Below are 57,671 nucleotides of genomic sequence, written 5' to 3'. Positions count from 1 at the left end.
CCGCACACAGCACCAGCGCCGTCGCAATGATCGGCCCGGTCACCTCTCGCATAGCTTTCTTAGTGGCTTCTACGGGCGTTTCTCCCAGCTCGATGTGCCTCTCGACGTTCTCTACTACCACGATGGCGTCGTCCACCACGATACCGATGGCCAATACCAGTCCGAACAGCGACAGCGCGTTCAGCGAGAAGCCGAACAGGTGCATCACGGCAAACGTACCGATCAGCGAAACCGGCACCGCCACCAACGGAATGATCGAGGCGCGCCAGGTTTGCAGGAACAGGATCACTACCAGTACAACGAGGATCAGTGCTTCGAAGAGGGTGTGGACCACCGCCTCGATGGAACCGCGCACGAAGATCGTCGGGTCATAGACAATGCTGAAGTCCATGCCTTCCGGGAAGTTCTTCTTCAGTTCGGCCATCTTGTCGCGAACTTCGTTGGAGATCTGGATCGCGTTCGAACCCGGACGCTGGAAGATCGGGATCGCCACCGCCGGCTGGTTGTTCAGCAACGAGCGCAGAGCGTATTGACTGGAACCCAGTTCAACGCGAGCGATGTCTTTGAGGCGGGTGATCTCACCGTTATCGCCGGAGCGAATGATGATGTTCTCGAACTCTTCTTCAGAAACCAGACGGCCCTGGGTGTTGACCGACAGCTGGAATGCGGTGGCATTCGGCGCAGGCGGCGCGCCCAATGCACCGGCCGCCACTTGACGGTTCTGCTCGCGGATCGCCGTAACGACATCGGTCGCCGTCAGGTTGCGCGAAGCGGTCTTGTTCGGATCGAGCCATACCCGCAGGGAGTAATCGCCCATGCCGAACAGTTGCACGTCACCGACACCGCCCAGACGTGCCAGCTCATCCTTGATGTTGAGCAAGGCGTAGTTGGACAGGTAGAGCATGTCGTAGCGTTTGTCCGGCGAGGTCAAGTGCACCACCATCGTCAGGTCTGGAGAGGCCTTGTCGACAGTGATACCGATGCGCGTCACTTCTTCTGGAAGCTTGGGCTCGGTACGGGTTACGCGGTTCTGCACCTGGACCTGTGCGTTATCCAGGTCAGTGCCCAGCGCGAAGGTGATGGTCAGGGTGATCTTGCCGTCAGCGGTGGATTGCGAGGACATGTACAGCATGTTCTCGACGCCGGTAATGGCTTGCTCAAGAGGAGCTGCCACGGTTTCACCGATGACTTTTGGGTTGGCGCCCGGGAAGTTGGCACGAACCACCACAGTCGGTGGCACCACTTCCGGGTATTCGCTGATCGGCAACTGGAACAGCGAGATGGCGCCGGCGATCAGGATCAGCAGCGAGAGCACCGCTGCAAAGATCGGCCGTGAAATGAAGAATTGGGAAAAATTCATCGGAGTTGTCGTCCCTTAACCGCGTGGAGTCGCAGCAGCCAGTTTCACAACCGAACCCGGCGCGACCTTGGCAGGTGCGACTTGGGGCAGGTTGCTGGCTTCCAGCGCTTGTCGTTGTTGTGCGAGTGCCGCGAGGGTTTGTTCACTGGCCATCGGGATCACTTCGGGGGTGACCGGCGAGCCAGGGCGAACCCGTTGCAGACCCTTGACGATGACGGTGTCATCCTTGTTCAGGCCGCTGCGCACGATGCGCAAGCCTTCGATCTTCGGACCGAGCTCGACCGCGCGATAGGCTGTCTTGTTGTCGGCATCCATCACCAGTACGAATTTTTTACCGAGATCGGTACCGACCGCTTCATCGTTGATCAGCACAGCGGAGTAGGTACCGCTGCCGACCAGTTTCAGACGGGCATAAAGGCCCGGGGTGTAGGTGCCGTCGGTGTTGTCGAACACGGCGCGACCGCGGATGGTGCCGGTTTTCGGATTGACCTGGTTGTCGACGAAGTTCATCACGCCCTGGTGCGGGTTGCCGTCTTCGTTGGACAGGCCGAGGTAAACCGGAGTGGTTGCACCGCGTTTGCCCTGGCGAGCGAGCTGGGTGTATTTGAGGAACACACGTTCGTCAGCGTCGAAGTAGGCGTAGACCTTGTCGGTGGAAACGACACTGGTCAGCGCGGTGGTGTCGGCGGTGACCAGGTTACCGGCGGTGATTTCCGCACGGCTGACGCGACCGCTGATAGGCGCGGTGACGCGGGTGAAACTCAGGTTCAGTTTGGCCAGATCGAGTTGCGCCTGAAGGGCGCCGACGGCGGCGCGGGCTTCTTGTGCGGCACTGGTGCGCGAGTCGGCGAGTTCGGCGGAGATCGCGTTGCTGGTACGCAAGCGTTCGCCACGCTGGGCTTCGTTGTCGCTGCGGTTGGCATTGGCGCGGGCCTGGGCAACCAGGGCTTCGAGGCGGCGGACTTCAGCCTGGAACGGACGCGGGTCGATCTGGAACAGCAGGTCGCCTTTCTTGACCAGTGCGCCTTCAGTGAAGGCCACTTCGTCAATCTGGCCCGAGACCCGCGGACGAATTTCTACGGTTTCAGGCGCTTCGAGGCGCCCGGTGAATTCGTCCCACTCATTGATCGGTTGTTCCAGCACCTTGGCGACACTGACTTTCGCCGCAGGCATGGTAGCGGCAGACTCCGGGGCCTTGCCGCAGGCGCTCATCACCAGTACGGCCAGCAAGGCCAACGGGAAGCGCAAATGTTTGAGTGAATGTTCCATGGATGCATCCGCCAATGTATTGAGAATGGACGGATGATGCTCGGGGGAGGGTGTATCTCACGAATCGAATGAAGCAAAGGTAACTATCATTCGGAATGATATAAGACTAAAGCGAGCCCTCTAGCATGCGCCTTCGGTTAGAAAGCGATCAATCGGTCTGATGACAATTCTGTGTTGCCGAGCGTGCAAAGGTCAGGGGAGGCATGTTGACTGACACGGCCCACCTGCGCGTGGGCCGTTTTCGGGAGGCCTAGATAGTCACGGCAACACTGTTCGCTTGTCGTTCCCGCGCCTGGGCGGCACGCTGCAATTGACTGGCAATAAGGGTGTTCTTCAGCAGATACGCAATGGTCATCGGCCCGACCCCGCCGGGTACCGGCGTGATCGCGCTGGCCACTGTACGCGCACTGGCGTAATCGACATCGCCTACAAGCCGGTTGCCGGACTCACTGGCGATGCGATTGATGCCGACATCGATCACCACCGCGCCGGGTTTGAGCCAGCTGGCGTCGATCATCTCAGGACGACCTACCGCCGCGACCACGATGTCCGCCAGCCTGCACAACGCCGGTGCATCGACACTGCGCGAGTGCACCACGCTGACCGAGCAATGGGCCTGCAACAATAAGGTCGCCATGGGTTTGCCGACTATGTTCGAGCGGCCGATGACCACCGCGTGCAAGCCGCTCAAGTCGCCGCAGGTTTCGTGCAGCAGGCGCATGCAGCCGCTGGGTGTGCAGGGTGTCAGGACTTCAATGCCTTGCACCAGGCCGCCGACATTTTCCCGATGAAAGCCGTCCACGTCCTTGATCGGATCAATGGCATGGATCACCGCGCCTTCGTCGATATGGGCCGGCAATGGCAGCTGCACGAGGATGCCGTTCACCGTGGCATCGGCATTCAGTTGCGCAATCAGGTCCAACACTTGCGCCTGGCTGGCGGTTTCTGGCAGACGGTATTCAAGGGAGCGGATCCCGACGTCCTTGGCCCGCAGCAGTTTGTTGCGCACGTAGACCTCGCTGGCCGGGTCTTCACCGACGAGCAGCACGGCCAGGGCGGGGTAAATCTGCTGTCCGGCCAGGACCAGAACCTCTTCTCGAACTTCGTCGAGAACCTGGGCAGAGATGGCTTTGCCGTCGATAACGCGGGCAAGAGCGGGGGTGGTGCTGATCAAAAGAGTCACCGTCGTCTTGATTGATAGAGGGGCGAAGTGATCATCGAGGCATTGCTGCGCCTCGATGATCCATCAGACCTGCAGGCAAGGGCGCTTAGGCTACCAGTTGATGGCAACCGTACACCACCAGTACACCCGCGACCAGCGTGGCATAAGGCAGCCACCCGGCGCGTTTTTGTCCGGTATCGGTCTGCATGTACAGGTCGCTGATCATCGCTTCCGGGAAGCGGCCCTTGTCCTGCACGTAGTGCCGGAAGCAGAACACCGGGAGGATCAAGAGCGCCAGCAACAGGCCGGTCACCAGCGTGCCGGCGCCCCAGATATCGGCTCCCAGCCCCATGCACGCCAGGTTGACGAAGCTCAGTACACCACCGGCGGCCAATAGCACGGTCGGAGCCTTGTACGGACGTATCCAGTCGGGACGGTCCAGGCGATGGATCCAGCCAGCATTAAGGTTAAGAAAGTTGAAGATGATGTAGCTGACGTTGGATGCGGCCAGCACGAACACATAATCGGACATCAGCAACAGCAGCAGGTTGAACGACAAGTCGGTCCACATCGCTGCGGTAGGTGCGCCGTGTTCGTTGGTGCGCCCCAGATATTTCGGCAGCCAGCCATCCACCGACGCCTGATACAGGGTGCGCGAGGAGCCGGACATCGAAGTCATGATTGCCAGCAGCGTGGCCAGGACCAACATGATCAGCACGATGTTGGCCACCAGTTTTCCGCCGCCGATGCTGTCTGCCATGACCTGGCCGACGCCCATGCCGCTGTAGATCGCGGGTGACAGCAGACCGCTGTAGACCGCCGGTGTGACCACCGTGCCGCTGGCATCGAGAACAGCCGGTGTCACCAGTTGGCCGAGTCCGAGGCTGCCCTGAAACGCCAGGGGCACCAGGGTGAACACCAGAATGCACAGCAGGCCGGCGTAAAAAATGGCCTTGAACGTGTCACGCTTGGGGTCCTTGAATTCCCGGGTGTAGCAGACGGCAGTTTCGAAGCCGTACGTGGACCAGGCGGCCATGAACAGGCCGCCGGCCATCAATGACCACCCGGAAATGTCCCAAGGCCCGTCTATCACTTGCCCTGCCGCGTCATGGGCCAGTGGGTACAAGGGAAGGAAATTGGCCTGGGCCGCGTCACCGGTGAATAGCGGCACCACGCCCACCAGCAGCAAGGGAATCAGCGAGGTCACCCCAAGCACCAGGGTCAGGCGTGCCGAGCGCAAGATGCCGCCATGCTGCACGGCGAACACCGTCAGTAAAATCAACAGGCCGATGGCGAACGTTGCGTTGATCCGCAGCGACAGGCCGCTCTTGACCCAGCCGAGGTCCAGCAAGGTCAGTTGCCAGGTATTGATCAACGCATCAGCGGGGAACAAGGCGGTGAGGATGTAACCGGCTGCCAGCCCCGAGCCAATGGACAACACCGGGGACCAGGCCAGCCAGTTGCACCAGACCGAGACCGGTGCGATCAGCTTACTGTAGCGCACCCAGGCAACGGCGCCGTAGACCGACGCACCACCGGATTTGTGTGGAAACAGCCCGGCGATTTCGGCATAGGTGAAGGCCTGGATGAAGCCGAACAGGATCGACACGATCCAGACGATCCAGGCCGGTTTGCCTACCGTGGCGGCAATCGCGCCGATAGAAAACAGGACCAGGGCGGGCACGCCACTGGCGACCCAGAAAGCCCCGCGCCAATCAATCTTGCGGTGCAGGCTGCCAACCGAGCTGGCGGCCTGCGGTACGGCCTCGAACGTAGTCGCTTCCATCTTCGTATTCCCATGTCTGAGTAGAGGAGTAGTGGGGCAGTCAAAGTCGGGTGGCGCTCAAGCTCGTGTGATCGATCAACTGCGTACCCGGCTCTTGTCCGGGTCGTAGAAAATCGCTGCGGTGACCGTGGCGCTGATGCGCTTCTGCAGGCCATCGACTTTGCCGATCTCCAACGCTGTGCCGACGTCGGCGCAGGCCACGTCGACCCGGCACAGCGCGATATTGCTGGCCAGCAGTGGTGAGCGGCAGGCACTGGTGATGACCCCGACCTGGGCTCGGCCGTGGTACACCGGGTCACCGTGGTGGGCGCCTTCGTTGCCACTCAGTTGCAGGCCCACCAGTTTGTGAGCGGGATGGGCGCTGCGCCGTAGCAGGGCATCGCGGCCGATGAAGTCATCGGTTTTGCCTTTCAACGGAACACAAAAACCGATACCGGCCTCGAACGGATCGGTCTGGTCGCTGAACTCGTAACCGGCAAAAATCAGCCCGGCTTCGATGCGCAGCATGTCCAGCGCTTCCAGGCCCAGCGGCACCAGGCCCAAAGGTTGGCCCAGTTGCCAGATCCGGTCCCAGACCCGCTCCGCATCCTCGGGTTGGCACCAGACTTCGTAGCCCAGTTCGCCGGTGTAGCCGGTGCGCGAGATCATCAATGGGCAGCCGTCGTAACCGTCCAGACGACCCACCAGGAACCGGAACCAGCCCAGGGTTTCCAGGCTCGGTTGGGTCGGCGGGGTCCAGACCATTTGTTTGAGCAGCTCGCGGCTCATCGGGCCTTGTACCGCCAGGTTGTGGATCTGCTCGCTGGCGGATTTGACCCAGACTTTCATGCCGAGCTTTTGCGCCTGTTCGCGCAGCCAGACCCCGGCGTAATCCTCGCCGCAGATCCAGCGGAAATTGTCCGGGCCCAGGCGCAGCAGGGTGCCGTCGTCGAGCATGCCGCCGTGCTCGTGACACATCGCCGAGTACACCACTTGACCCACCGCCAGGCGCCGCACATCGCGGGTCAGGCAGTGCTGCAACAAGGCTTCGGCGTCAGGGCCGATGATTTCGAATTTGCGCAGGGCGGTCAGGTCCATCACGGCCACGCGCTCGCGGCAACCGAGGTATTCCTCGATCGCGCCATAGCCGTCATAGCGCAGTGGCAGCCACCAGTTGCGGTAGTCGACGAAGCTGCCGGTCAAGGCGCTGGTGCGTGAATGGAACGCGGACTCACGGGTGAGGATCGGGTCGGCATCGGCCGTGGTTCGAGTGCTCATGGCGATGGAAAAACGCTCCTTTTCGCTGTAGATGCGGATATGGATATCGGTCGGGTTCCAGCCATTGGCCGGGTCGATGTCATCCGGGCACGAAGTACTGCCGCACACCAGTTCGGTCATGGCCCGCAGCAGCACGTAGTCGCCGGGGCGCGACCAGGGTTCATCCAGGGTCATCTGCTGGTGCGCGTCGATTCCGGTATTGAAAAACAAATTGATCGCCGGCCAGCCATTGCGGGCCTTGACCCCATGGGAGGCGAGCACTCGGCTGAGGTTGTCGCTGCAGTTGTCGTGCCCGAAATAACCATGGCTCTCGTAGTAGCGCGCGGCGCAGGCGAGGGCGAAGGAGTCGTGCCGGCCGACGGTGTCACGCACCACCTCCAGCATCGGTTGCATCTGCCGGTCGAAAAACTTTGAGAACAGTCCCGGTGCCGGGTAGGCGCTGCCGTTCAGGGTGCGGGTGACGGTCTGGTCCAGGTCCAGTTCCAGACCGCGATCCAGTGCCCGCCGATCCAGAGCGACGAAGTCCGAGCACTGGCGACCGGCGACATCCAGCACCTGCACGTACTGACCTTTACCGACGGTGTAACTGCGAGCGGTGCCAGCGCCGATGGTGAACTCGTCGATTAACTCGCCCAAGGGTTCGGGCAACGCGGGGAGCAGCAGGGGTGAGGGATTGGCCCGTGTCACCAGCAGTCGCAGCTCGCTGGGCCGGTATTGCCGGTCAACGGCGGTTGGCCCGGCGGGTGCGGCGACGATCACCAGCAGCTCACCGTCGGCGACGAAGCGGCGGCTGAAGTTGGCCGGGCTGTCCTCGTCCCAGAGTGAAGCGGCGCTGGGCAGGTGCTGTGGATCAATCGCACGTCGGCTCAGCGCCTGGCCAATGCGCCGCGATTGCAAGGTCGGTTCGGCGAGCCGTGCGCCGATGAACCCGCAGGCCGTCGAACCGCTCAGGGCCCAGGCCGCGAGGGCGCTGCGACCGAGGGTATCGATGGCCAGCAATTCGCAGGGCTGCCGGCCTTCAAGGTCGATCACTTGCAGGCTGTCGCCGGGCTGCAACGCGACAAGGGTCAGGCCGCCGCCGGCCACCCGATAGCGCTCCAGGCCCGGGGCTCGGGCAAAGAGTCCGGGCTCGCGCGGATGGGAAACACGAGGTGCGTTCATGGTGGGACTCCCGGGTCAACCGATCGACTTGACGGATATCGCCGGTTCAGCGAGGTACGCCGCCATGGAGTCGTCAAGAGCATGCAGCCAGGGCGTGTGGTGGGGCGGCGACTGGGTGCCGGTCATCAGCGATCGGTAGGATTTGTCGCGGTAACCCATGATGTTGTGGGCCTTGTCGTGCTTCCAGTGCAGGAAGGTGTCGTTGACCCCGGCGATATCGAAGTTCGGGTAGTCCGTGGCGTCCACCAGTTGCTGGATATAGGCGCCCTGGTATTCGAACATCTGCTGGTTGGTTTCAAGCTGCTGTTCGCGGGCATGCCATTGCTGGATATCGGCGGCCCTTTGTGTCGGGTCGGGTAGAGCGATGCGTTGCAGGATCACGTCGCGGGCGTACCAGGCCTGGGCGTCGAACATGTTGAACGAGTACCACTGGTCCTGCATGCCGAGGTAGATCAGTTGCGGGTTGGGCTGCCAGAAAATGCCTTTGTACAGGTTCATCGGCCACAGTCGGTTGTCAGTCTTGAGGCACAGTTCGTCCGGCAGGAAGGGGAAGTGATGTTTGTAGCCAGTGCAGAGGATCACCGCATCGATGTGCTTGTGGGTGCCGTCAATAAAGTACGCGCGGTTTTTTTCCAAGCGCTGCAACAGCGGTTTTTCTTCCCAGTTGGCGGGCCAGTCATAGCCCATGGGCGCGGTGCGGTAGCAGCTGGTGATGCTGCGGGCGCCGTATTTGTAGCACTGGGAACCGATGTCTTCGGCGGAATAACTACTGCCGACAATCAGCAGATCCTTGCCCTTGAACTCCAGCGCGTCGCGGAAATCATGGGCGTGCAGAATGCGCCCGCCGAACTGCTCGAATCCGGGGAAGTACGGCATCTGGGGCGTTGAAAAGTGCCCGCAGGCGTTGATCACATAGTCGAATTCTTCCGAGGTCCGGGTATCGCTGCCGTAGTCGTGGGCGACCACCGTGAAGCGGCGAGTCTCTTCGTCAAAGGTGACCTGGCGTACCACATTGTTGAAACGGATGTAGTCGCGAACTCCGGCTTTTTCGACGCGGCCCTTGATGTAGTCCCACAGCACTTCCCTTGGCGGATACGAGCCGATGGGGCGACCGAAATGTTCCTCGAAACTGTAGTCGGCGAACTCCAGGCATTCTTTCGGGCCGTTGGACCATAAATAGCGGTACATGCTGCCGTGGACCGGTTCGCCGTTTTCATCCAGGCCGGTGCGCCAGGTGTAATTCCACATGCCGCCCCAGTCCTGCTGTTTTTCGTAGCAGACGAGTTCCGGGATGGGCGTGCCCTGGTCCCTGGCTGATTGAAATGCCCGCAGTTGAGCCATGCCGCAAGGGCCGGCACCGATGATTGCTACGCGTGTGGTCATGGTCGTCTCTCGTGACTGTGTCTTGTGGCTGTGTCTTGTGGCGATGGATCGGAAAAGGGCGCGCTCAGCGAAAAATCACCGTCTTGTCCTGGTTGATGAACACCCGGTGTTCCAGGTGGTATTTCAGGGCTTTGGAAAGTGCGACGGTCTCGGTGTCGCGGCCGATGGCGACCAGCGCATCGGGCTGGTAGGTGTGATCGACGCGCTGGATTTCCTGCTCGATGATCGGACCTTCATCGAGGTCACTGGTGACGTAGTGGGCGGTGGCGCCGATCAGCTTCACGCCACGGTCGTAGGCCTGGTGATAGGGCTTGGCACCCTTGAAGCCGGGGAGGAACGAGTGATGGATATTGATGGCGCGACCGGACAGTTGCTGGCACAGGCCGTCAGACAGAATTTGCATGTAGCGGGCGAGCACCACCAGGTCGGTCTGGGTGTCCTCGACGATGCGCATCAACTCGGCTTCCTGGCTGGCCTTGGTGTCCTTGTTGACCGGCAGGTAGATGAAGCGAATACCTTCGCGTTCAGCCATGGCCCGCAGGTCCAGGTGGTTTGAGACCACGGCGGTAATGTGCATGTCCATCTCGCCCTTGCGGTGGCGGTACAGCAGGTCGGTCAGGCAGTGGTCGAATTTGCTGACCATCAGCAGCACGCGGGTCGGCTGACTGCTGCAGAACAGCTGCCACTGCATGTCGAAGCCGCCGGCCAGGTCACCCAGACCCTCGCGAAGGGCACCGATATCGCCGGTCACGCCGGTGTTGAAGCGGAACACCGCGCGCATGAAAAACTGCCCGGTGAACTCGTCGTCGAATTGCGCCAGCTCGCTGATGTAGCACTGCTGTCCGGCCAGGCAGGTGGTGATCGCGGCAACGATGCCGGACGCTGCCGGGCAATTGATCTTGAGGATGTAATGTTCGTTGGAAGTGTCCATCGAAGGTCCCTTGGATAAGGTGGTTGGAGGCTCAGCCCTTGGCCGTGCGCTTGGTTTTTTCCGGATCATCGAAGGGCAGGGCGTGGGTCACGGCAGCGCTTTCCTGGCTGCCGCGCACCTGCAAGGCAATGCCTGGGACCGAGCAAGCGACGCTCATCCGGGCGATGGCCATCGAGCGTTTGCTCAGGCGTGAATACATGCCGCAGGTGATCACCCCGACTTGCTGGTTGCCTTGCCACAGGGTGTCGCCGGCTTCGGCGGCACGCACGCCTTCGAGCAGCACGCCGGTGATCTTGAAGCGCTCCTGGCCGCGCAGGCGCAAGTGCTCTTCGGCACCACGGAATTCGCGCTTGTCCGGGGACACGGTGAAATCCAGGCCCATTTCCCACAGGGTGTCGCCCGCCTTCTGATCGGCGAAGGGGTACATCTGCGAGTTGTCGTAGGGGAAAAACATCAGCGAGCTTTCCACCCGCAACCAGTCCAGTGCAGTGAAGGCGCAAGGGATGATGCCCAGGCACGCGCCTTGTTCGAGGATCGTGTCCCACAGCGCCGGCGCATCGGCGGCCTTGCAGAAAATCTCGTAGCCGCGCTCGCCGGTGTAACCGGTGCGAGAGATCATCACCGGGCGGTCAAACAGGCGGGTTTGCAGGTGATGGAAGTAAGGCAGCTGACGGATCCCGGGGACATGCTCGGCGAGAAAATCCACCGCCAGCGGTCCTTGCAGCGACAAGTCGTGCAGGTCGTCATCGAACAGCACCGCCACTTGCCGGCCCTGGGATGAGCGCACCAGCATTTCGTGGCCGCTGCCGGCACCGTGCACCACCATGAAGGCGTTGGGGCCGGTGCGGTAGACGATGCAGTCATCGACAAATTTGCCGTCCTCGTCGAGCATCGAGGCATACACCGACTTGCCAGGGTAGAGCTTGGCGATGTCGCGGGTGGTTGCCCATTGCAGCAGGCTCTCGGCGTGCGGGCCGACGTAGTGGACTTTTTTCAGCCCGGACACGTCCATCAGCCCGGCCCGGGTACGGATTGCCTGATGGTGATCGGCCAGATCGCTGTCGTAGGTCCAGGCAGTGCCCATGCCGTTCCAGTCTTCGAGGTTCGAGCCGAGTGCGCGGTGCCGTTCGGCCAGTGCAGAAATACGCCATGAATGCGCCATGTGAAGATCCTTGTCGGTAAAAGTGGGTCAGGGTTCAGGCCTGGTCGAAGCGGCTCAGCCACTCGACCAGGGTCTGTCGGTAGCGGCTCATGCCCTTGTAGTCGGCGATCGGCTCGGGCAGGTCGCGCAGCACACGGTGCAGGCGGCAGCCCCAGCCGGGCTGAGTGACCAGCTCATCCATGCTGATCAGGTAGGTTCGGATGCTGAACATCACCGCGTTGCTACGGGGCAGGCGGACCATCACTTGCAACTCGACCCGCAGGTGAACCTGTTGCCCGACGTTCTGGGCGGTGATGCGGCCGCGGTCGGCGCCCCATTCATGGAAAGTCTCGGGGGAGGAGTCCAGGCGCGGGTTGATGGTCAGCGTCCAGTTCAGACGCCGCACCGGTTGCCCCACTTGCAGGTTGAGCAGGTACTTCAGCGCGCGGTCGAAGATGCCCATCTGGTGGGCCATGGGCACCGGCGAATGCCACTGTTTGAAACTCATGCCGGCGTCGAAGGCCAGGGACCAGTCGGCGGGGCTGGTGACCAGGCCGGCGTCCATGTACAGATCGCCGTCGCGTTGATCGAGCAGGGCGAAATCCCCCTGCACCTGTCGGCCAATGAACTCCAGCGGTTCACAAGGCAAGGTCGCGGCATCACCGAATACGAAGTGCTGGTCGATATCGAGCAAGGTGTTGCGCCAATGCCAATGCGGCGCGTCACGCTCGAGGGTGAACCATTGCGGATAGTCGGCGGCCAGATGCTCCATCAGCATTTGCAGCGCATCCCAGGCCGCCACTTGCATGTGCGGCAGCACCAGGTAGCGGCGCGGATCCTTGTCCAGCACCAGGGCGCGTTCGGCCATTTCCGAGCGATAGTGTTCGTCGATGTCGAACGCGTGCTGGTAAATCGAACCGGGATCCCGGGAAGTCGCCGGTTCGATGTTCACCGAATACAGGTAGCTGTCCTCGGTGAAGGGGAAGGGGAAACGACGGATGGCGGCGGGGCTGTTGCGAAAACTGAAATCGTCTCGATAGCTCTGCACAGGACTTGATTGCATGGTCATGGTCGACTCCTAAAGATCCAGCGAAACGGAAGGGCCGCAGCCGCGGGAGACACAGGGCATGAGAAAGTCGGCCTGCTCGGCGGGGCTCAGGAAACTGTCGCGGTGTTCGATGTCGCCGCCCACGTGGCGGGTCATGCATTGGCCGCAGACCCCGCCACGGCACAGGTTGGGGATCTGCAGCCCGGCGGACTCCAGGGCTTCGAGCAGGCTTTGATCGGGGCCGACCCGCAGGCGCCGGCCGCTGCGCAGCAGTTCCAGGTCGAAGGGTTGGCCCGGTTGTGCGGCATTGAACGCCTCCCAGTGCACGCGACTGGGTGGCCAGCCAAGTGCCTTGGCCTGTTGCCGAACCGCGTCGAGCAACGGTTGCGGGCCGCAGGTGTAAAGGTGGCTGCCCAGCGGTCGATCACGCAGGATCCGGCTCAGGTCCGGGCGACTGGCGTAAGTGTGCAGGCGCGATCCCAGCCGCTGTTGCAACGCCTCGACATAGGCATCGCTCAAGCCAGGACGGCAGAGGTAATGCAATTCGAAGTGAGCCTGGCGTTGTTCCAGGGCCGCGATGTAGGTCATGAACGGCGTGATGCCGATGCCTCCGGCAATCAAGATGTGCAGGCTGGCGGTCGAGTGCAGGGCGAACAGATTGGCCGGTGGCGAAATCTGCAGCGTGTCGCCGACCTGGACCTGCCGGTGCAGGTAGTGCGAGCCACCGCGAGACGCTTCCTGCAAGCGTACGGCGATGCGGTAATGCTGGCTGTCCGCGGGGTCGCCAGTCAGTGAATAGGCATTGCGCACCTTGCCCCCGGCCAGCGGCAGGTGGACCTGCACATGACTGCCGGGAGAGAAAATCGGCAGGGGCCCGGCGCACGACTGCAGGGTGAACTCGCGCACCACTGGGGTCAGCATTCTTGCCGCACTGACCCGCACTTCGATGACGGCGCTCATGACCGGGCTCCGGCGTAAGGCTGATCGGGGTTGGCGCAGACGCCGAGGTATGCCCCCAGGCGCCGGGAAAAGTGCTCGCGGACTTCTAGCTTTACATCGCAACCGTTGCAGCTCTGCAGCGCCTCTGTCCCGGCGGCCTGAGTCAGGCCGCAGTGCACGCAATACACCAGACGCGCACCGGCAAGCGTGTGGGTGATGTCGATCTCGTCATTTTCCAGTCCGGCGCTGCGGGCCTCGCCATGAATACGCCAGATAAAGGCCTCGTCGCCCATGATGTAGAGATGGCTGCCGACGCTGGCGCTAGCCAACGCCTGATGCAGGCGGCGGGAAAAATCGGCGCTTTCGCCGTTCAGTACCAGGGGCTGTTCCAGCTCGTCGACAAAGGGCGCGCGGGCGGCCGCCGATTGCATGACCACGATGTGCCGGGAAACGCTTTCACGAGGCAGCGGCTGGCCATAGCACGGGAGGCTGTGAAGTCGGTCCGGGGCGGCGCTGTGTCTATCCGTCATGTGGGCTTTCCTGGTGTTGAACTGGGAATTTGTTTCCTGTTGGGGAAGATACTTTCCTATGGGGAAAATCTTCTCAATCCGGAAAAAGGGCTATGTCTTTGGAGATAAGCCCTGCACAACGCCGGTTCGGGGCATGGAAGTTGCTGGTCTTTGCTCAGGGCTGAGCAACCGGACGGGGAGTTATCGATAGTGCGAACACGATCGCAGTGGTGGCCGCTCTGGTTGGGGCGTATTCGCCCCGAACAGGCACGCAGCGTACGCAAACTGTTGGCCGGATTACCCTTGTGTCAGGTGCACGCTGACGGTGCCTTGTCGGGTTTTCTGGATCGTTTCGAAGCATTGTTGCCGACCTGCAAACTGAATCTGATCCTGGGCGGCGAAGACCTGGGGCCGGCACGGCGCGGATTGCTCGAAGGCTGTCAGGACGTTGCGCGTTGCCCCTGGCGTGAGTCGACACTGACTGATGCGGCGCAGGCCTGTGGCCCTTGTCGGCAACAGGGCGTACATCGCCTGTTGTGTGCCTTGCCGAACAGTGATGATTCAAGCAAAGGGGTGTTGTTGCTCGATACCCCACATCCGGTTCACGCAAGCTGGCGCCAGTTGCTGGAGGAAGCGGCGCAGGCGGTCGGCGTCACCGTGCGTCTGCGCTGCCATACCCGTGAGCAACAGCGCAAACAGGCCACATCCCGGCATGGCGCCCTGGCCCGTGAGCTGCACGATTCGGTGGCGCAGCAGTTGGGTTACCTGTCGTTCCAGGCGCGTTTGCTGCAGTCGCAATTGGACGAGCCTGCGCGGGCCAGCACCGCGTTACAGGAACTGTGCGGCGGCTTGAGCCAGCTGCAGCGTCAGGTGCGCGAGCTGATCACCAGCGCTCGTCTGACCATGGACGGGCGTTCGTTGCGCCAGGCCCTGGCCGACTCTGTCGCCGAGTTCTCGCGGCGCTGCATCATCGTCTTTGAACTGGACAATCGCCTGGCGGATGACGCTTTGAGCCCGGAAACCGAATTGCAGATTCTGCAGATCATTCGCGAGGCACTGGCCAACGCCGTACGCCATTCCCATGCACGGCATGTGCGCATCGAGTTGCGGCAAAACCAGGACGGTGAGGCTTCTGTTTCGGTGGAGGATGACGGCATCGGGCTGAGCCCGGCGTCTGGGGAAGAAAACCATTTCGGCCTGGCGATTATCCGCGAGCGCGCCGCGAGCATTGGCGCCCGACTGACCATCGAGGCGATCCGCCCGCACGGAGTCCGCGTACACCTTGGCCTTTGTTGCCACCAAGACCTGCCACAGGGGAGTTTCGATGGACTGCACGACCTTATTACTGATCGATGATCATCCGTTGTTTCGCAAAGGACTGGCACAGCTGTTCGGCGCCAGCGACGACTTCGAAGTGGTGGGGCAGGCTGCCAGTGGCCGCGAAGGCATCAACCTGGCCGTGAGCCTGGCGCCGCAGCAGGTTTTGCTTGATCTGCACATGCCCGGCTTGAGCGGTTTGCAGGTGCTCGATGAATTGCGTCAGTTGCGCCTCGATTGTCAGGTGGTGGTGCTCACCGCATCGATGGATCGCGCCGAGCTGTTGACCGCCCTGCGCCTGGGCGCCAGTGGTTATGTGCTCAAGGAAACCGAGCCGGATGCGTTGTTGGCCTACATGCGCAATTGCCACAAGGGCGCGATTGTTCTGGATTCAACCCTGATTGCGCTGCTGGCCGATCAGGGCGATTCGGTGAACCGGCCTGCGCACGATTCGGATTCGCTCGACACCGGCAACCTGACCGAGCGCGAAGGTCAGACCCTGGCACTGATCGCTGCGGGCATGAGCAATAAACAGATCGGTCGGGAGCTGGGGATCAGCGATGGCACGGTCAAGATCTATGTGAGGAATCTGTTGCAGAAGCTCAGCCTGCACTCGCGCCTGGAGCTGGCGGCGTGGGTGCACAACGGCACATCGATGAGACACGAGGAGCGTCATTAGATGATGGAACGGCCAGAGGCATTCATGCAGACACCGCCCTTGCACCTGATGGATCGCTTTCCTGCGGCGTTGCTCGAACTGCGGGATAACGGTCAGATCGCCCACTTCAACCTGGCCTGGGTCGAGCTGATGGATCTGCCGGGCACGGAACGCAACCTCATCGACTATGTGCACCACGAAGACCGTTCGTTGTGGCGTCAGGCCCTGCATGAACTGCGTCGGCGCCCCGAAACCTCCTTCAACCAGCGGCTGCGTTTTGTTCACCCTTCGGGGGAGCTGCGCTGGTTCGACGTCAGCCTGAAGCGTGGGCCGCAGGGTTTTTATCTGGTGGCCAGCGACATCACTGCGCACAAGCGGCGCGAAATTGCCTTGCAGGCCAGCCAGCGCAGCAGCATGAGCTTGCTCGACAGCATGCCGGGGCTGATCTATCGCGGCCGAAACAACCGCGACTGGACCATGGAATTCGTCAGTGCCGGTTGCCTGCAACTGACCGGGTATCCACCCGAGCGGCTGGTGGACAACCATGAGTTCACCTACAACAGCCTCATCCTGGCGCAGGACGCCGATTACGTCTGGCGCGAGGTGCAATATGCGCTGTCGCGGCAGGAGCCGTTCGAACTCAATTACCGGATTCGCTGCGCCGATCAGTCGATCAAGCATGTCTGGGAAAAGGGTGTCGGCATCTACGCCGACACGCGTGAAGTGCTGGGTATCGAGGGGGCGATTTTCGAGCGCAGTGCTGGACAGAATCCGGGGCGCTGACTCGTTGCATTTCTTTCCTGGCTGTACAGCAAAAAAGCCAAAGGACTAAGGTCTACAAAGGCCTCAGACTGGCAATCGGAATTGCTTACGCAAGGCCGTGTCGAAGAATCCAGCGGGGGCAAAGCGGCGCAGCAGACTGATTTGGCGCGCTGACTTGCCGGCAGTGTAGCGATGCCGAGGACGGACATCCGTCGCCGCTTTCACCACTACCGCTGCCACGACATCTGGAAGGTCGGCTTTGGGCATTACCTCGCCGAGCAGCGCCCTGAACCCGGCTCGGGCGAGATCATATTCCTTGAGCTGCGAATCGGGCTCAATGCCGTTTTGATCGAAGACGGTGCGCACGAATGCCGGCTCGATGACCGAGGCTCGAATATTGAAGGCACGAACCTCGTGATCAAGAGATTCCGAATAGCCCTCCAGGGCGTGCTTGACCGCCGAATAATGAGCGGAGTAGGGCGCGGGTACCACGCCTAGAATCGATCCGATATTGATGATGCGCCCTTGGCCACGCTCTCGCATCGACGGCAATACCGCATTGGTCATGCGGATGACTCCAAACAAATTGACATCGAACAATGCCTGCACCTGTGAGATCGAGAACTCCTCAGCGCCACCCAGTAGACCGATGCCGGCATTATTTACCAAAAGATCGATCCGCCCGGTCTGAGCGAGTACGGTGGAGACGAGTGCATTGACAGAGTCATCGTCCGTCACATCGCAGGCCAGCATGGACACCTGCGTTGAGCTGTTGCCAGCCTTTCGACTCGTGCCGAACACCGTATAACCCGCACGCACCAGAGCTTCGGCAGTCGCTTGACCAATACCGGATGATGCACCGGTTACTACTGCGGTTCTGTCGGAAGATGTTTTCATTCGATACTCCAGTGTGTCCGTGAGTTGCTTTTGGCTGTGGCAAGGTGCTGGTTAAGCGCTATTGCTCCAGCATTAATGTGCGCCAGGTATGGTTTGAGGCGTTGGCGGAGCGGGATTGGACTGCAGACCAATTCGCAGTCATATGAGTTTGATGACCACCTTGCCTTTGGCTCTGCCCCGTTCGACATAGCTCAATGCCTCAGCCGTCGACTCGAGAGGGAAGGTTCGGTCGACGACCGGTGTGATAACTCCAGACTCGACAAGCGCAGTGATTTTTTCTAATTGAGCACCGCTCGCGCGCATGAACACGAACGCATATCTGACGTCTTTCTTGCGGGCCTTTCGGCGTATGCCGCTGCTTAACAGACGCATGACCCAACCCAATCCCCAGAACAGCTTTTGTTCTTTTGCGAACTCCGCCGTTGGTGGCCCGGAGATAGAGATAAGCTGGCCACCAGGCTTGAGAACGCTGAGTGATTTTTCCAGCTCGACAGGGCCGAGGCTGTTCAATACGACATCGTAGTCGCGCAGGACGGTTTCGAAATTTTGCTGCTTGTAGTCGATGACGACGTCCGCCCCTAACGCCTTGACCCAATCCACGTTACTTGTGCTGGTCGTCGTGGCAACGAAAGCCCCCAGATGCTTCGCAAGCTGGATGGCAATTGAGCCGACACCACCGGAACCCGCGTGGATAAAGACTTTTTGGCCCTTTTTCAACCGGGCTGTTTCAACCAGCACCTGCCACGCGGTTAACGCAACCAAGGGAAGAGCAGCAGCTTGTTCCATGGTGATATTTCTGGGTTTCAGCGCGAGGGCACTTTGGTCCACCGCAATCAGCTCGGCGAAGGTGCCAATGCGCGATTCGGGTGGGCGTGCATAGACTTCGTCACCCGGCTTGAAGTGGCGTACTCCCGATCCCACGCGAACCACAACACCGGCCAGGTCGTTACCCATAATCAAGGGGAATGAATACGGCAGGATCAGCTTGAATTCACCTTTGCGAATCTTCGAATCCAGCAGATTGACGCTACTGGCATGCACTTTAATCAGGACGTCGTTGATTCCGGGTTCAGGTTCCGGTACCTCGCCAATACGTCCCTGGCTCTCGCCGTAACGGTCGATCAAGAAGGCTTTCATGTTTCAGTTCTCATGGATTCAACGGGACGGCAGCACGCAACAAAGCGTGCTGCTGTAACGCGAGCCGAAGGTGCTCAGGCTTCAGTCACGCCTCGGTTCGATAGCGCTCGGCGACTGCAGATTGGCGGATCTCTGACAGCAAACCTTGACGGGCAGCCTGTAGAGCATCCCAGCGGGCGGCGTCTTGTAACGGCGGAATGGTCACCGGCTCGCGACGATCAAAACCGACCAGCGCCGCATCGACGAGATCAGCCACGTCCATGATTTCGCTCAGGGTATTGATGTCGATGCCCGCACGCTCCCAGATTTCGGTGCGGGTGGCCGCTGGGAGAACAGCTTGCACATAGACGCCTTTGGGCGTGAGCTCAAGGCTCAATCCCTGCGATAGAAACAGGACAAACGCCTTGGTCGCGCCGTAGACGCTCATCCCGAATTCCGGAGCCAGTCCCACGACCGAGCCGATGTTGATGATCGCGCCATTACCCGCTTGTGCCAGGCGTGGAGCGATTGCGCTAGCGAGTCGTACCAGGGCCGTGGTGTTGAGCGCGACCAGGTTGGCAACGTTGTCGGTGGATTGCTCGATGAAGCTGCCGGATTGGGCGGCTCCGGCATTATTCACAAGGATGCCGATGCTCGCGTCATCACGCAGGCGAGCTTCGACGGTGGTCAAATCGGAGATTTGAGTCAGGTCAGCCTGAATCACATCAATGGCAACACCGTGTTTCTCCCGCAGACGGGTCGCAAGCAGGTCTAACCTGTTTTTGTCGCGGGCAACCAGCACCAGATTGTGCCCACGTTGGGCAAAACGCTCGGCATAAGTCGCACCAATGCCTGTTGAGGCGCCGGTAATAAGTACGGTTTCAGGGAGGCTCATAATTGGATGCTCTTGAGTAGATATCGATAAGTGATTCAGTCTTTGGGACTTCAAGCCTGCGCGGACCTGGACTCGGCCAGGGTCGGGTAGTCGATGTAACCCGCTGCACCGCCGCCATACAGCGTCGTCGGATCGAATGCGGATAAAGGCGCATCAGCCTTGAGTCGCTCCACCAAATCCGCGTTGCCGATAAATGGACGCCCGAAAGCGATGAGGTCGGCCTTGTCCTCGTTCAGTGTCGAGGTGGCCAGATTCAGGTCGTAGCCATTGTTGGCGATGTAGGTGTTTTTGAAGCGTTGACGCAGGGAGCCGAAGTCGAAGGGCGCGACCTCGCGGGGCCCGCCGGTAGCGCCTTCGACTACATGCAGATAAACCAGGCCCAAGGCATTGAGTTGATCTGTGAGGTAGTCGAATTGAGCCTGCGGATCGCTGCTTGAAACGTCATTGGCAGGTGATACGGGAGAAATGCGAATTCCGGTTCGATCAGCACCGATCTCGGCCACCACCGCGGCGGCAACTTCGAGCAGCAAGCGAGCGCGATTTTCAACCGAGCCACCGTAGGCATCAGTGCGAATGTTTGCGCCGTCCTTGAGGAACTGATCCAGCAAATAGCCGTTTGCGCCGTGGATCTCTACGCCGTCAAATCCCGCGGCGATTGCGTTTGCCGCCGCTTGGCGAAAGTCATTAACGATCCCTGGCAACTCTTCGATATCAAGGGCTCGGGGTTCTGAGACATCGACGAAGCTGTTGTTGACGAATACTTTCGTCGCGGCTCGCAGAGCTGAGGGCGCTACCGGAGCAACACCGTTTGCCTGAAGGTCGACGTGGGAAACGCGTCCGACATGCCACAGCTGCAGGAAAATGCGTCCGCCTTTGGCATGAACAGCATCGGTGACTTTGCGCCAGCCATCGATCTGCTTCTGTGTATAGATACCGGGCGTGTCCTGATAGCCCTGTCCTTGCTGGGAGATCTGGGTAGCCTCGGCAATCAGCAGGCCTGCGGACGCTCTCTGGCTGTAATAGGTTGCAGCGAACTCGCTCGGGACAAAGCCCTCACCGGCACGGTTACGGGTCAACGGCGCCATTACGATTCTGTTGGAAAGTGTCAGCGAGCCGAGCGTGTATGGCTCAAACAATGTCTTATCGTTCATATCGTTCCCACAATCGTTGATCAATGACGGCGTCGTGCGCCGTGCCCGCGATGATTCGCGATGACGACTTTTATGATGTTGATCATAATCAAAACTGTCAACTGTTTTGATTACGATCAACATCAGAGTAAGATGACGCATTGCTTTGAGATGCTGAGGCCACGAAATGAAGATCACCAAGACGCAATCACTCGCCAACCGAGCTCATATCGTGGAGACGGCTTCCGAGCTATTTCGTGAACGTGGCTACGATGGCGTGGGGGTTGCGGAACTCATGGCTGCAGCCGGTTTTACGCAAGGCGGCTTTTACAAGCATTTCGCCTCCAAAGCCGATTTGATGGCAGAAGCCGCAGCGAACAGCCTCTCGCAATCGCTCTCCGATACCGGAGGCCTCGACGTTGCGGAATTCATCAATGTCTATGTGTCGAGGGATCACCGGGACGGCAGGGGGAGCGGGTGCACCATGGCAGCTCTGTGCGGGGACGCTGCGCGGCAATCTGACGAGCTGAAGGCCACCTTTGCCAGCGGGATAGAAAACACGCTGGCAGCGCTCGAAGAAAAGTTCAAGGCGGGAAATGATGCGCCGCAGGAAGGAACGCGAGCAAAGATGATCGACATGCTGGCGCATGCAATCGGCGCCGTCATGTTATCGCGCGCCTGCCCGGATGATTCTTCCCTGGCTGATGAAATACTCGACGTCTGCCGCGCTGAGATCATTGCGTCATTGCCTCATGCTCATGAGTCACAGGAGAGCACCTGAGAGTTGGTTGATTCGTAATCTGGGTCGCAAAACGGACGAAACAGAAGCATTCGCTGAGCCGATTGTCGATGGTATGGATCGAACCCGGTAATGCGGTGTCGATGAATTGGATGGGTATAAAGATTCGTAATTTCGAATCAGCCCCATCTTGGCGGAACGAGATGCACAGCACCGATGATTTTCGATTCAAATCCCATCAATTCCTGCTAGAGCTCGACGCGGCAACCACTGAGATGATGATGTTGGTTTCGAGTCGTGAGACGACCGGCGAGCGTTGGGCGCAGGCTAGCCAACGGCATTGTGCGGCCTATGCCGCCTGGAATTCGTTCATCAACGAGTCAGCGCAACCTTTGCGCAATAAGCCCGCTGCTTCCGAGTAGAAACCGATTTTTCCACCGAAGGGTCATTTTTGAATGACGCTTTGGCCGGTATCTAAGTAACAGTGGTCCGGATGATCCTGATTGGGTTGTCACGTCACAGGTGGCATTAGGCGCAAATCCAATGTCCATTCGAATCTCTACGACTTCAGCAGCGCTTGGGCAAAGCCGAAGGATGAGCGCACTATCATGAGTGTGGCCGACGGCAAGAATGAGAAAGCGATAGCCACTGCAGCACGCGAACTGTTCCTGCTCGGCCAGAAAACGGTCGCCGCGCGTGCGGTACTCGCGGCGGTGCATAGGGAACTCAACCAAGCCAATACCCAGCTCGTCGATAGCCAGCAACTCGAGCAACTGATCGAAGCCAACCAGCGGAACATGCGCTGGAACAGCAACGCAACTTCCTCAACCAGGTGGCCCACGAGCTGCGAAATCCTCTGACGCCCATTAGCATGATCGCTGGCCGGCTGGTACGGGTACCTAGCGAAGAACTGCCGCGCATGCAGATGTTTATTGAAGGTCAGGTCAAGCAGATGTCCCGATTGGTGGAAGACTTGCTCGACATCGCCCGGGCCAGTACCGGCAAGTTTCGCCTTGATCGCCACCTTGTCGATATGGCTCAGATCATCCATGAGGCCATCGACCTCTGTACCCCGGTCATGATTGCTCACAACTTGCGTTTCAGCTCGCAACTGCCTGAGTGCGAGCTAATGGTGAATGGCGATGCGACACGCCTCACTCAAATTCTTGGCAATCTGCTGGGCAACGCAGCCAAGTACACACCGGCGGATGGCGAAGTCAATTTTACGGTCACCGCCGAAGCCGATCAGCTGGAGATTCGCATCCGCGATACCGGCATCGGGATCACGTCCAAGGCATTGCCGTTCATCTTTGAACCATTTGTGCAGGATGTTCACGCGGTCGGTTTCAATGGGGCAGGCCTGGGCATCGGTCTCACGGTGGTGCGCGAGTTGATCGAAGCCCACGGCGGCACGGTGACCGGCAGCAGTGCGGGGGAAGGGCAGGGAAGCGAGTTTGTAGTGACGTTACCCTTGGTGAATCATTGATGTTTTTTTGTTGATAGAGCCGAAACTGAAGACTCTCCTGGTTTAAGCAGAACAGAGTGTTTCGCTCTTCCCAAGGACCTCGCCATCGGTGTGTTTGCCTGGCGCTGTCAGCGACCTTGTTCGAGCGTCGCTGAGTTTGCGTGGAGTGCCAGCGTTCTCAGGGTTGGCACTCAGAGGCTGTCCGGATCCCCAAAGAACATCTGAATCCGCGACCGCAACCAGCGCTCACCGGGGTCATTGTCCTGCGACCCGCGCCAGGCCATGTGCAACTCAAAGCTGCGCACCGGTAGCGGTGGGTCTTCCGCCCGCACACCACCGGCGGCCGTCAACGCTTCAGCGGTGTAGTCCGGCACAGTCGCGACGATGTCGGTTCCGCTGATGAGCGTGCTGAGTCCATTGAATTGCGGGACCGCGAGCACCACATGACGTTTGCGTCCGAGCTTTTCCAGTTCTTCATCGATAAAGCCGCTCAGGTCGCCGGCGAATGACACCAGTGCGTGCGGTCGCGCGCAGAAATCGTCCAGGCTTAATGGCCCTGGCACCGTGTCCGCCCGCAACAGTTTGGGCAGGCTGCGACGCAAGACTTTGCGCTTGGCGTTGGCCGGCAGATCGGCGGTGTAGCTGACGCCGATGGAAATTTCGCCTGAGGCGAGCAGGCTCGGCATCAGGATGTAGTTGGCCCGACGCACCACCAGTACGATCCCCGGCGATTCGGCGCGCAGGCGCTTGAGCAGCATCGGCAGCAGGGCGAACTCGACATCGTCCGACAGCCCGATGCGGAACACCGCCGTGCTGGTCGCAGGATCGAACTCCGCCGCACGGCTGACCGCGGTGGAAATCGAATCCAGGGCCGGGGAGAGCAAGGCGAAGATCTCCACCGCACGGGCCGAAGGCTCCATGCTGCGGCCGGTACGCACAAACAATGGATCATCGAACAGCCCACGCAGACGCGAGAGTGCTGCGCTGATGGCCGGCTGACCAAGGAACAATTTCTCCGCAGCACGGGTCACACTGCGTTCATGCATCAATGTTTCAAAAACGATCAACAGGTTCAGGTCGACACGACGCAGGTCATTACGATTCATCTGGAGTCCTGGCAGAGTCATCAAGCTTGACGAGAGCAGCCATATGAGAACAATGGCCGGCATGAATATTAAGGGTAAAGGCTGCTACTCTGCACCGAGTAATTCAGTTTTTCCAAGAAAGGCCGCTTCGGTTTTCATGGCATTTGCGAATGTCGCCGTCGCTGCGGAATCAATGACAGGCATGTCGACTATTAATAGCCACTGATGGTCTTGGGTAGAAAGCCCAGATAGAGTTCAGGGCATTAGAGGTTTCTTTGACGAGGTTTGCGATGTCCCGCACGATCCGTTTTCACAAGTTTGGTCCAGCCGAGGTGCTCAAATGCGAAGAGCATGCGGCCGCTCTCCCTGCTCCGGGCGAAGTGCAGGTGCGCGTCGAGGCGATTGGCATCAGCTGGTATGACATTCTCTGGCGCCAGAACCTGGCCTCATCCCACGCTCGTCTGCCTTCAGGTCTTGGCCATGAAATGGCAGGTATCGTGACGGCAGTCGGCGAGGGCGTCGATGACCTGGCAGTCGGTGACAAAGTCGCCAGCTTCCCGGCTGAAAGCCCCAACGACTATCCGGTCTACGGCGAGCAGATCGTTCTGCCACGCTCGGCACTGACCCGCTACCCGGACGTGCTCAGCCCGATCCAGGCCAGCGTGCATTACACGCCGCTGTTGATTGCCTACTTCGCCTATGCCGATCTGGCACGGGTAAAACCCGGGCAATTCGCCTTGGTGACTGACGCCAGTCACTGCGCCGGTCCGTCCTTTGTACAGTTGGGCAAGGCGTTGGGTGTGCGAGTGATCGCCGCTACCAAAACGGCTGAGGAACGTGAATACCTGCTGTCGCTGGGTGCCGAAAAAGTCATCGTCACTGAAGAAGAAGATCTGCTCATGCGGATCAACAAAATCACTGACAACCGTGGTGTGGACGTCGTGTTCGATGGCCTTGGCGGTCCGCAGATGTCGCTGCTTGGCGATGTGCTCGCACCGCGTGGCAGCCTGGTGTTGTATGGCCTGCAAGGCGGTAATCAGACGCCATTCCCGGCTTGTGCGGCGTTCCAGAAGAACATTCAGTTCTTCGTGCACTGCATCGGCAACTTCACCGGCAAGCCGGAACTGGGCATCATCCAGGACCAGGTCGCGCTGCAACGTGCCTTGCGCGACATCAACCAGATGACCGCTGATGGCGTGCTGCTGCCACTCAAGACTCGGGTCTTCCCGTTTTCCGAGTTTGTCGAGGCACACCGCTACATGGACGAGTGTCCATGCCGCGAACGGGTCGCCCTCCAGGTCGAACCTGCGTAACACTCCTGAAAAAGTCCGTGCTTGCACGGACTTTTGCATTTCCCCACCGACACCCTGAGACACCCTTCAATCAGTGATGGGGCCGTTCAGCAACTGAACTGGTTTTTGCTCTCAATCTGTATCTTCTAATCATCATGTAAGCCCCGATAATTGAATGATTACTTTCATCTCAAGGAATGAGCCATGTCCGGGTATCGAACAGGTACTTCTCAGCGCGCTCCGGCAATACAAACTCGACAAATAATGCCCTATCGATCAGTTGGCGAAAAACCAAGGGTGACTTCTTTCTTTATTTATCGTGCTACTTGTCTGTGGGACGCTGTGGGACATTTCCTAAGATCTCCCATGCAGGGGAAAGATGCCCGTGCTGCGGGGCTTTGCTGCAAAGTCTCGCCAAAATGGCTTCCTGCATCGCGATATCATTTCAAATAATTACTAAAAACTAAGTGTTAGCATTTGATATCCAGCAAAACACTCTAATCATTCCAGGCAACCGATTGCGCACTGCATAGAGTTGTTTGCGTGACATTGAATCTATGAGTAACAGGTAAACAACGATGACCCATACCCATGATCAGGCAATGAACTATGTTTATCAGCAAGTATTGCAGCGGTTGCTGAGTTTCTTTTCACGTGCCGAACGTACCGCCTTGCAACTTATGATTCAACGCCTGGTGGTCGCCGCGGGCGGCATGGAGCGCATCGGAGATTACAAGGTGTTGGCGGTCCAGTCCGGGACCCGAGACAGTTGTTACACCCTGGCGCTGCTGCGTGCGGCGCAATTGAGCATTGCCGGCCGGGCACCGGCGACATTCCAGTTGAGAGTGGCGACATTGCGCTCGAACGGGGCCAGCGCCACGGCCCTTGAAAACATCCATCGCAGTTGCAGCGCGTTGTTTCTCTATGACGACCCCCGGGTCGAAATGCTGATGGTCGATAACCGTGAGGTCCTGCCGTTCAATCACCTTGCGCCGATTTCCGACGCTGGTCGCGAGTCCAATCGCATCAATCTATTGATGGTGGGTCATCGCCGTGACAGCAACGGACCGCTCGATCTATGGGACGACGGCTATCTGGCGACCGGCGAATTTTACGGGCAGATTGCCCGTTGGGACCGAGGCGTCGACGCACTGATCAGCAGTGATACGCCTCGCCAACAAAAGCAGTTCCTGGAAGGCTTGAACCGCGCGGCGGTAAAGGCGGGACTGAAGGCATCGCTCCCTCCTGAAACAGGCTTCGAAGAGCTGTTCTCCCGGCTCGATGAAATGGGCGGCGATTACTACCGCGAGTTTTACCCGCAAGGTGTACAAGCCGCATGGCGTCCAGCGGAGCGTTTTGAGGCGTGCCGTCGTACAACGTTCATCGACATTCACGACATGCTGGTCAGTAACCTGGAAGAGCGTTGGCCGCTGCTCACCGATTTCCTCAGGTTCCAGCCGGACGAACTCGCGGTTCATCTCAGCGATAACGAATACGTCAGCCTGACGATTTGCGCGCACCTGCGCGGGTTGCAGAGTGGCTTCGTTCAAGGCCGCAGCTACGAAACCGGCGTTGCCGAGTACGTGCAACGGACATTGGTCCTGATGCGCCGCAAACAGATGCCGGAGCGCTTTTGCGAGCAGGTCATGGAAAGGCTTGGCAACCCGGCTGCAACGGTCGAGCAACGTGCATTGGCCTCGGTCGAGGCGCAAAAAAGCCTTGGATTGAGTGAATCTCAGCTGGTGTGTTTGCTGTTCGCGCCCTTTGTCGATAAGGGCGCCTCGCTTGAACGTTTCCTGCGCCAGTGCCACCCCGGCATGCTCGTCGCCTTGCCTGATCTGCACCGAGCGATGCAGGGCAACCCGGCCCCCGAGCAAGTGCTGCAATGGATGGTCGACGTCAGCGGCTTGCCCGTCAGCCTGATCGCGACGCTTTACCGCATGGGGCCAGTCGCCGCTGTAACCGACGTGGAAGAAAATCCTGCGGTCTCGCACGCAATGAGACCGGATATTGACGCTGACGGCTCGGTGCCCGTCGAACGGTCAACGGGCCGTTGAAAGTGCCTGGCTTGACAGCTTTCACGCCGGGGCGTCGCGCTGCGCGTACCGTGCTCGGCCATTTCCCATGAAGGGGCCGCGAGAAACCGACTTCGCTTACCAGGCGGTGTACCGCTACCTGACGAACCTGATCAGCGAGCCGGTCAGCGACGCGCGTGTCCGTCTTCCTTCGTTGCGGCAATTGGCGGACCGTCTTGGCGTATCGATTTCGACCATCCAGTACGCCTACTCGCTGCTGGAAAAGGAAGGGCGCGTGTACTCGGTCGCCAAATCCGGTTACTACGCGTTGCCGGTGTCGTCCGTCCGCCCGCTAAGCAGTGGCAATGACCTGCTAGAAACGCTTTATGTGAACGCCAGGCGCCCGGGAATGCTGGTGTTGAGCGCCGATGAGCCGGCACTGCTGCAACCCCTGGACAGCCCGCTGTTGCTGCTCGAGCGAGAACTGTTGCGCCAGTATCCACGTCAGCCGCAACCGGTGTCACAACCCTGCGGTGAACTGGAACTGCGCGCCGCCATTGCGGCACGCTACACCTCATCTCCGGCGCGTTGCTGGCACGCCGACGATGTCTATATCGGCGCCGATTTACGTGGCGTACTGGAAATACTGATCACCGTGCTTTGCCTGAAAGAAGCCATTGTCGTGGTCGAGTCGCCCTGTGACTGGGCAATTCTGCGCCTGCTTCAGGACGCCGAGGTTCAAGTCATCGAGCTGCCGTTGCAAGCCAATGGCAGTCTGGATCTGGAGCAGCTAAAGCAACTGCTGGAGACCGAACCGGTTCGGCTGGTCATGCTTTCATCTGGCCTCAACATGCCGCGTGGCAGCATTGCTTCCCACAATAACCGGCAGTCAACCGCCCAGTTGCTGGAGCGTCATGGCAGTTGGGTGTTGGAGAACGACAGCCATGGCGAACTCGAATTCGAGCCCGACGGCCAGCGGTTTCGCGATTTACTGGACCCTGATCGACTCATCGTGTTCTCTACCTTTGAAAAAATCATCGGGCCTGAGGCGCCTTATGGCTATTTGCTCTCGCGCCAACTGCATGCCGAACTGCAGCGCCAATTTTTGCTGCGCTCGTTCCGCCTGTCGCCGATCCGCCAGAAAGCCATCGCACGGCTGTACGGCAATGGACGCATCGATCAGCACTTGGTGGTGCTGCGCAGGATGCTCAAGGACCGCAAGATGCAAATGACCCAGCTGCTGCAAGAGCGCTTGGGTGATGCGTTGCACTTCGTCGAGCCTCAGGGCGGGGCGACCGTGTGGGTCCGGTCATTGCGCCCGGTTGATGTTCGTCGGGTGTTCCAGCGCCTGCTCAACCATCAGGTGGTGATCGCGCCGGGTGAATTGTTCAGTCTCCAGGGCCTGCACACACAGCACTTGCGATTGAGTCATACCTTTGGTGGCGACCACGACCTCGCGGCGGCAATGGGCCTGCTGGGCGACGCCTTGCGTCTGGAATCGATCGATTGAGCCAAGCCGCGTGCCGTTCCTGGCCTGCGGAGATGGATAACATCGTGCATGGGATCGATAACGTCGCGCTGCGGTCAAACTGCCAGTAAACTGCGTTCCTATTCCTGAACCACTCTATTCCAGAGGTTTTGCATGACAATCAGTCCTTTTGCGGGCAAACCGGCACCGGCAGAATTGTTGGTCGACATCCCGCGACTGGTAACGGCCTATTACACCGGCCAGCCTGATGCCTCCATTTCTACCCAGCGCGTTGCCTTCGGCACGTCCGGCCACCGGGGCAGCTCGTTCGACCTGAGTTTCAACGAATGGCACGTTCTGGCGATCAGCCAGGCGATCTGCCTGTACCGTGAAGCCCAAGGCATCGATGGCCCGTTGTTCGTCGGTATCGATACTCATGCACTGTCCACGCCGGCCGGTGTCAGCGCCCTGGAAGTGCTGGCGGCGAACGGTGTTACCGTGATGATCGCCGAAGGCGATGAGTACACGCCGACCCCGGCGATTTCCCACGCCATTCTTTGCTACAACCGTGGCCGTACTTCCGGCCTGGCGGACGGCATCGTCATCACGCCGTCCCACAACCCGCCGCAAAGCGGTGGCTACAAATACAACCCCACCAACGGTGGACCGGCCGATACCCACATCACCAAGTGGATCGAAGCCAAGGCCAATGAGCTGCTGACCAACAAGCTGGCCGGCGTCAAACGCATCAGCTACGAACAGGCCCTCAAAGCCAGCACCACGCACCGCCACGACTACCTCAACACCTATGTCGCCGACCTGATCAACGTGATCGATTTCGACGCCATCCGTGATGCGAAGCTGCGTCTGGGTGTCGATCCGCTGGGTGGAGCAGGGGTGCGCTACTGGTCGGCGATTGCCGAGCATTACCGTCTGGACCTGGATGTGGTCAACAAACAGGTCGATCCGACGTTCCGCTTCATGACTGTCGACTGGGACGGACAGATCCGCATGGACCCTTCCTCCAGCCACGCCATGCAAGGCCTGATCGGTCTCAAAGAGCGCTTTGATGTTGCGTTTGCCTGCGATCCGGACCACGACCGCCATGGCATCGTGACGCCGTCCGGTGGTTTGCTCGCGCCGAACAGCTACCTCGCGGTATCCATCGATTACCTGTTCCAGAACCGTCCGCACTGGCGCGCCGACGCTGCCGTGGGTAAAACCGTGGTCAGCAGCGGCTTGATCGATCGCGTGGCCAAACGTCTGGGACGGCGCCTGTACGAAGTGCCGGTCGGCTTCAAATGGTTTGCCGACGGTCTGTTTGACGGTTCTCTGGGCTTTGGCGGCGAAGAAAGTGCCGGCGCATCGTTCCTGCGCAAGGACGGCGGCGTCTGGAGCACCGACAAGGACGGCTTGATTCCGGCCCTGCTGGCTGCAGAAATGACCGCTCGTACCGGCCGCGACCCAAGCCAGGCTTACCGTGCGTTGACCGACGAGCTCGGCGAGCCGTTCTCGGTGCGCGTCGACGCCAAGGCCAACCCTGAGCAGAAAGCCTTGCTGAGCAAGCTGTCGCCTGATCAGGTCACCTCGACTCAACTGGCCGGCGAAGCGATCCAGAGCATCCTCAGTCACGCCCCGGGCAATGACCAGGCCATTGGCGGCCTGAAAGTCATGACCGAGAACGGCTGGTTCGCGGCGCGTCCTTCCGGGACCGAAGACATCTACAAAATCTACGCCGAAAGCTTTGTGAGTGATGACCACCTCAAGCAGTTGGTGGCAGAAGCTCAAACACTGGTAGACGGCGCGATTTCCGCGAAATAATTGAGCGCGACCCTCGCTCCCACAAGGATTGCGCGAAACCCTGTGGGAGTGAGCCTGCTCGCGATAGCGTCACCAACATTCATGAATGAAAAAAAGGGCGACCATACGGTCGCCCCTTTTTTTTGCCAGCGTTTTACAGCCTCAAGCCAGGTCCACCAACACGATTTCACTGTCCTCAATCGCGGTGACGCGCAACACCTGCTCGTCGGCCACTGCGATACCGTCTCGAGCTTGTGCACGCAAGCCATTGACTTCAATGACGCCTGTGGCAGGAACCAGGTAAGCGCGACGGCCTCCGTCCAGGCGATATTCGGCGGTTTCACCGGCTTTAAGGTTCGCTGCCACCAACCGTGCATCGGCGCGAATGCGCAGGCTCTGATCATCACCGGCCTTGCCACTGGCCAGCGTCACGAATCCTTCGCGTTGGCCTTTCGGAAAAGGCCTTGCGCCCCAGGACGGTGCCAGACCGGACTCATTGGGGATAATCCAGATCTGGAAGATCTTGGTTTCGCTCGATTCCAGGTTGTATTCGCTGTGGGCGATGCCGGTGCCCGCGCTCATGACCTGAACGTCACCTGCTTCGGTGCGCCCCTTGTTGCCAAGGTTGTCTTCGTGGGTAATGGCCCCTTCACGAACGTAGGTGATGATTTCCATGTCGCGGTGTGGGTGTTTCGGGAATCCGGTGCCAGCGGCAATCACGTCGTCGTTCCAGACCCGCAGGTTGCCCCAGTTCATGCGTTTGGGGTCGTGGTACTCGGCGAACGAAAAGTGGTGATGCGCATCCAACCAGCCATGATGGGCGCCGCCCAGGGATTTGAAGGGTCTGAGTTCAAGCATGATCGTCTCCTGAAAAGGTTCGTCATGGGGCAGAGCGCCTGAGCCACGAAACAAGAACCGGTGGTTGATGGAGAGCATCTTCTATCAGTCACCAATCGATAAAAAGCGTAAAAAGTGCCTCAATAAGATCGGATTCATCGATGTTTAATAACCTCGAAATCGTCTCATCCAGCCTTCACTTCATCGTATAAGCCAATGACCTGTAAGCATTTCACTAGAACTCAACGGCAAATACAGACACCATAACCGCAACAGCCTCACACCCTGGAGTCAGTCCGCGTGCCGCAACACACCCCCGATCTTCCTCCCGAACTCCGTCCATTGGCCGAGATGCCGCTGCTCAAACGCTTGGCCGCCCGATTTTTTGGTCATGGCCTGACTCGTTTGCGCGCTCAGCACCGGGCTTCCTGGTTGCACGGGCAAGCCGACGGTTTTCGCAGCGGGCACAGTGCCGGGGTGGATTACGGCTATAAAGAAGGAAAGCTCGACGGACTGGAAGAAGGTCGACAAGTACTGTTGATCCGCGATTCGCGCTCGACCGAACACCGGCCGCCCAACGTCGATGACAATCTGTTCGATGATTGGCGCTTGCCACTGAGCGCCGACGTGAAGAAGTGCATGAAGGCTGATGTCGCCCGCCTGCTGCCGCCGCATGCGCAACCCAGTGCTGCGCAGTGGAAGATGATTTTCAGCGACACTCCTTCGACCTCGGTGATCGCCGGGGCGGGCGCGGGCAAGTCAACGACGCTGGTGTTGCGTATTTTGCTGCTGACCCATTACCTGGGTTTCGAGCTGGGCTCGATGACCGTGGTGACCTTCACCCGTGAGTCGCGCAAAGACTTCATTAATAAGCTGATCGAGCTGTTTGCCCTATGGGGACGGATGCTGAGCCTCAAAGAGGCGCGCGACCTGGTGCGCACCTTCCACTCGCGCATCCTGCCAATGGTTCGCAGCCTACCGGGTTTCGAACGCCTGCAAGCGTTCGAGAACCTCAGCAATCGTCCGCAGAACGGCGATGAAGAGGTCGACAGCAATCCTTTCGACCTGCGAATCAACGACGCTCAGCGTCAGCAGCTCAATGCCTGTTTCCACAGCCTGCACACTCGAGATGAGCGCTTTCGCGAGCTGATCAAGCCGTTGTCTCGGCATGCCTTGCAACTCAAGGAGCTGGAACGCGATCACCCCGATGTGCAGAAGCGAATGGCGGTGACCGAGTTGGCTGCCAAACGTGATGAAGAGCTGTGCGACACAATCGAAGACCTGTGGTTTCGCGCTGGCGCCTGGCCAATCAATGGTATCGAACCGAATCGCCAGACATTCGACATCAACGGCTCAACGTTCCATTGCCACGGTTACATCCCGACCCTGGATGCCTGGGTGGTGCTTGGGTTCGACCCTGCGGAAAATCCACAGCTCAGCCGTCCGAATGCCAAATTGACGGTCCGCGCGGAATGGGCGGTTAAGCGCACCCTGTTTCAAGCTTTCTGTCGTAAGCCTTTGATATGGCTCGACAGTTACGAGTCTTCGAAGCGTGTATTAGCCTCCTTGGCCGGTGACGCCAGCGCCGGGCCTGGCTTCGACTACAAGGTTAAAGGCGAGCTCGGATCGGCGCCGTTGCTGGACTGTTTTGTTGCAACCGCCGGGTTTATCGAAAACCTGGGGCTGGACGTGCCGAACGCCGTGGCCCAGATGAGTTTCGCCAAAGACGATCCGGACCGGTTTTTCTTCGAGGCCTTGAGCCTGTTCTGGCGTGCCCTGGAAGATCATCTGCTCGATCAAAAGCCACCGGTGATGACCTACAACCGGATGTTTGCCTTGTTCAGCGAGCATTCGCCGGAAAACCTGAAACTGCTGAGTGATGAGCAGCTAAGGCCCTTGTCGCATTTGATGATCGACGAATTTCAGGACGTTTCGCCGCAGATTGTCTCGTGGATTCGTGCCAGCCTGGCCGAAATCCACAGTCGCGGTCCGGCGATGCACGTCGGACGCGGTGCGCAGCATTCATCGCTGCTGTGTGTCGGCGATGACTGGCAGTCCATTTATGGCTGGCGTGGCAGTTCACCGACGTATTTCATGGAGTTCAACAAGCAGTTCCTGTCGCCGAGCACCACCAAGGTCATGCTCAGCGACAACTATCGCAGCCATCAATACATCATCGATGCCGCCGAGCACATTGTCCGCGCAGCTCCGGCGATCGCAGGCAAAAAGGCAAAGGCGAGCGGTGAAGCCAAGGCAGTGTTGCCGGTGAATGTCCTGGATCGTGACGATCAAGGCATGGCCCAACGCCTGATCGAGCACTATCGGCGGGGCGATTCGATCTTGATGCTTTATCGAAAAAGCAGCGATAAGTTATTGATAGAGCAGCATATTCAGTCAGTAGTTAATGTTGATTCTAGCTTGCCGTACGAAGCACGCCGACTGAAGCAGCTGACCTATCACAGTGCCAAGGGCCTTCAAGCCGACGCGGTTTTTCTGCTGGGAGATTGCCAGCACCTGACGCTTTCGCCTTACAAGAACCAGGTCTACCGCATGGCTGGCCTCGGCAAGGCAGGCGACACTGAGCCGTATGACAACGCGCAGAAAGACGAGATTTTACGCCTGGCCTACGTGGGTATCACGCGTGCAGTGAGTCATTGCTACTGGTATGTCGACGGTCAGGACACTCAGGCTGCGAACATGCCCAAGGCGTCCGATCGCATCGGCAAGGGCAAGCCGTACTTCGCCGATCATCGTCAGGGTCAAACCCGGGGCTGATCCCGTCGCCAACAAAAAAGCCCACATAATGTGGGCTTTTTTATGGGATTGGCCTTCAGGCGTAACTTCTGAGGGCCACGGGTGGAATGAAAGACTCAAGCTCGTCTTCGACGGCTTCGATTATTCGCTCTACATCCGCGGCATTCATGACGGTTGCACAAGGAATGCCTGCAATGGCGATCATGGTCTCGCCACTGGCGCGGTCGAACAGACGGGCGATCATGCTGCCCGGCGCATCCATGCTCGCCTCGAATCCCATGGGATGAAAATGCCAGCGCATCAGCTGGCAGGCGTTTGGAAACGTTACTTTGCTGAAAGATCCTTTGTTCATATGTTGCCCGCCTTCTTCATCGAGCGCTTCCATTAGCTCATGTTAGGAGGGAAGAACCTTCAATGGCTCAACCGGTGACTGCCTTTAAAAGTAGCACCGAGATGTGAAAACCATGTGATTTTTTTCAGTCCGTTTGGCGATTGGCGGCTGTTTTTTTGATGTGGATCATGTGTCGGCCTGGTCAGGCGTTGGGCTGATTGTGAGCATTTATTGATGCTGAGACAGAATTTCGGCAAGCTCGGCTTTTTTTCGTCGAGTCCTTTATGCACGCCGATGATGATGGTCCGCTGCAAACCCAGGCCACCGGCGCGACGGTCATGCGCTACCACTTGTGCTGGAAATACCGGGATCTGGACGGCGTGATGGCGCTTTATCACCCGGACATTCAGTACAACGACTTTTTCCAGAATCGCGTCATGGGGCTAGACGAGCTGCGCGAGTACGTGCGTGACAGCATGCCGCGCAACCCGGATGAAGCGCTTGAACATTCGGATCGCATTCGCCTGGACGGCAACACCGCATTTATCCAGTACCAAATGACGTTGCGCGGCAGCGAAGGGCTGGTGTCTTTCCGTTCCAGCGAGGCGATCACGGTGCGCGACGGATTGATCTGGCGCGTCAATGAATACGCCTCGCTGATGCGTGAACAGGCACAAAGCCATACGGCTGCCAGTGTGCGCCCGGCAGCCAGTCGCCTGGGGCTTTCACCACGGCAACTGAGTTTCATGGCGCAAGACCTGCAACAGTATTTCGAGCGTCAACAACCCTATCTGGACCCCGAACTGGACCTGCAGCGCGTGGCAAACGAGTGCGGTTACAGCCGCAACCAGATTTCCTACCTGCTGAATCAGGTGCTGGGCCAGAGTTTCTACCGCTACGTTAACCGCGCGCGCCTGCAACATTTACTCACCGCGCTGGATGCTGCCACGGCCCCCGTGCGCGTCGATGAGCTGGCGTTTGCTGCTGGTTTCAATTCGTTATCGGCGTTCTACACCTGTTTCCGCCAACACACCGGTTTGTCACCGATGGCCTACGCCAAACAAATTTCTTTGCGTGCACGCGCGCAAGACAGTCCCTGAGCCCACGCACTAGGATCGACGCCATCGAAGTTTGAGTGGCGGAGTCTGGCATGTCGGCGTGGCGCACAATCAGTTTGTGGATGGATCAACTCGACGAGCCTTTACTGGCACGTCCCGCGCTGGAGCGCGATCTGGACGTCGACGTGGCGATCATCGGCGCGGGCTACACCGGGCTCTGGACCGCGTATTACCTCAAGCGCCTGGCACCCAGCCTGGATATCGCCATCGTCGAAGCGCAGACCGCCGGCTTTGGCGCGTCGGGTCGTAATGGCGGCTGGCTGATGGGCAACCTGCTGGGCGAAGACCGCCTGCTGGCCGGTTTGCCCGCTGAACAGCGTCGCGCGTCCTTCGATTTGCTGCACGAAATTCCCGATGAGGTCGAAGTTGTCATCGAACGTGAAGGCATTGACTGTGATTATCTGAAAGGCGGGGTGCTGTACTGTGCAGCCCGTTATCCCGAGCAGGAAACCAGCCTGCGCCACTATCTCGACAAGCTCTACAGCCAGGGCCTGACCGAAAGCGACTATCGCTGGCTAAGTCCCGAACAACTGGCGCAACAGATCAGAGTTGCCAAGCCATATGGCGGTATCTATGCACCGCACGTTGCGACCATTCATCCGGCAAAGTTGGTTCGAGGACTGGCCAGAACGGTGGAGCGCATGGGCGTCAAGATCTATGAAAACAGCGCGGTCACCCAATGGCAATCGGGGTCGCTGCGTACAGACAAGGCTCAGGTCCGCAGTCGCTGGATCGTCCCCGCTGTAGAAGGGTACGCAACGACGTTGCCGCCACTTGGGCGTTATCAATTACCGGTGCAAAGCCTGATGGTTGCCACCGAGCCATTATCCGCCGCGACCTGGGACGAAATCGGTCTCAGCCGTGGTCAGGCGTTCAGCGAAAGCAGCCGTCAGGTCACTTACGGTCAGCGCACGGCGGACAACCGGTTGGTGTTCGGCGCCCGTGGCGGATATCAGTTTGCCGGCAAGCTACGGCACGACTTCGATTTGACCACCCGCGAAGTGGAGCTGCGGCGCTACCTGTTCAGTGAGCTCTTCCCGCAACTCAAGAACGTACAGATCACCCATGCATGGGGCGGCAACCTGGGCATGTCCCGGCACTTCAAGCCGCACATGCTCTGTGATCACGCCAGCGGCATTGCCTTGTCCGGCGGTTATGGCGGGGAGGGTGTCGGTGCCAGCAATCTGGGCGGCAGAACCCTGGCTGATCTGATTCTGCAGCGTGATACCGAATTGGTCCGCCAGCCGTGGGTCGTGCCACAAGGACGTCTCGACACGCTCAGGACCTGGGAACCGGAACCCTGCCGCTGGCTGGGCTACAACGCGATCATCCGTAGCTTCGTCCACGAGGACCAGACCCTGGCCAACCCGGCCACTGCCCCGTGGCGGCGCAAGCTGGCCAGCAAGGTGGCGGGGTTCATGGAAGGTTTCATGCAGTAAACAGCGTTTCTCACACCACAGGTACTCCCATGGGCATTACACAATTCAAAAACACCGCAACCTTGAAACTGCAAGAGTCGAACCCGGTCGCCGTTCCATTGGGAACGCCCGTGGCAGTGGCCTCGACCACCAGCGTCGAACGCGACGATGGCGTTGAAACCGGTGTCTGGGAATGCACGCCCGGTCGCTGGCGGCGGCAGATCGTCGCCCAGGAATTCTGTCACTTCATCCAGGGCCGCTGCACCTTCACCCCGGACGACGGTGAAACCCTGCACATAGAAGCCGGTGACGCACTGATGTTGCCAGCCAACAGCACCGGTATCTGGGATATCCAGGAAACCGTGCGCAAGACCTACGTTTTGATTTTCTGACTTTTTGAATTTTGATCTTTTGATTGCCTGCCAGCCCATAAAAAACACAACAGCCTATACAGGAATCGACTCATGATCCGAAAGACATTGACTCTGGCACCCCTTGCGCTCGTTGCGACCCTCAGCCATGCGGCCGAGACCGTGAAGATTTACAACTGGTCCGACTACATCGCCCCTGACACCACCAAGAACTTCCAGAAAGAAACCGGCATTGCCTTCAGCTACGACGTCTACGACAGCAACGAAACCCTCGACGGCAAGTTGATGACCGGCAAATCGGGGTATGACGTGGTGTTCCCGTCCAACCACTTCATGGCCCGGCAGATTCAGGGTGGCGCGTTAAAGAAACTCGACAAGAGTCAGTTGCCTAACTGGAAAAATCTCAACCCGGTATTGCTCAACGCGTTGCAAACCAACGACCCCGGCAACGAACATGGCTTCCCGTACCTGTGGGGCAGCACCGGCATCGGCTACAACATTGCCAAGGTCAAAGCCGTATTGGGCGACAACGCGCCAGTGGATTCGTGGGACTTGATCTTCAAGCCCGAGAACATGGCCAAGCTGCAAAAGTGCGGCGTGGCGATCCTCGACAATGGCCCGGAGCTGCTGCCGGCCGCGCTGAACTACCTGGGGCTGCCGCATCACAGCAAAAACCCGGAAGATTACAAAAAGGCTGAAGCGTTGCTCATGAAGGTGCGGCCGTATGTCAGCTATTTCCACTCGTCCAAATACACCAGCGACCTGGCCAATGGCGACATTTGCGTGGCCGTCGGCTTCTCTGGCGACATCCTGCAAGCCGAGAACCGCGCCAAGGAAGCCAAGAATGGCGTGGACATCGGTTACGCGATTCCCAAGGAAGGGGCCGCGATCTGGTTCGACATGGTCGCCATGCCCGCCGACGCCCCGGACGACAAGGCCGGCTATGCCTTCATGAATTACCTGCTGCGCCCCAACGTCATGGCCGACATCAGCAATTACGTGCACTACGCCAACGGCAACGAACAGGCCGACAGCCTGATCGACCCTGCCATCAAGAACGACACCAAGGTTTATCCGAGCCCGGAAATGATGGGCAAGCTGTTCGCGCTCGAAGCGATGCCGCTGAACATCGACCGAATCCGCACGCGGGTGTGGAACAAGATCCGGACGGGGAGCTGAGGGGGCAGGCCGGTAACGCTGTGGATTCCTTGCCTCCTTACAATGGTCAGGAGGCAATGGAATGCCTTACGGCTTGAACGCGGGTCGACTGCGTATTGGCCGCCTCCCAGAATCCTGCCAAATATAATTAAACTGATATCAATTCACTGGCACTGATACTAATAAGTCCGAATAAACCAAGACGCCTTAGTCATAAAATAACTTAGGCCTATTTAATATTTAAATAGGCAATTGTCAGACAATCTTCCCGAAACCCCCTATTTACAAGATTATTTCGACAGCGCACGCATTATTTCCGGGTACATGCTGGAACAACACAACTTGACGTCAAAAAAACAGTAGACGTTTGATTTCGAATTGTGTCAGTTTTCTTTCGCCTTCATTGGGGGAGTGATAGGACGATCTCGCCAGAGATTGTCGCTATCTGAAAAAAACTGTTCCATTGCTAAACAAGGAAGTGTGTTTATGTCGAATGTAAAAGACAACGCTGTCGGTCTTGCCGAACAGGCCTTTGCACCATTGGCTGCACCGAGTTCGGCTTACAGTCAGATCAACAGTTTCAGCCATCAGTATGACCGGGGTGGCAATCTCACGGTCAATGGCAAACCCTCCTATTCCGTCGACCAGGCAGCGACCCAATTGCTGCGAGACGTTGCTGCCTACCAGGACAAGGACGGCAGCGGCAAAATCGAACTGACCTACACGTTCCTGACCTCGGCATCGTCGAGCACCATGAACAAGCACGGTATTACCGGCTTCAGTCAGTTCAGCTCGCAACAAAAAGCCCAGGCTGTACTCGCCATGCAATCCTGGTCTGACGTTGCAAATGTCACCTTCGCCGAAAAGGCCACAGGCGGCGACGGTCACATGACCTTCGGCAATTACAGCGGTGGTCAGGACGGCGCAGCGGCATTTGCTTATCTGCCTGGCACGGGTGCAGGTTACGACGGTTCTTCGTGGTACCTGACCAACAGCAGCTACACGCCGAACAAGACACCGGACCTGAACAATTACGGTCGTCAAACCCTGACTCACGAAATCGGCCACACCCTGGGCCTGGCGCATCCTGGCGACTACAACGCCGGTGAAGGTGCACCGACCTACAACGACGCCTCCTACGGGCAAGACACCCGCGGCTACAGCGTCATGAGCTACTGGAGCGAAAGCAATACCAGCCAGAACTTCAGCAAGGGCGGTGTCGAAGCCTATTCGTCCGGGCCGTTGATGGATGACATTGCCGCGATCCAGAAACTCTACGGTGCCAACACCACCACCCGTACCGGTGACACCACCTACGGCTTCAACTCCAACGCCGGTCGCGACTTCCTGAGCGCGTCTTCGGCGTCGGACAAGGTGGTGTTCTCGGTGTGGGATGCGGGCGGCAAAGACACACTGGATTTCTCCGGTTTCACCCAGAACCAGAAGATCAACCTCAATGACGCCTCGTTCTCCGATGTCGGTGGCCTGGTGGGCAACGTGTCGATTGCCAAGGGCGCAATCATCGAGAACGCAATTGGCGGTTCGGGCAACGACCTGCTGATCGGTAACGGTGTGTCCAACGAGCTCAAGGGTGGTGCCGGCAACGACATCCTCTACGGCGCGGGCGGCGCGGACAAGCTGTGGGGCGGCGCTGGGTCGGATACCTTTGTGTTCGCGGCCAGCAGCGATTCCAGGCCAGGGACTGCTGACCAGATCCTCGACTTTGTCAGCGGCCTGGACAAGATCGACCTGACCGGCATCACCAATGGCGCGGGCCTGCATTTCGTGAATTCGTTCACTGGCGCAGCAGGCGATGCGGTGTTGACCTCGTCGGCCGGTAACAGCCTGTTGTCGGTGGATTTCTCCGGGCACGGCGTGGCTGATTTCCTGGTCAGCACCGTGGGCCAGGCGGCGTTCTCGGACATCATGGCCTGATTCAAGGCTTAAAGGAGCGTGACGCTTGATGCGTCGCGCTCTGTCCTTGCATCAATGCACGCTGTGCGTAAGGCTACACGCCGGAGTTGAATGTCCCATGATCCAGAACGCCTTTACCTACAGAGCAACCGCGTGGCTGTTGGCGACGCTGATGATATTTTTTGGAGAAGTAGCCATGGCAAGCAGCCTGAAATTAGCCGATCCCTCGCAGCTTGCCGGAAAATGGCAGATCACCTTGGTCGCCAGGGACGACTCGGCCGAGTCTCAGGCATTGCAGGACAAACCGTCGAACCCGTGCACCCTTTCACTTCAAGCGAACCAGCGTCTGGGCGAGGGCGCCGATTGCCTCAGTGCCTGGTTGCAAGAACCTGCGTATGGCTGGTTCCCGGAACCTGACGGTATTGCAATCACCGGAAAGGAAGGCTCAAGAATTGTCTTCTTCAGCCGACAGCATGAAGGGTTTTATCAAAGCACCTTGAAGTCAGGTCTGCTTGTTACGCTCAAGCGTGTTGCGCCTTGAGCGCAAATTACCGGACGGATGCACGTGCTGAATATAAAACTCGCTATTGCCGTAATAAATGGCGGATCAATAACCTCACTCTTCAATGAATTTGAAAAGTTGTTATTAATTTGTAAGCGCCCTCTGACAAATAATGTCTCGACACCTGTGCGGACAGTTTAATTTTCAAACCTCGCCAAAGACGGCGGGGATTATCATCTCGGGAAATATCAATGAAGATGGCGAAGGCCCCAGCCACCGCACCGTTATTCAAGGCACTGGGCGACTACAAGAGCATCCTGATCAGCGTAGGGTGTTTCACCGCGTTAATTAACGTGTTGATGCTGGTCCCATCGATTTACATGCTCCAGGTCTATGACCGCGTGCTGTCTTCGCAAAACGAAACTACCCTGGCCATGTTGTCGCTGATGGTGGTCGGGTTCTTTGCCTTCATCGGTTTGCTTGAGGTCGTGCGCAGCTTCATTGTTATTCGCATCGGCAGCCAGTTGGAGCGACGCTTAAATTTGCGGGTGTATCAGGCCGCGTTCGAACGCAACCTGTTCAAAGGCGAAGGCAATGCCGGGCAATCCCTCGGGGACCTGACCCACATTCGCCAATTCGTCACCGGGCCTGCGCTGTTCGCGTTCTTCGACGCGCCGTGGTTTCCGGTGTACCTGTTCGTTATTTACCTGTTCAACGTCTGGCTCGGCGTATTGGCCACCGCGGGCGCGGTGCTGCTGATCGGGCTTGCATGCCTCAACGAGGCGATGACCAAAAAGCCGTTGGGGGAGGCCGCGGGTTTTTCCCAGAAGTCCAGCCAACTGGCGACCAGCCACCTGCACAATGCCGAAACCATCCAGGCGATGGGCATGCTTGGGGTGTTGCGCAAGCGTTGGTTTCAGGTGCACTCGCGCTTCCTGGGCCTGCAGAATCAGGCCAGCGACACCGGTGCCGTCATCAGTTCCCTGAGCAAAACCTTGCGTCTGTGCCTGCAATCCCTGGTGCTGGGCCTGGGTGCATTGTTGGTCATCAAGGGCGACATGACCGCCGGGATGATGATCGCCGGGTCCATTCTGATGGGCCGCGTCCTCAGTCCCATCGATCAATTGATCGCGGTCTGGAAACAATGGAGCGGCGCCAAGCTCGCTTACCGTCGTCTTGATGCTCTGCTGCAGGCTTTTCCGCCGAGTGACGAGGCGATGTCACTGCCGGCGCCGAAGGGGCAGATTACTTTTGAACAGGTCAGTGCCGGTCCGCCGGGGCGCCGCGCCGCGACCCTGCACATGGTCAATTTCAGCCTGGGTGCCGGTGAAGTCATGGGCGTGCTCGGCGCCTCCGGCTCCGGCAAATCGACTCTGGCCCGGGTGCTGGTCGGCGTCTGGCCAACCCTGGGCGGCACCGTGCGGCTCGACGGCGCCGACATCCATCGCTGGAACCGCGACGACCTCGGCCCCTACATCGGCTACTTGCCGCAGGACATCGAGTTGTTCAGTGGAAGCATCGCCGAAAACATTGCGCGGTTTCGTGAAGCCGATCCGCAAAAAGTCGTCGAGGCTGCGCAACAGGCGGGCGTGCATGAGCTGATCCTGCGCATGCCGCAAGGCTACGACACGGTGTTGGGCGAGGACGGCAGCGGTCTGTCCGGCGGTCAGAAACAACGGGTGGCGTTGGCCCGTGCGCTGTACGGCAATCCAAGCCTGGTGGTGCTCGATGAGCCCAATTCCAACCTCGATACCGTGGGCGAAGCGGCCCTGGCGGGCGCCATCGCGCACATGAAGGCCCGGGGCACCAGCGTGATTCTGGTGACCCATCGGTCTTCGGCATTGGCCCAGGCCGACAAATTGCTGGTGCTCAACGAAGGCCGTTTGCAGGCCTACGGCCCCAGTCAGGAGGTGCTCAAGGCACTTTCCGGCACCCAGGAACAGCAACGTGAAAAAACTGCGCAAGCACCGGGCGGGCTCAACCTGAGTCGCCAGAGTCAGCCCACGACAAGGAATTCGGGTGTATGAGCAGCGTACGCATGAACACTGAAAACGAAGCGACGATGGAACACGATTACATCGCTGAACGCCCCGAGCGCGACGCGCGTTTCTTCGCCCGCATGGGCTGGATCCTGGCCATCGTCGGCGCGGGCAGCTTTTTCACCTGGGCCAGTCTTGCGCCGCTCGATCAAGGCATTCCGGTGCAAGGCACGGTGGTGGTGTCGGGCAAGCGCAAGGCCGTGCAATCGATGAGCGGCGGCGTCGTCAGCCGGATTCTGGTGCGCGAAGGCCAGGTGGTGAAGCTGGGCCAGCCGCTGTTCCAGCTCGACCAGACCCAGGTCGCGGCCGACGTGCAATCGTTGCAAGCGCAATACCGCATGGCCTGGGCCAGCCTGGCCCGCTGGCAAAGCGAACGCGACAACCTCAAGCAAGTGAATTTCCCCGCTGAACTGAGCAACGATCCCGATCCACGCCTGGCGTTGGTCCTTGAAGGCCAGCGGCAATTGTTCAGTAGCCGCCGCGAAGCATTTTCCCGCGAACAGGCAGCCTTGCGCGCCAGCATCGAAGGTGCCGGGGCGCAGCTGGCCGGCATGCGCCGCGCGCGCTCGGACCTGACGGCACAGGCCAGCTCCCTGCAAAAACAGTTGAGCAATCTGCAACCCCTGGCGGACAACGGCTATATCCCGAGTAACCGGTTGATGGAGTACCAGCGTCAGCTGTCGCAAGTTCAGCAGCAACTGGCGGAAAACGCCGGCGAAAGCGGCCGGGTGGAGCAGGGCATCATTGAATCGCGCCTGAAGCTGCAACAGCACATCGAGGAGTACCAGAAAGAAGTCCGCACCCAGTTGGCCGACGCGCAACTCAAAAGCGTGACGCTGGAAGAACAACTGACTTCCGCCGGCTTCGATCTGCAACACAGCGAGATCATCGCCACCGCCGACGGCATCGCGGTCAACCTTGGGGTGCATACCGAAGGCGCCGTGGTGCGTCAGGGCGAAACCTTGCTGGAGATCGTGCCCCAAGGCACGCGCCTGGAAGTGGAAGGGCACCTGCCGATCAATTTGATCGACAAGGTTGGCACTCACTTGCCGGTGGACATCCTGTTCACCGCGTTCAATCAAAGCCGTACACCGCGTGTCCCAGGCGAGGTCAGCCTGATCTCCGCCGACCAGATGGTCGACGAGAAAACCGGCGCGCCGTACTACGTGCTGCGCAGCAGCGTCAGCGATCAGGCGATGGAAAAACTCCACGGCCTGGTGATCAAGCCCGGCATGCCGGCGGAAATGTTCGTGCGCACCGGTGAACGTTCACTCCTCAATTATCTGTTCAAACCGCTGCTCGACCGGGCAGGTTCCGCGTTGACCGAGGAATAAGGATGTTCGGCTGTATGAATAAGTTTTCCATGCTCGCGGCAACCCTGGCGTTGCTGACGTGCAACAGTGTGATGGCCATGGGGCCGTTCGATATCTACGAGCAAGCGTTGCGTAATGATCCGGTGTTTCTCGGCGCGATGAAGGAGCGCGATGCCGGCCTTGAAAACCGCATCATTGGTCGGGCCGGCTTGTTGCCGAAACTGGGTTACAACTACAACAAAGGCCGCAATACCTCCAAGGTCACCTACCTCAATGAGCGCGGGCAAAACCAGAGCGATGACCGCAACTACAACAGTTACGGCTCGACCTTGACCCTGCAACAACCCTTGATCGACTACGAGGCCTACGCGGCATATCGCAAAGGCGTGGCGCAATCGTTGTTTGCCGATGAAGCGTTCCGTGGCAAGAGTCAGGAATTGCTGGTGCGCGTCCTGGAAAACTACACCAAGGCGCTGTTCGCTCAGGATCAGATCGACATTGCCCTGGCCAAGAAAAAGGCCTTCGAGCAGCAGTTCCAGCAGAACGAGCAAATGTTCCGCCAGGGCGAGGGCACGCGCACCGACATTCTTGAAGCCGAGTCCCGTTACGAGCTGGCAACCGCCGAGGAAATCGAGGCGCGCAACGAACAGGATGCGTCCTTGCGTGAACTGGGCGCGCTGATTGGCGTGCAGGCCATCGACATCGCGGACCTCGCCCCGCTGGACCAGAACTTCCAGACGTTCAGCCTGCAACCGGCCAACTACAACACCTGGCACGAGATGGCCGTGGCCAACAACCCGAACCTGGCCTCCCAGCGCCAGGCGGTGGAAGTCGCGCGGTATGAAGTCGAACGCAACCGCGCCGGGCACTTGCCCAAAGTCAGTGCCTACGCCTCGGTGCGCCAGAACGAGTCGGAAAGCGGCAACACGTACAACCAGCGCTATGACACCAACACCATCGGCATCGAAGTCAACGTGCCGCTGTATGCCGGCGGCGGGGTGTCGGCGTCGACCCGTCAGGCCAGCCGCACCATGGAACAGGCCGAGTACGAACTGGATGGCAAAACCCGGGAAACGTTGATCGAGCTGCGCCGCCAGTTCAGCGCCTGCCTGTCGGGTGTGAACAAGCTGCGCGCCTATCAAAAAGCCCTGAAGTCCGCCGAAGCGCTGGTGGTCTCGACCAAACAAAGCATTTTGGGCGGTGAGCGGGTCAACCTCGATGCGCTGAACGCCGAACAACAACTATTTACCACCCGCCGGGATTTGGCCCAGGCAAGGTACGACTACCTGATGGCCTGGACCAAGTTGCATTACTACGCCGGCACCTTGAGCGAACAGGACCTCGCCAAGGTGGACGAGGCGTTCGGACAGGGCCCGCGAACACAATAAAGCCCCACGAATACCCCTGTAGGAGCTGTCGAGTGCAACGAGGCTGCGATCTTTTGGCTTAACTTTTTAAAGATCAAGACCCAAAGATCGCAGCCTCGTTGCACTCGACAGCTCCTACACAGCTAGGTTTGCGTAAAGCTGCATGCACTGGAAGCTCCGGGGCGCCTCTTCAGTGGGGCGTCCTGGTTGTGAGCTATCTCTGACAATTCCAACAAAAAGAGAGGCAATACCAATGGGTGTGTACGACTACAAAAACTTCGGCACGGCAGATTCCAAAGCGTTACTCACTGACGCGATGGCGATCACGCTGTATTCCTACCACAACCTCGACAATGGCTTCGCCACCGGTTACCAGCACAACGGCTTTGGCCTTGGGCTGCCGGCGACACTGGTCACTGCGTTGCTGGGCGGCACCGATTCCCAAGGGGTGATTCCCGGCATTCCATGGAACCCCGACTCGGAAAAAGCCGCGCTGGATGCCGTGCACAAAGCCGGCTGGACGCCGATCACCGCCTCGCAACTGGGCTATGACGGCAAGGTCGATGCGCACGGAACGTTCTTCGGTGAGAAGGCCGGTTACACCAGCGCGCAGGTGGAGATCCTCGGCAAGTACGATGCGCAGGGGCATCTCACCGAAATCGGCATCGCCTTTCGTGGCACCAGCGGCCCGAGGGAAACCTTGATCAGCGATTCCATCGGTGACGTGATCAACGATCTGCTGGCGGCGTTGGGCCCCAAGGATTATGCGAAAAACTACGTTGGCGAAGCCTTCGGCAATTTACTGGGCGATGTCGCGGCGTTTGCCCAGGCCAATGGCCTGTCGGGCAAAAACGTCCTGGTCAGTGGCCACAGCCTTGGCGGGTTGGCGGTCAACAGCCTGGCGGACTTGAGCACTGGCAAGTGGAACGGCTTCTACCAGGACTCCAATTACATTGCCTACGCGTCGCCAACCCAGAGCAGCACCGACAAAGTGCTCAACGTCGGTTACGAAAACGATCCGGTGTTTCGTGCTCTCGACGGTTCCACCTTTAACCTGTCGTCGGTGGGCGTGCACGATGCCCCTAAGGAGTCGACGACCGATAACATCGTCAGCTTCAATGACCACTACGCCTCGACGGCGTGGAATGTGCTGCCGTTCTCCATCCTCAACATCCCGACGTGGATCTCGCACCTGCCCACCGCCTATGGCGACGGCATGAATCGGGTCATCGAATCGTCGTTCTACGACCTCACCGGCAAAGACTCGACGATCATCGTCGCCAACCTCTCGGACCCGGCGCGCGCCACCACCTGGGTGCAGGACCTGAATCGCAACGCTGAAACCCACAAAGGCAGCACATTCATCATCGGCAGCGACGGCAATGACCTGATTCAGGGCGGCAAGGGCAATGACTATCTGGAGGGCCGTGACGGCAACGACACCTTCCGCGATGCGGGCGGCTACAACATCCTGCTCGGCGGCAAGGGCAACAACGTGCTGGACTTGCAGCAATCAGTGAAAGGGTTTGAGTTCGCCAATGACGGCGCCGGCAACCTCTACGTGCGGGATGCCCAAGGCGGCATCAGCATCACCCGCGACATCGGCAGCGTCGTCAGCCAGGAACCGGGGGGCTTGTGGGGACTGCTCAAGGATGAAGTGACCCACAGCGTCACGGCCAATGGTCTGGTGGCGGGCAATAACCTGACGCAATACGCGTCCTCGGTGAAGGGGGGCACGGGTGCCGATACGCTCAAGGCCCAGGCGACGGGCGACTGGTTGTTTGGCCTGGACGGTAACGATCATCTGATCGGCGGCAAGGGCAATGATGTGTTGGTGGGCGGGGCGGGGAACGACCTGATGGAATCGGGCGGCGGGATCGATACGTTCCTGTTCAGCGGCGCGTTCGGTCAGGATCGAGTGCTGGGCTATCAAGCCAACGACAAGCTGGTGTTTCTCGGGGTGCAGGGGGTGACGCCGAGCGATGATTTTCGGGCGCACGCCACGGCAGTGGGGCACGATACGGTGCTGACGTTTGGTGCGGATTCGGTGACGCTGGTCGGGGTGGGACTGGACAGTTTGTCCGGCTCAGGGATTGTGATTGCCTGATAGTCCTGTGGCGCCGGTAGGAGCCTCATCGCGGGCAAGCCCGCTCCCACAGGTTGCAAGTCGAATGCATAACTGTGGGAGCGGGCTTGCCCGCGATAAACGATAACGCAGTCCTCAATCTTCCTTGCGAACCGTCGCCACGTCGTTGGCATTGACCCTCACTTTCGCCCCGGAAATATCCTCGAACTCGTAAAAACCGTCCTTGGACTTGGTCTTCGGCATGTCCTTGGTCAAATACTGGGTGCCGTTCTGCAAGGTCACGACTGTGGGTGTAGAGCAACCGGCCAGCGCCAGAAACGCTACCGCGGCCAGTGGCAAACTCAGAATCCTGATATTCATAAACACCTCTAACAATGCCAAAAAAAATCATCTATGTCGGTTGGTGCCGTGGATCAAAGGAAAGTTCGATAACCCGCGCAAATTGCCAATTAGCGCCGCCGCTTATCCTTTTCCGTTTGCACCGGGTACGCCTTGGCTGGTATCTGTACGCATAACCAGTACTCACTTTCCAATGGCCCTGTTTTTCTGTGACTGAAAATCCGCTCGACGATCCGTTCTACTACTTGAACAACTTCATGCAAGTCCTTGATTGGCTTGAACACCGCTATGGCGATGTGCTCAGCGTCGAGGAGCAGGCCTTCGTCCAGGATTTCCGTCGACAACCCCGTGAATCCCGCGCACTGCTGGTCAGGATGGTGATGCGCAAGGGCGTGCATTTCAGGGCCGGGAAACTGAGCTACCTGGAGATCGGCGACATTGCCAGTGCTGCCGAGCCGTTATTGGCGGCAGGCTGGATCGATGAACACTCGGCCTTGCCGATCGTGGAGCTGTTCGACGTGCTGCTCAAGGCTGAAATTCTCCAGTGCTTCGGTACGGTCATCGAACAGCCCAAAGGCAAGAAGTCCGATTGGCTACCGTCGCTGAGCGAACAGTTATGCGATGCCCGAAGCTTCAGCCAATGGTGTCCGCAACTCAATGACCGACTGTTTACCCTGACCATCATGAGCTTGTGTGACCGGTTGCGGTTGATGTTTTTCGGCAATCTTTATCAGGACTGGTCGGAGTTCGTGCTGGCCGACCTCGGCATTTTTACCTATGAGAAAGTCGAGTTCTGCGCCGAGTCCCGGGGCCTGCGCTGCCGTGAAGACGTGGACGCCTGTGTGTTCCTGCACCAATGCCAGCAACGTTTCGAGGCGGGTGAGGCGGTGGCGGACATCGTCGAGCAAATCAATGCGCTGGAACTCAGTAACCCGTGGCTGCAACGACGCCGGGGCAAGTTGTTGTTCCAGATCGGCCAGCACTGCGAACGCCTGGCGGATTTCTCCACCGCGCTGACCATTTACCGCGACTGCGCCTATCCCGGCGCACGGGTGCGATTGATTCGGGTGTTGGAGCGCTGTGGTGAGTATCAACTGGCCATGGACCTGGCGACTCACGCCGAACAAACGCCGGAAAGCGCCGCCGAGCATCAACATCTGTTGCGCGTGCTGCCCAGGCTGCGGCGCAAACTGGGCGGCCCGGCGATGAAACGGCCAGCGCCCCGGGACATGCAGCGACTGGACCTGCAATTGCCCAGAGTCGATCCAGCGCTGTCGGTGGAGTATTACGTTCAGGCCCACCTGGCGCAGGATTCGGCGCCAGTGCATTACGTCGAAAACAGCCTGATCAACTCTCTGTTCGGGCTGCTGTGCTGGCCGGCAATCTTTGCGCCGTTACCTGGCGCTTTTTTTCACCCGTTCCAGCGCGGGCCGGTCGATCTGCTGAACGAGGACTTCCATGCGCGTCGGGCCGGGTTGTTTGAGGCGTGTCTGGCCGAACTCGATGACGGGCGCTACGTACAAACCCTGCGTGAGCGGTATGTCGCCAAGTGGGGCGTGCAGTCGCCGTTCGTGTTCTGGGGCGCGTTGAGCCGGGAACTGCTCGATCAGGCCCTCGATTGCCTGCCGCCCGAGCACCTCAAGCATTGGTTCAATCGGCTGCTGATGGACATCAAGGCCAACCGCGCCGGCATGCCGGACCTGATTCAGTTCTGGCCGCAAGACAAGACCTACCGCATGATCGAAGTCAAAGGCCCCGGCGATCGCTTGCAAGACAACCAATTGCGCTGGCTGGAGTTCTGTCACGAACACCAGATGCCTATCGCCGTCTGCTACGTGCAATGGTCGGAGCAGAGCGCTTGAGCTACAGCATCGCGGTGCGGGCGCTGTGTGAATTCACCGCCAAGGTCGGTGACCTGGACCTGCGATTTACCCCGTCGCCCACGGCGCTGGAAGGCATCGTCGGGCACCGCACCGTCGCTTCACGGCGCAGCGAGGGTTATCAAAGCGAAGTGGCCCTCGAAGGCCTGTACCGAACCTTGACCGTGAAGGGCAGGGCGGACGGTTACGATCCTGCGCAAAACTGCCTGGAAGAAGTCAAAACCTATCGCGGCGACCTGAGCAAACAACCGGCCAACCACCGCCAGTTGCACTGGGCACAAGCGAAAATCTACGGCTGGCTGATGTGCCAGAAGCTGGAACTGGCCCGGATCAATCTGGCGCTGGTGTACTTCGACATCGTCAGTGAAAAGGAAACCTGCCTGGTCGAAGCCTTCAGCGCAGCGCAACTGCAACAGTTCTTCGAACATCACTGCGGATTGTTTCTGCACTGGGCCGAGCAGGAAATGGCCCATCGCGATGCGCGCAATCACGCGGCGCAGCAATTGGCATTTCCCCATGCCAGCTTTCGTGCAGGGCAACGGCATCTGGCTGAGTCGGTGTTCAAGGCGGTCAGTACCGGACGCTGCCTGATGGCTCAGGCGCCCACCGGAATCGGCAAGACCCTGGGCACGCTGTTCCCGATGCTCAAGGCCCTGGCGCCGCAGCAACTGGACAAAGTGTTCTTTCTCACCGCGAAGACCCCGGGGCGAAAACTGGCGCTGGACGCCGCGCAAGTGATCCTTCAAAGCAGCGCTGCGCCGCCGTTGCGGGTGCTGGAAATGATCGCCCGGGACAAGGCCTGCGAACACCCGGACAAAGCCTGTCACGGTGAGTCCTGTCCGTTGGCCCAGGGTTTTTATGATCGGTTGCCCGCCGCTCGCCAGGCCGCCAGCAAGCTGAGCCTGCTCGACCAGGCCGCCTTGCGCCAGGTTGCCCTGGCGCATGAGGTTTGTCCTTATTACCTCAGCCAGGAAATGGCCCGTTGGGCAGACGTGGTGGTCGCTGACTACAACTACTATTTCGACTTCAGCGCGCTGCTGTTCGGGCTGGCGCAGGCCAACAACTGGAAAGTTGCGGTGCTGGTGGATGAAGCCCACAACCTGGTCGAGCGTGGCCGGCAGATGTACAGCGCCAGTCTCGAGCAATCGACCCTTGATGGAGTGCGGAAAACCGCTCCCGAGGCGCTGAAAAAATCGTTACAGCGGGTCAATCGAGAGTGGAATGCCCTGCACAACCTGCAAACGGCGCCCTATCAGGCCTACGACAAGGCACCGGAAAAACTCCTCCAGGCGTTGTCTTCATGCAGCGCGAGCATTGGTGATTATCTCAACGATCACCCCCAAGGCCTGGACAGCGCCTTGCAGGGTTTCTACTTCGACATCCTGCAGTTCTGCCGAGTGGCCGAACTCTTCGATGAACAGTTTCTGTTTGACATCAGCAAACGCGACCTCGACCGCAAGCGTCACCTGTCCCGACTGTGCCTGCGCAACGTGGTGCCCGCCGGTTTCATTCGCCCACGGCTGACGGCCGCGCGCAGTACGGTGATGTTCTCCGCCACCCTCAGCCCTCGGCATTACTACGCCGACCTGCTGGGAACCCCGGCGAACACGGTGTGGATCGATGTCGAATCACCATTCCATGCCGACCAGCTGAAAGTCCACATCGTCAGCCAGATATCGACCCGATACGTCCACCGCCAAGCGTCCCTCGAGCCGATTGTCGAGTTGATTGCACAGCAATTTAACCAACGTCCGGGCAACTACCTGGCGTTTTTCAGCAGCTTTGATTATTTGCAGCAAGTGGCGCAGTTACTGGCCGAACGACACCCGCAGATCACTCTGTGGTCACAGTCCCGAGGCATGGCCGAAGATCAGCGTCAGGCTTTTCTCGATCAATTCACGGCGCACAGTCAGGGTGTCGGTTTTGCTGTGCTGGGCGGAGCCTTCGGCGAAGGCATCGACTTGCCCGGCGCTCGCCTGATCGGCGCGTTCATCGCTACGCTGGGGCTGGCGCAACTCAATCCGGTCAACGAACAACTGAAGCACCGCATGGCCGCCATCTTCGGTGCCGGTTATGACTACACCTACCTGTTTCCAGGGGTACAGAAAGTGGTGCAGGCGGCGGGACGGGTGATCCGCACGCAACAGGATCAAGGTGTGGTGATGCTGATCGATGACCGGTTTGGCGAGAGCAAGGTCAGGCAGTTGCTGCCGCGCTGGTGGTCAGTCGAACAGGCGCCTTTTCTCTCGATGGTGTAGGAATTTCTACTTTAAAAACAGCTACATATCTTGAAAGACACACACATTTGAACAAACGCTGAAACAGCGCTTTATTCAGAGGACCGGCCAGCACTTCCCGCCGGCTCTTTGATAAGGAAATCAAGGTATGTCAGTTACGCCGAGTTACACCTACACCCCGGAGCAGGTCACTGCAGCGTTCAACGAAATCAAAGCGACCCTGTTTCGCGGTATCACTGCCGAGCAAACGCCAAAAATCCTGGTGGTGGCCGGGCTTCAAGGGTCAGGTAAAACCTTCCTTCTGGAAAAGCACCTGTTGCCTTCAAAGCGCTACGAAAAATACGTTCGTCTCTACCTGCCCGAATACCGACAGAAACATCCTCAATACGCAGAGATGATCAAACTCGGCGTCTTGCACGCCTACGAGCACACGCAAGCCTTTGTAGAGGAAGTCAGCGAAAAGATCTTCACTGAAGCCTTTACCCTCAAATACAACATCATCATGGAGTGCGCGTTCGGCAGAATCGGTTTCGCCACGTTTCCACCCCTGGCCACGGCAGCCGGGTATCAATTCGAAACGCATATCGTCGGCTGTACGCAGGAATTCGCCCACGTATCGAGCATCAAGCGGGCACTCAAGAGCCTGGAGAATCGGGAGCTCGAACGCTTTGTCAGCTACGCGGACCTTGATGCCAGCATGAGTCTTGCACAAGCGATCATCCTGGCCTTTGAGGTTGCCTCCAAAGCAGTCGACGGCTCACAAATCACCTTGTATGAGCGCGGGCCTGGAGCGTTGAAAGAGCGCCTCCAGCGTGCTCATTTCACCTACTCGAAAGCTGACATTCCTGCACCCACACCTTCAACGGCACCGACGCCGAACAGCACCTATGGCAACATCATCAATAACCATGTCTGCACCCATCGAGAACGTGACGAGATGGTAAAAGACTGCCATTTGGCGTTGCTCAAGGCCCAAACCTACGCCCAGTTTGTCCCTGATGTTGTCTACAACGATTTGTACGCTTACATCGTCAAATACGTTTACCGGTAAGAAGTCGGACCCATTCAGCGGCGAACCGGTGGCAGTCTCCTGGCCAGCGAGCGGTCAACAACTGACCATCACGCACGACGAAGCCTCGCTGGGGTTCGTCCGCTGAATCACGGAGCGCCAGCAACGGGCCTCGCTGAAAATGCGCAGGGCTGGCGAGGGCGCCCGTGACCTCTGCTTCAACGGTTTGCGGATAGGTCCGGTAATAGCGTCCAAGCCAAGGGGCGGTGATGACCCAGGCCGGCAATTCCATGGTGCTGGCCAGCAAGGCAGTGACCTTGCGTCCATGCAACACCGAACGCCGGGTATCGGGATCGATGGTACGGGCTAGTAACAATACGCCGTGACACACTGCTGCCACGGGTTTGTCAGCCTTGAAAAAATGCAGGGCGATCCGTTGCGCCTGGTCTGACTCCAGCAGACTGCGCATGCCCTTGGCATGGCCGCCCGGAACCAATAGTCCGTCGTACTGATCGAAGTCGACGTCGGTATAGGCCATCGGCTGGCGAAACCACTTGTCTTCGATCATGCGGGCGTAGTGGGCAAGATCGGAATCACGGGTCATCAGCAAAGGGTTCAACGGGCCGAAGCCAATGTTCACCAGACGTGAGTCGGCGTAGGCCGGCAGACCTTGGGGTGTTGCAAAGCGCACCTCGATACCGGCCTGGCGCATGGCTTGCCATACAACGCTGCTTTCGGTGGGATCGTAGTCAGACGTGGGCAACAGAATCAGGATCATCGGGGTGCCTTGTATCGGCCGGGGTGGCAATTGGCGTCGAGAATAGGCTGTGTGAGCGTTATGCTCCAGTTCTCAACCGTTTTCATGGTTTCTAAACCCACGGTTTGTCGCATACTCCATAACAATGATAATCACGGGTGTGATCGATGAGAGATAACCAGTCCAGAACCTATTCCATCGAGGAGATGCGCTTTCGTCTGCTGATCGATGCCGTGGTGGACTATGCCATCTACATGATTGATCCAGACGGCATCATCACCAGCTGGAACGCTGGCGCCAAGCGCTTCAAAGGTTATGAGGAGGCGGAGATTCTCGGCCAGCACTTCTCGCGTTTTTATACCGAAGAAGATCGCCAGGCCGGTTTGCCACAACGTGCGCTGGAAACGGCAATTCGAGAGGGTCGTTTCGAGGGCGAAGGCTGGCGTGTGCGCAAGGACGGTACGCATTTCTGGTCGCACGTGGTGATTGATCCGATTATCGACCCTTCGGGCAAGCTGTTGGGTTTTGCCAAGATCACCCGCGATCTGACCGACCGCAAAATGGCCGAAGAAACCCTCAAGCAAAGCGAGCAGCAGTTTCGCTTGCTGGTGCAAAGCGTCACAGATTACGCCATCTATACGCTCTCCCCGGATGGCCGCGTGACCAACTGGAATCTGGGCGCCCAGCGCATCAAGGGTTATCGCCCCGAAGAGATCATTGGCCAGCATTTTTCGATTTTCTATACTCCGGAAGATCGCGCTGCCGGTGAGCCGCAACGGGCGTTGGAGATCGCAACGCGCGAGAAGCGCTTCGAAAACAAAGCCTGGCGCGTGCGCAAGGACGGGACACGGTTTATGGCGCATGTGGTAGTCGACCCGATCTGGGGCGATACCGGCACGTTACTCGGCTTTGCCAAGATCACCCGTGATATCACCGAGGCTACTCAGGCGCAGCACGAACTTGAGCAAGCCCGCGAGGCGTTGTTCCAGGCGCAGAAGATGCAGGCCATCGGTCAACTCAGCGGGGGGATTGCCCACGACTTCAATAACCTCCTGACCGTCATCCTCGGCAACCTGGAAATCGTGCGCAAGCGCGTGAGCGACGATCCGAAAGTCACCCGTCTGCTGGATAACGCCACTCAGGGTGCCATGCGCGGCGTGTCGCTGACCCAGCGCATGCTGGCGTTTGCGCGGCGTCAGGAACTCAAGTTCGAATCAGTCGATCTATCCGAGTTGGTGCAAGGAATCACCGGTCTGTTGCGTAGCTCGCTCGGGCCGTCAGTAACGCTCGAGACACGCTTTGCACCCGGGCTCGTCCCTGTCAGGGCCGACCTCAATCAACTCGAACTGGCGGTGTTGAACCTCGCCACCAATGCCCGTGATGCGATGCCCAAAGGCGGTCAGATCGTCATCAGTGCCAAGCTGGGAGACGCGAGCAATCAATCAGCCCTGCACCTGGCGCCGGGCGATTATGTTTGCCTCAGCGTCAGCGATTCGGGTGAAGGGATGGATGAAGCCACGCTCGCGTCGGCGAAAGACCCGTTCTTCACCACAAAAGGCATCGGCAAAGGCACGGGGCTTGGGTTGTCGATGGTTCATGGGTTTATCGAACAGCTGGGCGGGCGGTTCATTCTCAAGAGCAAGAAAGACGTAGGCACTACCGCCGAACTCTGGATACCTGCCGCCACGACCGCGTCGGTGGCCAAACCCGTCGTGGAGTCGGCTCAGCCGCCTCCAGTGGAGCAGTTGTGTGTGTTGGTGGTGGACGATGACAGCCTGGTGTTGACCAGCACCGTGCTGTTGCTCGAGGATCTCGGGCACCGGGTCATCAGTGCGACATCGGGGGCGCAAGCGCTTGAGCAGTTCGATAACGAGCCGAACATAGACCTGCTCATTACCGACATGGCCATGCCGCAGATGAATGGAGCGCAACTGGCTCAGGCCGTACGATTCTTCAATCCCGGCTTGCCGATTATCCTTGCTACGGGGTATGCCGAGCGGCTGGAAGGCTTCGCGGCCAAACTTCCGCGCTTGTCCAAGCCCTTTACCCAACTGAACCTGGTGGAAGTCATCGCCCTGGCCATGAAGTGAGCAGCGCTCAATGCGCCGCTGGAAGAGCGCAGGGAGGGCGCTGTGAGATCCGGCTGAACTTTGCCTGGGTACGTTTCTTCTAAACGTTTTCCCAGACTCATGTGATTGTCGTGCCAAGAATACTGACCGAACCACCGGCTGAAGAGGCCCTGACCGAACACAATGCGAAGATGTTCGGCTCACCCAAGGAGCGCCTGGATTTTTACCGCCGTGAGATCCAGTACGAAACCAGCATCCTCGCCAATCGAACCGACGCTTATCTGGCTGCGCAATCGTTTCTGGTGATTGCCTTTGCTTCCTGCATGTCCAACCTTAACCCGGAGTGGGGAAAACTCTTCACGCTGGTGGTACCGGCGTTCCTGGCGTTACTGGGGTTGCTCAGCTCACTCAACGCCTGGCCGGGCATCCGTGCCGCTTATGACATCATCGATCACTGGCATTTCAAGCAGAGTGAATTGCTGCGCGCCGAGCCATTGATGGGGTTGGCTTACGATGAATCTCCGCTGTTCAGCGAGACGGAGTCATCCCACAAGGGGTATCGCAAGTCGTTGCTGTTTTCCGTGCGCACGCCGTGGATTTTCGCCACGTTCTGGGTGCTGCTGGGCTGCTACGCGGTGTACATCCAGGTCACCAACCCCGGCGGCTGATTCACGCAATAAAAAGGCCCGGCAGTTGCCGGGCCTGGTGAATCAACACGCTCATCATGCTGCCAGGTTGGACGCGCTCAGTTCTTTCTTGTATTGAACCTTGAGCGTTTCCATTTGTGCACCCAACTCTTCCAGAGTGGCGTTGCCCAGCAGCTTCTTGGCTTGCGGGAACATTTCCGTTTCCTCTTCTTCGATGTGGTGCTCCAGCAATTCCTTGACCACTTTGGCCCGACCCGCGAATTCCGGGGTAGAAGGATCGGTGGCTTTCAAGTCAGGCAGTACCAACGAATCCACGGTGCGATGTTCTTCCTTGGCTTCGTAGTACATGACCTCTTGTTCCTTGCCGCCCGCTTTTTTGAACGCGGGGTACAGGATTTCTTCTTCGAGGCGGGTATGGATGGTGATCTCCATTTCAAGCTTGGCCAGCAGTTCGGTGCGTTTTTTCACGCCACGTTCGGTGGACTCGCTTAACTGGGTCAGGATGCCTTTTACGCGTTCATGGTCGGCTTTCAGCAGGTCGATGGCGTTCATGGTCAAATCTCTCAGGTAATCATTGGGGGTGCGCTATCGGTATCAAGGCCGAAGGTCGCTTCCTGTACTGGAGCATTTGTCGTGCCGACTTTTTCACTCGCAGTATTTCTATGTAAAACAATGGGTTGAGCGCGCTGCTGGCGAACTGCATTCGTGCAGGCTGCATGAGTCCGGAATTTGACTCATGCACTTCGCGGGACTCAAAAGCCCGGCGTTTGTGCAAAATTTTGGGGTTGGGTACATATCCGTTTTTTTGGTGATGGCGGCTATTGGTTCCGCCCTGACGGCGGGTCACTTGGAAAAGCGCCAAGTAACCAAGCGCTAGCGCCCCTGACGTACGGTGCCTCGCTGTGGCTCGGCATTCCCTCACTCCGGTCCTGCTCCGTGG

48 protein-coding genes (1 of these 48 running past the window's edge) are annotated in these 57,671 nt (G+C 59.0%); 27 read left to right on the top strand and 21 right to left on the bottom strand.

Annotated elements, in window-relative coordinates:
* The 11 genes from HNR03_RS26855 to HNR03_RS26805 form a co-directional block, all read right to left on the bottom strand.
* On the bottom strand, nt 1–1,360 hold the 5' end (the start) of the coding sequence (locus tag HNR03_RS26855; protein WP_222586938.1) for an efflux RND transporter permease subunit. It extends 1,832 nt beyond the left edge of the window; the window shows 1,360 of its 3,192 coding nt (coding positions 1–1,360); the start codon lies at nt 1,358–1,360; its stop codon lies off the left edge, out of view.
* A 15-nt stretch (nt 1,361–1,375) separates the two neighbouring features.
* Nucleotides 1,376–2,629 (bottom strand): multidrug efflux RND transporter periplasmic adaptor subunit MexE, encoded by a 1,254-nt coding sequence (gene mexE, locus HNR03_RS26850; RefSeq protein WP_222586937.1) that lies wholly within the window; start codon nt 2,627–2,629, stop codon nt 1,376–1,378.
* A gap of 250 nt (nt 2,630–2,879) precedes the next feature.
* Nucleotides 2,880–3,803 carry a bifunctional methylenetetrahydrofolate dehydrogenase/methenyltetrahydrofolate cyclohydrolase FolD gene (gene folD / locus HNR03_RS26845; RefSeq protein ID WP_259157075.1) on the bottom strand — a complete coding sequence of 308 codons (924 nt, stop codon included), beginning with the start codon at nt 3,801–3,803 and terminating at the stop codon, nt 2,880–2,882.
* A gap of 94 nt (nt 3,804–3,897) precedes the next feature.
* Nucleotides 3,898–5,577, bottom strand: coding sequence for an APC family permease (locus HNR03_RS26840; protein ID WP_259157072.1), 1,680 nt, complete (start codon nt 5,575–5,577; stop codon nt 3,898–3,900).
* Between the two features lie 75 nt (nt 5,578–5,652).
* On the bottom strand, nt 5,653–7,995 hold the full coding sequence (locus tag HNR03_RS26835; RefSeq protein WP_259157071.1) for a DUF1989 domain-containing protein: 2,343 nt from the start codon (nt 7,993–7,995) through the stop codon (nt 5,653–5,655).
* Between the two features lie 15 nt (nt 7,996–8,010).
* Complete coding sequence (locus tag HNR03_RS26830; RefSeq protein ID WP_259157070.1) at nt 8,011–9,378, bottom strand: NAD(P)-binding domain-containing protein; 1,368 nt, start codon at nt 9,376–9,378, stop codon at nt 8,011–8,013.
* Between the two features lie 64 nt (nt 9,379–9,442).
* Complete coding sequence (gene purU, locus HNR03_RS26825) at nt 9,443–10,309, bottom strand: formyltetrahydrofolate deformylase (protein ID WP_222586932.1); 867 nt, start codon at nt 10,307–10,309, stop codon at nt 9,443–9,445.
* Nucleotides 10,310–10,340: 31 nt separating this feature from the next.
* Nucleotides 10,341–11,471: an aminomethyltransferase family protein gene (locus HNR03_RS26820; protein ID WP_259157069.1), complete on the bottom strand. Its 1,131-nt coding sequence runs from the start codon at nt 11,469–11,471 to the stop codon at nt 10,341–10,343.
* 34 nt (nt 11,472–11,505) lie between these two features.
* Entirely contained in the window at nt 11,506–12,519 is a 1,014-nt protein-coding gene (locus HNR03_RS26815) for a DUF3445 domain-containing protein (protein WP_259157068.1), read from the bottom strand.
* 9 nt (nt 12,520–12,528) lie between these two features.
* Nucleotides 12,529–13,458 (bottom strand): PDR/VanB family oxidoreductase, encoded by a 930-nt coding sequence (locus HNR03_RS26810; RefSeq protein WP_259157067.1) that lies wholly within the window; start codon nt 13,456–13,458, stop codon nt 12,529–12,531.
* Complete coding sequence (locus HNR03_RS26805; RefSeq protein ID WP_259157066.1) at nt 13,455–13,967, bottom strand: dimethylamine monooxygenase subunit DmmA family protein; 513 nt, start codon at nt 13,965–13,967, stop codon at nt 13,455–13,457. Before HNR03_RS26805 ends, HNR03_RS26810 begins: the two co-directional genes overlap by 4 nt.
* Before the next feature lie 189 nt (nt 13,968–14,156).
* Here HNR03_RS26805 and HNR03_RS26800 point away from each other — a divergent pair, with 189 nt between their 5' ends.
* Genes HNR03_RS26800 through HNR03_RS26790 form a run of 3 tightly spaced genes read left to right on the top strand, consistent with a single transcriptional unit; the run spans nt 14,157 to nt 16,704 of the window.
* Entirely contained in the window at nt 14,157–15,302 is a 1,146-nt protein-coding gene (locus HNR03_RS26800; RefSeq protein WP_259157064.1) for an ATP-binding protein, read from the top strand.
* Nucleotides 15,271–15,942: a response regulator gene (locus HNR03_RS26795; RefSeq protein WP_259157062.1), complete on the top strand. Its 672-nt coding sequence runs from the start codon at nt 15,271–15,273 to the stop codon at nt 15,940–15,942. Before HNR03_RS26800 ends, HNR03_RS26795 begins: the two co-directional genes overlap by 32 nt.
* Nucleotides 15,943–16,704, top strand: a complete 762-nt coding sequence (locus tag HNR03_RS26790) for a PAS domain-containing protein (protein ID WP_259157060.1) — start codon at nt 15,943–15,945, stop codon at nt 16,702–16,704.
* Nucleotides 16,705–16,767: 63 nt separating this feature from the next.
* On the opposite strand, the gene HNR03_RS26785 is transcribed toward HNR03_RS26790, so the two are convergent.
* The 4 genes from HNR03_RS26785 to HNR03_RS26770 form a co-directional block, all read right to left on the bottom strand.
* Nucleotides 16,768–17,580 carry an oxidoreductase gene (locus HNR03_RS26785; protein WP_259157059.1) on the bottom strand — a complete coding sequence of 271 codons (813 nt, stop codon included), beginning with the start codon at nt 17,578–17,580 and terminating at the stop codon, nt 16,768–16,770.
* Between the two features lie 138 nt (nt 17,581–17,718).
* Nucleotides 17,719–18,717 carry an NADP-dependent oxidoreductase gene (locus tag HNR03_RS26780; RefSeq protein WP_259157058.1) on the bottom strand — a complete coding sequence of 333 codons (999 nt, stop codon included), beginning with the start codon at nt 18,715–18,717 and terminating at the stop codon, nt 17,719–17,721.
* Nucleotides 18,718–18,802: 85 nt separating this feature from the next.
* Nucleotides 18,803–19,591 carry an SDR family oxidoreductase gene (locus HNR03_RS26775; RefSeq protein WP_222586922.1) on the bottom strand — a complete coding sequence of 263 codons (789 nt, stop codon included), beginning with the start codon at nt 19,589–19,591 and terminating at the stop codon, nt 18,803–18,805.
* 50 nt (nt 19,592–19,641) lie between these two features.
* On the bottom strand, nt 19,642–20,742 hold the full coding sequence (locus tag HNR03_RS26770) for an alkene reductase (protein ID WP_259157240.1): 1,101 nt from the start codon (nt 20,740–20,742) through the stop codon (nt 19,642–19,644).
* Nucleotides 20,743–20,908: 166 nt separating this feature from the next.
* On the opposite strand from HNR03_RS26770, the gene HNR03_RS26765 reads away from it, so the two are divergent.
* The 4 genes from HNR03_RS26765 (at nt 20,909) to HNR03_RS26750 (ending at nt 22,946) form a co-directional block, all read left to right on the top strand.
* On the top strand, nt 20,909–21,502 hold the full coding sequence (locus tag HNR03_RS26765) for a TetR/AcrR family transcriptional regulator (protein ID WP_259157055.1): 594 nt from the start codon (nt 20,909–20,911) through the stop codon (nt 21,500–21,502).
* A gap of 161 nt (nt 21,503–21,663) precedes the next feature.
* Entirely contained in the window at nt 21,664–21,882 is a 219-nt protein-coding gene (locus HNR03_RS26760) for a hypothetical protein (RefSeq protein ID WP_222586920.1), read from the top strand.
* Between the two features lie 186 nt (nt 21,883–22,068).
* Nucleotides 22,069–22,320, top strand: a complete 252-nt coding sequence (locus HNR03_RS26755; RefSeq protein ID WP_259157052.1) for a hypothetical protein — start codon at nt 22,069–22,071, stop codon at nt 22,318–22,320.
* Nucleotides 22,293–22,946, top strand: a complete 654-nt coding sequence (locus tag HNR03_RS26750; RefSeq protein ID WP_405046093.1) for a sensor histidine kinase — start codon at nt 22,293–22,295, stop codon at nt 22,944–22,946. The genes HNR03_RS26755 and HNR03_RS26750 overlap by 28 nt, the downstream gene beginning before the upstream one ends.
* 170 nt (nt 22,947–23,116) lie before the next feature.
* Here the strand turns inward: HNR03_RS26750 and HNR03_RS26745 are convergent, their stop codons facing one another.
* On the bottom strand, nt 23,117–24,031 hold the full coding sequence (locus HNR03_RS26745) for a LysR family transcriptional regulator (protein WP_259157048.1): 915 nt from the start codon (nt 24,029–24,031) through the stop codon (nt 23,117–23,119).
* 269 nt (nt 24,032–24,300) lie between these two features.
* On the opposite strand from HNR03_RS26745, the gene HNR03_RS26740 reads away from it, so the two are divergent.
* The 4 genes from HNR03_RS26740 (at nt 24,301) to pgm (ending at nt 30,606) form a co-directional block, all read left to right on the top strand.
* Nucleotides 24,301–25,323, top strand: a complete 1,023-nt coding sequence (locus HNR03_RS26740) for a zinc-dependent alcohol dehydrogenase family protein (RefSeq protein WP_222586895.1) — start codon at nt 24,301–24,303, stop codon at nt 25,321–25,323.
* A gap of 557 nt (nt 25,324–25,880) precedes the next feature.
* On the top strand, nt 25,881–27,359 hold the full coding sequence (locus HNR03_RS26735; protein ID WP_259157046.1) for a hypothetical protein: 1,479 nt from the start codon (nt 25,881–25,883) through the stop codon (nt 27,357–27,359).
* A 67-nt stretch (nt 27,360–27,426) separates the two neighbouring features.
* Nucleotides 27,427–28,827 (top strand): PLP-dependent aminotransferase family protein, encoded by a 1,401-nt coding sequence (locus tag HNR03_RS26730; RefSeq protein ID WP_259157045.1) that lies wholly within the window; start codon nt 27,427–27,429, stop codon nt 28,825–28,827.
* 132 nt (nt 28,828–28,959) lie between these two features.
* Nucleotides 28,960–30,606 (top strand): phosphoglucomutase (alpha-D-glucose-1,6-bisphosphate-dependent), encoded by a 1,647-nt coding sequence (pgm, locus tag HNR03_RS26725; RefSeq protein ID WP_222586892.1) that lies wholly within the window; start codon nt 28,960–28,962, stop codon nt 30,604–30,606.
* A 141-nt stretch (nt 30,607–30,747) separates the two neighbouring features.
* On the opposite strand, the gene HNR03_RS26720 is transcribed toward pgm, so the two are convergent.
* Nucleotides 30,748–31,443 (bottom strand): pirin family protein, encoded by a 696-nt coding sequence (locus tag HNR03_RS26720; RefSeq protein ID WP_222586891.1) that lies wholly within the window; start codon nt 31,441–31,443, stop codon nt 30,748–30,750.
* A gap of 279 nt (nt 31,444–31,722) precedes the next feature.
* Between HNR03_RS26720 and HNR03_RS26715 the strand changes: the two genes are divergently transcribed.
* Nucleotides 31,723–34,197: a UvrD-helicase domain-containing protein gene (locus HNR03_RS26715; RefSeq protein ID WP_259157044.1), complete on the top strand. Its 2,475-nt coding sequence runs from the start codon at nt 31,723–31,725 to the stop codon at nt 34,195–34,197.
* 55 nt (nt 34,198–34,252) lie between these two features.
* Here the strand turns inward: HNR03_RS26715 and HNR03_RS26710 are convergent, their stop codons facing one another.
* On the bottom strand, nt 34,253–34,528 hold the full coding sequence (locus HNR03_RS26710) for a DUF1652 domain-containing protein (RefSeq protein WP_090188743.1): 276 nt from the start codon (nt 34,526–34,528) through the stop codon (nt 34,253–34,255).
* Nucleotides 34,529–34,791: 263 nt separating this feature from the next.
* On the opposite strand from HNR03_RS26710, the gene HNR03_RS26705 reads away from it, so the two are divergent.
* The 10 genes from HNR03_RS26705 to HNR03_RS26660 all read left to right on the top strand — a co-directional run bounded on the left by HNR03_RS26705 (nt 34,792) and on the right by HNR03_RS26660 (nt 47,814).
* Nucleotides 34,792–35,607 carry a nuclear transport factor 2 family protein gene (locus tag HNR03_RS26705; protein WP_259157042.1) on the top strand — a complete coding sequence of 272 codons (816 nt, stop codon included), beginning with the start codon at nt 34,792–34,794 and terminating at the stop codon, nt 35,605–35,607.
* Between the two features lie 50 nt (nt 35,608–35,657).
* On the top strand, nt 35,658–37,064 hold the full coding sequence (locus HNR03_RS26700) for an FAD-binding oxidoreductase (protein WP_259157041.1): 1,407 nt from the start codon (nt 35,658–35,660) through the stop codon (nt 37,062–37,064).
* 29 nt (nt 37,065–37,093) lie between these two features.
* The gene (locus HNR03_RS26695) at nt 37,094–37,435 is read left to right on the top strand and encodes a cupin domain-containing protein (protein ID WP_090184196.1); all 342 of its coding nucleotides are present in this window, start codon (nt 37,094–37,096) and stop codon (nt 37,433–37,435) included.
* Between the two features lie 72 nt (nt 37,436–37,507).
* Nucleotides 37,508–38,593: a polyamine ABC transporter substrate-binding protein gene (locus HNR03_RS26690; RefSeq protein WP_222586885.1), complete on the top strand. Its 1,086-nt coding sequence runs from the start codon at nt 37,508–37,510 to the stop codon at nt 38,591–38,593.
* A 465-nt stretch (nt 38,594–39,058) separates the two neighbouring features.
* Nucleotides 39,059–40,507, top strand: a complete 1,449-nt coding sequence (locus tag HNR03_RS26685) for a serralysin family metalloprotease (protein ID WP_259157033.1) — start codon at nt 39,059–39,061, stop codon at nt 40,505–40,507.
* A 97-nt stretch (nt 40,508–40,604) separates the two neighbouring features.
* The gene (locus tag HNR03_RS26680; RefSeq protein ID WP_259157031.1) at nt 40,605–41,027 is read left to right on the top strand and encodes a protease inhibitor Inh/omp19 family protein; all 423 of its coding nucleotides are present in this window, start codon (nt 40,605–40,607) and stop codon (nt 41,025–41,027) included.
* Nucleotides 41,028–41,239: 212 nt separating this feature from the next.
* Nucleotides 41,240–43,015 (top strand): type I secretion system permease/ATPase, encoded by a 1,776-nt coding sequence (locus tag HNR03_RS26675; RefSeq protein ID WP_259157029.1) that lies wholly within the window; start codon nt 41,240–41,242, stop codon nt 43,013–43,015.
* Nucleotides 43,012–44,361 carry an HlyD family type I secretion periplasmic adaptor subunit gene (locus HNR03_RS26670; RefSeq protein WP_259157027.1) on the top strand — a complete coding sequence of 450 codons (1,350 nt, stop codon included), beginning with the start codon at nt 43,012–43,014 and terminating at the stop codon, nt 44,359–44,361. The genes HNR03_RS26675 and HNR03_RS26670 overlap by 4 nt, the downstream gene beginning before the upstream one ends.
* Nucleotides 44,362–44,363: 2 nt before the next feature.
* Nucleotides 44,364–45,728 carry a TolC family outer membrane protein gene (locus HNR03_RS26665; RefSeq protein ID WP_259157025.1) on the top strand — a complete coding sequence of 455 codons (1,365 nt, stop codon included), beginning with the start codon at nt 44,364–44,366 and terminating at the stop codon, nt 45,726–45,728.
* Between the two features lie 232 nt (nt 45,729–45,960).
* Entirely contained in the window at nt 45,961–47,814 is a 1,854-nt protein-coding gene (locus HNR03_RS26660; protein ID WP_259157024.1) for a polyurethanase, read from the top strand.
* 114 nt (nt 47,815–47,928) lie between these two features.
* On the opposite strand, the gene HNR03_RS26655 is transcribed toward HNR03_RS26660, so the two are convergent.
* A complete protein-coding gene (locus HNR03_RS26655) occupies nt 47,929–48,153 on the bottom strand; it encodes a YgdI/YgdR family lipoprotein (RefSeq protein ID WP_259157022.1) in 225 nt (74 codons plus the stop codon).
* 236 nt (nt 48,154–48,389) lie between these two features.
* Here HNR03_RS26655 and HNR03_RS26650 point away from each other — a divergent pair, with 236 nt between their 5' ends.
* The 3 genes from HNR03_RS26650 to HNR03_RS26640 all read left to right on the top strand — a co-directional run bounded on the left by HNR03_RS26650 (nt 48,390) and on the right by HNR03_RS26640 (nt 53,300).
* Nucleotides 48,390–49,994: a VRR-NUC domain-containing protein gene (locus tag HNR03_RS26650; RefSeq protein WP_259157239.1), complete on the top strand. Its 1,605-nt coding sequence runs from the start codon at nt 48,390–48,392 to the stop codon at nt 49,992–49,994.
* Nucleotides 49,991–52,270: an ATP-dependent DNA helicase gene (locus HNR03_RS26645; protein WP_259157021.1), complete on the top strand. Its 2,280-nt coding sequence runs from the start codon at nt 49,991–49,993 to the stop codon at nt 52,268–52,270. The genes HNR03_RS26650 and HNR03_RS26645 overlap by 4 nt, the downstream gene beginning before the upstream one ends.
* Nucleotides 52,271–52,397: 127 nt before the next feature.
* Nucleotides 52,398–53,300 carry a zeta toxin family protein gene (locus HNR03_RS26640; protein WP_259157020.1) on the top strand — a complete coding sequence of 301 codons (903 nt, stop codon included), beginning with the start codon at nt 52,398–52,400 and terminating at the stop codon, nt 53,298–53,300.
* On the opposite strand, the gene HNR03_RS26635 is transcribed toward HNR03_RS26640, so the two are convergent.
* A complete protein-coding gene (locus HNR03_RS26635) occupies nt 53,281–54,036 on the bottom strand; it encodes a type 1 glutamine amidotransferase domain-containing protein (protein WP_259157019.1) in 756 nt (251 codons plus the stop codon). The genes HNR03_RS26640 and HNR03_RS26635 overlap by 20 nt on opposite strands.
* 146 nt (nt 54,037–54,182) lie before the next feature.
* Here HNR03_RS26635 and HNR03_RS26630 point away from each other — a divergent pair, with 146 nt between their 5' ends.
* Nucleotides 54,183–56,105, top strand: coding sequence for a PAS domain-containing sensor histidine kinase (locus HNR03_RS26630; protein ID WP_259157018.1), 1,923 nt, complete (start codon nt 54,183–54,185; stop codon nt 56,103–56,105).
* A 110-nt stretch (nt 56,106–56,215) separates the two neighbouring features.
* A complete protein-coding gene (locus HNR03_RS26625) occupies nt 56,216–56,752 on the top strand; it encodes a hypothetical protein (RefSeq protein WP_222586873.1) in 537 nt (178 codons plus the stop codon).
* Nucleotides 56,753–56,806: 54 nt separating this feature from the next.
* Here HNR03_RS26625 and HNR03_RS26620 read toward each other — a convergent pair whose 3' ends face one another.
* Nucleotides 56,807–57,283 (bottom strand): hemerythrin domain-containing protein, encoded by a 477-nt coding sequence (locus tag HNR03_RS26620; protein ID WP_259157017.1) that lies wholly within the window; start codon nt 57,281–57,283, stop codon nt 56,807–56,809.
* Between the last annotated feature and the right edge of the window lie 388 nt (nt 57,284–57,671).

This window comes from Pseudomonas sp. JAI111 (assembly GCF_024809425.1).
Taxonomy (GTDB): Bacteria; Pseudomonadota; Gammaproteobacteria; order Pseudomonadales; family Pseudomonadaceae; genus Aquipseudomonas.
This window is presented reverse-complemented; position numbering and strand designations above follow the sequence as displayed.

What these genes read in the sequence shown, in the direction of transcription:
- mexE (WP_222586937.1), bottom strand. Translation starts at nt 2,629, where the DNA reads ATGGAACATTCACTCAAACATTTGCGCTTCCCGTTGGCCTTGCTGGCC.
- HNR03_RS26840 (WP_259157072.1), bottom strand. Translation starts at nt 5,577, where the DNA reads ATGGAAGCGACTACGTTCGAGGCCGTACCGCAGGCCGCCAGCTCGGTT.
- HNR03_RS26835 (WP_259157071.1), bottom strand. Translation starts at nt 7,995, where the DNA reads ATGAACGCACCTCGTGTTTCCCATCCGCGCGAGCCCGGACTCTTTGCC.
- HNR03_RS26830 (WP_259157070.1), bottom strand. Translation starts at nt 9,378, where the DNA reads ATGACCACACGCGTAGCAATCATCGGTGCCGGCCCTTGCGGCATGGCT.
- purU (WP_222586932.1), bottom strand. Translation starts at nt 10,309, where the DNA reads ATGGACACTTCCAACGAACATTACATCCTCAAGATCAATTGCCCGGCA.
- HNR03_RS26820 (WP_259157069.1), bottom strand. Translation starts at nt 11,471, where the DNA reads ATGGCGCATTCATGGCGTATTTCTGCACTGGCCGAACGGCACCGCGCA.
- HNR03_RS26815 (WP_259157068.1), bottom strand. Translation starts at nt 12,519, where the DNA reads ATGACCATGCAATCAAGTCCTGTGCAGAGCTATCGAGACGATTTCAGT.
- HNR03_RS26810 (WP_259157067.1), bottom strand. Translation starts at nt 13,458, where the DNA reads ATGAGCGCCGTCATCGAAGTGCGGGTCAGTGCGGCAAGAATGCTGACC.
- HNR03_RS26805 (WP_259157066.1), bottom strand. Translation starts at nt 13,967, where the DNA reads ATGACGGATAGACACAGCGCCGCCCCGGACCGACTTCACAGCCTCCCG.
- HNR03_RS26795 (WP_259157062.1), top strand. Translation starts at nt 15,271, where the DNA reads ATGGACTGCACGACCTTATTACTGATCGATGATCATCCGTTGTTTCGC.
- HNR03_RS26790 (WP_259157060.1), top strand. Translation starts at nt 15,943, where the DNA reads ATGATGGAACGGCCAGAGGCATTCATGCAGACACCGCCCTTGCACCTG.
- HNR03_RS26785 (WP_259157059.1), bottom strand. Translation starts at nt 17,580, where the DNA reads ATGAAAACATCTTCCGACAGAACCGCAGTAGTAACCGGTGCATCATCC.
- HNR03_RS26780 (WP_259157058.1), bottom strand. Translation starts at nt 18,717, where the DNA reads ATGAAAGCCTTCTTGATCGACCGTTACGGCGAGAGCCAGGGACGTATT.
- HNR03_RS26775 (WP_222586922.1), bottom strand. Translation starts at nt 19,591, where the DNA reads ATGAGCCTCCCTGAAACCGTACTTATTACCGGCGCCTCAACAGGCATT.
- HNR03_RS26770 (WP_259157240.1), bottom strand. Translation starts at nt 20,742, where the DNA reads ATGAACGATAAGACATTGTTTGAGCCATACACGCTCGGCTCGCTGACA.
- HNR03_RS26765 (WP_259157055.1), top strand. Translation starts at nt 20,909, where the DNA reads ATGAAGATCACCAAGACGCAATCACTCGCCAACCGAGCTCATATCGTG.
- HNR03_RS26760 (WP_222586920.1), top strand. Translation starts at nt 21,664, where the DNA reads ATGCACAGCACCGATGATTTTCGATTCAAATCCCATCAATTCCTGCTA.
- HNR03_RS26755 (WP_259157052.1), top strand. Translation starts at nt 22,069, where the DNA reads ATGAGTGTGGCCGACGGCAAGAATGAGAAAGCGATAGCCACTGCAGCA.
- HNR03_RS26745 (WP_259157048.1), bottom strand. Translation starts at nt 24,031, where the DNA reads ATGAATCGTAATGACCTGCGTCGTGTCGACCTGAACCTGTTGATCGTT.
- HNR03_RS26740 (WP_222586895.1), top strand. Translation starts at nt 24,301, where the DNA reads ATGTCCCGCACGATCCGTTTTCACAAGTTTGGTCCAGCCGAGGTGCTC.
- HNR03_RS26735 (WP_259157046.1), top strand. Translation starts at nt 25,881, where the DNA reads ATGACCCATACCCATGATCAGGCAATGAACTATGTTTATCAGCAAGTA.
- HNR03_RS26730 (WP_259157045.1), top strand. Translation starts at nt 27,427, where the DNA reads ATGAAGGGGCCGCGAGAAACCGACTTCGCTTACCAGGCGGTGTACCGC.
- pgm (WP_222586892.1), top strand. Translation starts at nt 28,960, where the DNA reads ATGACAATCAGTCCTTTTGCGGGCAAACCGGCACCGGCAGAATTGTTG.
- HNR03_RS26720 (WP_222586891.1), bottom strand. Translation starts at nt 31,443, where the DNA reads ATGCTTGAACTCAGACCCTTCAAATCCCTGGGCGGCGCCCATCATGGC.
- HNR03_RS26710 (WP_090188743.1), bottom strand. Translation starts at nt 34,528, where the DNA reads ATGAACAAAGGATCTTTCAGCAAAGTAACGTTTCCAAACGCCTGCCAG.
- HNR03_RS26705 (WP_259157042.1), top strand. Translation starts at nt 34,792, where the DNA reads ATGCACGCCGATGATGATGGTCCGCTGCAAACCCAGGCCACCGGCGCG.
- HNR03_RS26700 (WP_259157041.1), top strand. Translation starts at nt 35,658, where the DNA reads ATGTCGGCGTGGCGCACAATCAGTTTGTGGATGGATCAACTCGACGAG.
- HNR03_RS26695 (WP_090184196.1), top strand. Translation starts at nt 37,094, where the DNA reads ATGGGCATTACACAATTCAAAAACACCGCAACCTTGAAACTGCAAGAG.
- HNR03_RS26690 (WP_222586885.1), top strand. Translation starts at nt 37,508, where the DNA reads ATGATCCGAAAGACATTGACTCTGGCACCCCTTGCGCTCGTTGCGACC.
- HNR03_RS26685 (WP_259157033.1), top strand. Translation starts at nt 39,059, where the DNA reads ATGTCGAATGTAAAAGACAACGCTGTCGGTCTTGCCGAACAGGCCTTT.
- HNR03_RS26680 (WP_259157031.1), top strand. Translation starts at nt 40,605, where the DNA reads ATGATCCAGAACGCCTTTACCTACAGAGCAACCGCGTGGCTGTTGGCG.
- HNR03_RS26675 (WP_259157029.1), top strand. Translation starts at nt 41,240, where the DNA reads ATGAAGATGGCGAAGGCCCCAGCCACCGCACCGTTATTCAAGGCACTG.
- HNR03_RS26670 (WP_259157027.1), top strand. Translation starts at nt 43,012, where the DNA reads ATGAGCAGCGTACGCATGAACACTGAAAACGAAGCGACGATGGAACAC.
- HNR03_RS26665 (WP_259157025.1), top strand. Translation starts at nt 44,364, where the DNA reads ATGTTCGGCTGTATGAATAAGTTTTCCATGCTCGCGGCAACCCTGGCG.
- HNR03_RS26660 (WP_259157024.1), top strand. Translation starts at nt 45,961, where the DNA reads ATGGGTGTGTACGACTACAAAAACTTCGGCACGGCAGATTCCAAAGCG.
- HNR03_RS26655 (WP_259157022.1), bottom strand. Translation starts at nt 48,153, where the DNA reads ATGAATATCAGGATTCTGAGTTTGCCACTGGCCGCGGTAGCGTTTCTG.
- HNR03_RS26650 (WP_259157239.1), top strand. Translation starts at nt 48,390, where the DNA reads ATGCAAGTCCTTGATTGGCTTGAACACCGCTATGGCGATGTGCTCAGC.
- HNR03_RS26640 (WP_259157020.1), top strand. Translation starts at nt 52,398, where the DNA reads ATGTCAGTTACGCCGAGTTACACCTACACCCCGGAGCAGGTCACTGCA.
- HNR03_RS26635 (WP_259157019.1), bottom strand. Translation starts at nt 54,036, where the DNA reads ATGATCCTGATTCTGTTGCCCACGTCTGACTACGATCCCACCGAAAGC.
- HNR03_RS26630 (WP_259157018.1), top strand. Translation starts at nt 54,183, where the DNA reads ATGAGAGATAACCAGTCCAGAACCTATTCCATCGAGGAGATGCGCTTT.
- HNR03_RS26620 (WP_259157017.1), bottom strand. Translation starts at nt 57,283, where the DNA reads ATGAACGCCATCGACCTGCTGAAAGCCGACCATGAACGCGTAAAAGGC.